This is a genomic window from Polaribacter sp. PL03 (assembly GCF_033875165.1).
Lineage (GTDB): Bacteria > Bacteroidota > Bacteroidia > Flavobacteriales > Flavobacteriaceae > Polaribacter.
The window spans coordinates 230,686-288,356 of the sequence record NZ_JAWZSV010000006.1 but is presented as its reverse complement, the minus strand read 5'-3'; the positions used below and the strand labels follow the sequence as shown (position 1 = coordinate 288,356).

46 protein-coding genes and 5 tRNA genes (2 of these 51 only partly in view) are annotated in these 57,671 nt (G+C 30.1%); 21 read left to right on the top strand and 30 right to left on the bottom strand.

Translation table 11 applies throughout. The features are described 5' to 3' along the window. From rpoC to SHK09_RS13790, 23 genes are all read right to left on the bottom strand, one after another. Positions 1–2,884, bottom strand: the 5' portion of a protein-coding gene (gene rpoC, locus SHK09_RS13900) for a DNA-directed RNA polymerase subunit beta' (protein ID WP_319811388.1). Its footprint begins 1,391 nt before the window's first position; the window shows 2,884 of its 4,275 coding nt (coding positions 1–2,884); it begins with the start codon at positions 2,882–2,884; its stop codon lies off the left edge, out of view. A gap of 79 nt (positions 2,885–2,963) precedes the next feature. Beyond that, positions 2,964–6,773 carry a DNA-directed RNA polymerase subunit beta gene (rpoB, locus tag SHK09_RS13895; RefSeq protein WP_319811387.1) on the bottom strand — a complete coding sequence of 1,270 codons (3,810 nt, stop codon included), beginning with the start codon at positions 6,771–6,773 and terminating at the stop codon, positions 2,964–2,966. Between the two features lie 143 nt (positions 6,774–6,916). Beyond that, on the bottom strand, positions 6,917–7,288 hold the full coding sequence (gene rplL / locus SHK09_RS13890) for a 50S ribosomal protein L7/L12 (RefSeq protein WP_319811386.1): 372 nt from the start codon (positions 7,286–7,288) through the stop codon (positions 6,917–6,919). A 48-nt stretch (positions 7,289–7,336) separates the two neighbouring features. Then, positions 7,337–7,855: a 50S ribosomal protein L10 gene (rplJ, locus tag SHK09_RS13885; protein WP_319811385.1), complete on the bottom strand. Its 519-nt coding sequence runs from the start codon at positions 7,853–7,855 to the stop codon at positions 7,337–7,339. A 19-nt stretch (positions 7,856–7,874) separates the two neighbouring features. Further along, positions 7,875–8,564 (bottom strand): 50S ribosomal protein L1, encoded by a 690-nt coding sequence (rplA, locus tag SHK09_RS13880; RefSeq protein WP_319811384.1) that lies wholly within the window; start codon positions 8,562–8,564, stop codon positions 7,875–7,877. Positions 8,565–8,584: 20 nt separating this feature from the next. Beyond that, positions 8,585–9,022 carry a 50S ribosomal protein L11 gene (gene rplK / locus SHK09_RS13875; RefSeq protein ID WP_319811383.1) on the bottom strand — a complete coding sequence of 146 codons (438 nt, stop codon included), beginning with the start codon at positions 9,020–9,022 and terminating at the stop codon, positions 8,585–8,587. Positions 9,023–9,100: 78 nt separating this feature from the next. Next, positions 9,101–9,652, bottom strand: a complete 552-nt coding sequence (nusG, locus tag SHK09_RS13870; protein WP_319811382.1) for a transcription termination/antitermination protein NusG — start codon at positions 9,650–9,652, stop codon at positions 9,101–9,103. A 2-nt stretch (positions 9,653–9,654) separates the two neighbouring features. Beyond that, positions 9,655–9,852: a preprotein translocase subunit SecE gene (gene secE / locus SHK09_RS13865; RefSeq protein ID WP_319811381.1), complete on the bottom strand. Its 198-nt coding sequence runs from the start codon at positions 9,850–9,852 to the stop codon at positions 9,655–9,657. Positions 9,853–9,870: 18 nt separating this feature from the next. Then, positions 9,871–9,942 (bottom strand) — tRNA-Trp (locus SHK09_RS13860). Between the two features lie 76 nt (positions 9,943–10,018). Further along, complete coding sequence (gene tuf, locus SHK09_RS13855; protein ID WP_319811380.1) at positions 10,019–11,206, bottom strand: elongation factor Tu; 1,188 nt, start codon at positions 11,204–11,206, stop codon at positions 10,019–10,021. Between the two features lie 60 nt (positions 11,207–11,266). Beyond that, positions 11,267–11,339 (bottom strand) — tRNA-Thr (locus SHK09_RS13850). Positions 11,340–11,358: 19 nt separating this feature from the next. After that, a tRNA-Gly gene (locus SHK09_RS13845) sits at positions 11,359–11,431 on the bottom strand. A 13-nt stretch (positions 11,432–11,444) separates the two neighbouring features. After that, positions 11,445–11,526, bottom strand: a tRNA-Tyr gene (locus SHK09_RS13840). 57 nt (positions 11,527–11,583) lie between these two features. Next, positions 11,584–11,657: transfer RNA gene (locus SHK09_RS13835), tRNA-Thr, on the bottom strand. 106 nt (positions 11,658–11,763) lie between these two features. Further along, the gene (hpf, locus tag SHK09_RS13830; protein WP_319811379.1) at positions 11,764–12,072 is read right to left on the bottom strand and encodes a ribosome hibernation-promoting factor, HPF/YfiA family; all 309 of its coding nucleotides are present in this window, start codon (positions 12,070–12,072) and stop codon (positions 11,764–11,766) included. Next, positions 12,073–12,981 carry a tyrosine-type recombinase/integrase gene (locus SHK09_RS13825; protein ID WP_319811378.1) on the bottom strand — a complete coding sequence of 303 codons (909 nt, stop codon included), beginning with the start codon at positions 12,979–12,981 and terminating at the stop codon, positions 12,073–12,075. A 101-nt stretch (positions 12,982–13,082) separates the two neighbouring features. Then, positions 13,083–13,280, bottom strand: coding sequence for a 30S ribosomal protein S21 (gene rpsU, locus SHK09_RS13820; protein ID WP_036822200.1), 198 nt, complete (start codon positions 13,278–13,280; stop codon positions 13,083–13,085). A 273-nt stretch (positions 13,281–13,553) separates the two neighbouring features. Beyond that, positions 13,554–14,720 (bottom strand): acyl-CoA dehydrogenase family protein, encoded by a 1,167-nt coding sequence (locus SHK09_RS13815; RefSeq protein ID WP_319811377.1) that lies wholly within the window; start codon positions 14,718–14,720, stop codon positions 13,554–13,556. Positions 14,721–14,742: 22 nt separating this feature from the next. Then, positions 14,743–15,630 (bottom strand): helix-hairpin-helix domain-containing protein, encoded by an 888-nt coding sequence (locus SHK09_RS13810; RefSeq protein WP_319811376.1) that lies wholly within the window; start codon positions 15,628–15,630, stop codon positions 14,743–14,745. A 9-nt stretch (positions 15,631–15,639) separates the two neighbouring features. Next, positions 15,640–17,241 (bottom strand): alanine/glycine:cation symporter family protein, encoded by a 1,602-nt coding sequence (locus SHK09_RS13805; protein WP_319811375.1) that lies wholly within the window; start codon positions 17,239–17,241, stop codon positions 15,640–15,642. Positions 17,242–17,327: 86 nt separating this feature from the next. Further along, on the bottom strand, positions 17,328–18,233 hold the full coding sequence (locus SHK09_RS13800; protein ID WP_319811374.1) for an SDR family oxidoreductase: 906 nt from the start codon (positions 18,231–18,233) through the stop codon (positions 17,328–17,330). Position 18,234: 1 nt separating this feature from the next. Beyond that, the gene (locus SHK09_RS13795; protein ID WP_319811373.1) at positions 18,235–19,233 is read right to left on the bottom strand and encodes a potassium channel family protein; all 999 of its coding nucleotides are present in this window, start codon (positions 19,231–19,233) and stop codon (positions 18,235–18,237) included. Between the two features lie 3 nt (positions 19,234–19,236). Then, positions 19,237–19,458 carry a PspC domain-containing protein gene (locus SHK09_RS13790; RefSeq protein ID WP_319811372.1) on the bottom strand — a complete coding sequence of 74 codons (222 nt, stop codon included), beginning with the start codon at positions 19,456–19,458 and terminating at the stop codon, positions 19,237–19,239. 172 nt (positions 19,459–19,630) lie between these two features. Between SHK09_RS13790 and uvrA the strand changes: the two genes are divergently transcribed. Beyond that, positions 19,631–22,450: an excinuclease ABC subunit UvrA gene (gene uvrA / locus SHK09_RS13785; RefSeq protein WP_319811371.1), complete on the top strand. Its 2,820-nt coding sequence runs from the start codon at positions 19,631–19,633 to the stop codon at positions 22,448–22,450. Positions 22,451–22,454: 4 nt separating this feature from the next. Here the strand turns inward: uvrA and SHK09_RS13780 are convergent, their stop codons facing one another. Next, on the bottom strand, positions 22,455–26,231 hold the full coding sequence (locus SHK09_RS13780) for a transglutaminase domain-containing protein (protein ID WP_319811370.1): 3,777 nt from the start codon (positions 26,229–26,231) through the stop codon (positions 22,455–22,457). Positions 26,232–26,368: 137 nt separating this feature from the next. Here SHK09_RS13780 and SHK09_RS13775 point away from each other — a divergent pair, with 137 nt between their 5' ends. From SHK09_RS13775 to SHK09_RS13760, 4 genes are all read left to right on the top strand, one after another. Further along, complete coding sequence (locus SHK09_RS13775) at positions 26,369–27,076, top strand: TIGR00730 family Rossman fold protein (protein WP_319811369.1); 708 nt, start codon at positions 26,369–26,371, stop codon at positions 27,074–27,076. Between the two features lie 42 nt (positions 27,077–27,118). Beyond that, positions 27,119–29,929 (top strand): aminopeptidase, encoded by a 2,811-nt coding sequence (locus SHK09_RS13770; RefSeq protein ID WP_319811368.1) that lies wholly within the window; start codon positions 27,119–27,121, stop codon positions 29,927–29,929. Positions 29,930–30,088: 159 nt separating this feature from the next. Then, on the top strand, positions 30,089–32,542 hold the full coding sequence (locus SHK09_RS13765; protein WP_319811367.1) for a thiamine pyrophosphate-dependent enzyme: 2,454 nt from the start codon (positions 30,089–30,091) through the stop codon (positions 32,540–32,542). A 130-nt stretch (positions 32,543–32,672) separates the two neighbouring features. Further along, positions 32,673–35,111: a zinc-dependent metalloprotease gene (locus tag SHK09_RS13760; protein WP_319811366.1), complete on the top strand. Its 2,439-nt coding sequence runs from the start codon at positions 32,673–32,675 to the stop codon at positions 35,109–35,111. 34 nt (positions 35,112–35,145) lie between these two features. On the opposite strand, the gene SHK09_RS13755 is transcribed toward SHK09_RS13760, so the two are convergent. Next, a complete protein-coding gene (locus SHK09_RS13755) occupies positions 35,146–36,420 on the bottom strand; it encodes a DUF2851 family protein (RefSeq protein ID WP_319811365.1) in 1,275 nt (424 codons plus the stop codon). A 112-nt stretch (positions 36,421–36,532) separates the two neighbouring features. Here SHK09_RS13755 and SHK09_RS13750 point away from each other — a divergent pair, with 112 nt between their 5' ends. The 10 genes from SHK09_RS13750 to SHK09_RS13705 all read left to right on the top strand — a co-directional run bounded on the left by SHK09_RS13750 (position 36,533) and on the right by SHK09_RS13705 (position 45,149). Next, positions 36,533–37,165, top strand: coding sequence for an NAD(P)H-dependent oxidoreductase (locus SHK09_RS13750; protein ID WP_319811364.1), 633 nt, complete (start codon positions 36,533–36,535; stop codon positions 37,163–37,165). Positions 37,166–37,193: 28 nt separating this feature from the next. Further along, positions 37,194–38,654 carry an aminoacyl-histidine dipeptidase gene (locus SHK09_RS13745; protein WP_319811363.1) on the top strand — a complete coding sequence of 487 codons (1,461 nt, stop codon included), beginning with the start codon at positions 37,194–37,196 and terminating at the stop codon, positions 38,652–38,654. A gap of 193 nt (positions 38,655–38,847) precedes the next feature. Beyond that, on the top strand, positions 38,848–39,612 hold the full coding sequence (locus tag SHK09_RS13740; RefSeq protein WP_319811362.1) for an AAA family ATPase: 765 nt from the start codon (positions 38,848–38,850) through the stop codon (positions 39,610–39,612). A 3-nt stretch (positions 39,613–39,615) separates the two neighbouring features. Beyond that, positions 39,616–40,500 (top strand): ParB/RepB/Spo0J family partition protein, encoded by an 885-nt coding sequence (locus tag SHK09_RS13735; RefSeq protein ID WP_319811361.1) that lies wholly within the window; start codon positions 39,616–39,618, stop codon positions 40,498–40,500. After that, positions 40,501–41,085 (top strand): DUF5683 domain-containing protein, encoded by a 585-nt coding sequence (locus SHK09_RS13730; RefSeq protein ID WP_319811360.1) that lies wholly within the window; start codon positions 40,501–40,503, stop codon positions 41,083–41,085. Position 41,086: 1 nt separating this feature from the next. Then, on the top strand, positions 41,087–41,788 hold the full coding sequence (dapB, locus tag SHK09_RS13725; RefSeq protein WP_319811359.1) for a 4-hydroxy-tetrahydrodipicolinate reductase: 702 nt from the start codon (positions 41,087–41,089) through the stop codon (positions 41,786–41,788). Between the two features lie 84 nt (positions 41,789–41,872). Further along, positions 41,873–43,576, top strand: coding sequence for a signal peptidase I (gene lepB, locus SHK09_RS13720; protein WP_319811358.1), 1,704 nt, complete (start codon positions 41,873–41,875; stop codon positions 43,574–43,576). Between the two features lie 2 nt (positions 43,577–43,578). After that, positions 43,579–44,187: a WbqC family protein gene (locus SHK09_RS13715; RefSeq protein WP_319811357.1), complete on the top strand. Its 609-nt coding sequence runs from the start codon at positions 43,579–43,581 to the stop codon at positions 44,185–44,187. 54 nt (positions 44,188–44,241) lie between these two features. Continuing rightward, positions 44,242–44,820, top strand: coding sequence for a Crp/Fnr family transcriptional regulator (locus tag SHK09_RS13710; RefSeq protein ID WP_319811356.1), 579 nt, complete (start codon positions 44,242–44,244; stop codon positions 44,818–44,820). Between the two features lie 17 nt (positions 44,821–44,837). Beyond that, positions 44,838–45,149, top strand: a complete 312-nt coding sequence (locus SHK09_RS13705) for a DUF6122 family protein (protein WP_319811355.1) — start codon at positions 44,838–44,840, stop codon at positions 45,147–45,149. Here the strand turns inward: SHK09_RS13705 and SHK09_RS13700 are convergent. From SHK09_RS13700 to SHK09_RS13680, 5 genes are read right to left on the bottom strand one after another with little or no spacing between them, the layout of a single operon-like run. After that, positions 45,140–46,627 (bottom strand): lipopolysaccharide biosynthesis protein, encoded by a 1,488-nt coding sequence (locus SHK09_RS13700; RefSeq protein ID WP_319811354.1) that lies wholly within the window; start codon positions 46,625–46,627, stop codon positions 45,140–45,142. The two genes, SHK09_RS13705 and SHK09_RS13700, sit on opposite strands and share 10 nt — an antisense overlap. 1 nt (position 46,628) lies before the next feature. Beyond that, complete coding sequence (locus tag SHK09_RS13695) at positions 46,629–47,894, bottom strand: glycosyltransferase family 4 protein (protein WP_319811353.1); 1,266 nt, start codon at positions 47,892–47,894, stop codon at positions 46,629–46,631. Continuing rightward, entirely contained in the window at positions 47,891–49,081 is a 1,191-nt protein-coding gene (locus tag SHK09_RS13690) for a glycosyltransferase family 4 protein (protein ID WP_319811352.1), read from the bottom strand. The genes SHK09_RS13695 and SHK09_RS13690 overlap by 4 nt, the downstream gene beginning before the upstream one ends. After that, positions 49,078–51,504 (bottom strand): YfhO family protein, encoded by a 2,427-nt coding sequence (locus SHK09_RS13685; protein WP_319811351.1) that lies wholly within the window; start codon positions 51,502–51,504, stop codon positions 49,078–49,080. Before SHK09_RS13685 ends, SHK09_RS13690 begins: the two co-directional genes overlap by 4 nt. Positions 51,505–51,546: 42 nt before the next feature. Next, positions 51,547–51,813, bottom strand: coding sequence for a DUF4834 family protein (locus SHK09_RS13680; RefSeq protein ID WP_319811350.1), 267 nt, complete (start codon positions 51,811–51,813; stop codon positions 51,547–51,549). A 177-nt stretch (positions 51,814–51,990) separates the two neighbouring features. Here SHK09_RS13680 and SHK09_RS13675 point away from each other — a divergent pair, with 177 nt between their 5' ends. The 6 genes from SHK09_RS13675 to SHK09_RS13650 all read left to right on the top strand — a co-directional run. After that, the gene (locus SHK09_RS13675; RefSeq protein ID WP_319811349.1) at positions 51,991–53,160 is read left to right on the top strand and encodes a transporter; all 1,170 of its coding nucleotides are present in this window, start codon (positions 51,991–51,993) and stop codon (positions 53,158–53,160) included. Between the two features lie 15 nt (positions 53,161–53,175). Further along, complete coding sequence (locus SHK09_RS13670; RefSeq protein WP_319811348.1) at positions 53,176–54,294, top strand: GTP cyclohydrolase; 1,119 nt, start codon at positions 53,176–53,178, stop codon at positions 54,292–54,294. Between the two features lie 100 nt (positions 54,295–54,394). Then, positions 54,395–55,102, top strand: coding sequence for a 16S rRNA (uracil(1498)-N(3))-methyltransferase (locus tag SHK09_RS13665; protein ID WP_319811347.1), 708 nt, complete (start codon positions 54,395–54,397; stop codon positions 55,100–55,102). Positions 55,103–55,187: 85 nt separating this feature from the next. Beyond that, entirely contained in the window at positions 55,188–55,829 is a 642-nt protein-coding gene (locus SHK09_RS13660) for a DUF4159 domain-containing protein (protein WP_319811346.1), read from the top strand. A gap of 11 nt (positions 55,830–55,840) precedes the next feature. Next, positions 55,841–56,770, top strand: a complete 930-nt coding sequence (locus tag SHK09_RS13655) for a bile acid:sodium symporter family protein (protein ID WP_319811345.1) — start codon at positions 55,841–55,843, stop codon at positions 56,768–56,770. Between the two features lie 3 nt (positions 56,771–56,773). Beyond that, positions 56,774–57,671: the 5' portion of a lysophospholipid acyltransferase family protein gene (locus tag SHK09_RS13650; RefSeq protein ID WP_319811344.1), read on the top strand. It continues 179 nt past the right edge of the window; the window shows 898 of its 1,077 coding nt (coding positions 1–898); its start codon is at positions 56,774–56,776; its stop codon lies beyond the right edge, outside the window.

Sequence of the window (57,671 nt, the reverse complement as noted above, 5' to 3'; positions counted from 1 at the left end):
TTAACTTGTTATCTTGAGAAATGTTACCTGCTACCCCACCAACGTGGAATGTACGTAATGTTAACTGTGTACCAGGTTCTCCAATAGATTGTGCAGCAATTACACCAACTGCCTCACCAATTTGTACTTTGTTAAGCGTAGATAAACTTTGCCCGTAACACTTAGCACAGATACCTTTAGTAGATTCACATGATAATGCAGATCTAACTTGTATGCTATCAATTCCAGATTTTTCAACTGCAACTGCTAATTTATAGGTAATTGGTTCGTTAGCTTCTAAAATTAACTCTTCAGTTAATGGGTGATAAACATCATTTAAAGAAACACGACCTTCAATTCTATCTGAAATAGATTCTACGATCTCATCATTTTTCTTTAATGGAGCAACTTCTACACCTCTTAAAGTACCACAATCTTCTTCGTTTACGATAACGTCTTGCGAAACATCTACTAATCTACGTGTTAAGTAACCTGCATCTGCCGTTTTTAACGCGGTATCTGCTAAACCTTTACGAGCACCGTGAGTAGAGATAAAGTATTCAAGAATTGATAAACCTTCCTTAAAGTTAGAAAGAATAGGATTCTCAATAATTTCACCACCACCTGCTGTAGATTTTTTAGGTTTTGCCATTAATCCACGCATACCTGTTAACTGACGAATTTGTTCTTTAGAACCCCTTGCACCAGAATCAAGCATCATATATACTGAGTTGAAACCTTGTTGATCTTCACGTAAACGTTTCATAGATAACTCAGTTAAATCGTTATTGGTTCTACCCCAAATATCAATTACCTGATTGTAACGCTCTTTTTGCGTTAACATACCCATGTTATAATTACCTACAATAACTTCTACTTCTTTATTAGCAGCGTCAATCATAGATTGTTTTTCCTTAGGAATAATAATATCCCCTAATGAGAAAGATAAACCACCTTGAAAGGCAAATTTATAACCCATATTTTTTATATTATCTAAAAATTCTCCTGTTGTAGGAATATCTGTAGCTTTTAAAATACCACCAATAATACCACGTAAGTTTTTCTTAGTTAATACTTCATTAATGTAACCAGCTTTCGCAGGAACAACTTCGTTAAATAATACTCTACCAACAGTAGTTTGTATTATTTTTCTAACTTGTTCTCCGTTCTCATCAACGTCGTAAGTTCTTACTTTAATTCCAGCATTTAAGTCTACCATTTCTTCGTTAAAAGCAATAGTTACTTCTTCTGGTGAATAAAAAGTTAATCCTTCTCCTTTAATTTTAACTTCTGGAGTAGAGATTCTCTCTTTAGTCATATAATATAAACCAAGTACCATATCCTGAGAAGGAACTGTTACCGGTGCACCATTTGCAGGATTTAAGATATTGTGAGAAGCTAACATTAATAATTGCGCTTCTAAAATAGCTTCTGGTCCTAATGGTAAGTGAACCGCCATTTGATCCCCATCAAAATCGGCATTAAAGGCAGAACATGCAAGTGGATGCAACTGTATTGCTTTACCTTCAATTAATTTTGGTTGAAATGCTTGTATACCAAGTCTGTGTAACGTAGGTGCTCTGTTTAATAAAACAGGATGCCCTTTAATTACATTTTCTAAAATATCCCAAACAACTGGTTCTTTTCTATCTATTATTTTCTTTGCAGATTTAACTGTTTTTACAATTCCTCTTTCTATTAGTTTTCTAATAACAAAAGGTTTGTAAAGTTCAGCTGCCATATCTTTAGGGATACCACATTCTGAAAGTCTTAATTCTGGTCCAACAACAATTACAGAACGTGCAGAATAATCAACACGTTTTCCTAATAAATTCTGACGGAAACGTCCTTGTTTACCTTTTAATGAATCTGATAAAGATTTTAAAGGTCTGTTAGATTCAGTTTTTACTGCAGAAGATTTACGTGTGTTATCAAACAATGAATCTACAGATTCTTGTAACATACGCTTCTCATTACGTAAAATAACTTCAGGAGCTTTTATTTCAACTAATCTTTTTAAACGATTGTTTCTAATAATAACTCTTCTATACAAGTCATTTAAATCTGAAGTAGCAAAACGACCTCCATCTAACGGTACTAATGGTCTCAATTCTGGTGGAATCACCGGAACTGCTTTCATTATCATCCATTCTGGATTATTCTCTCTATTCTTTTGAGAATCTCTAAATGCCTCTACAACATTTAAACGTTTTAATGCTTCTGTTTTACGTTGTTTAGATGTTTCTGTATTTGCTTTATGTCTTAAGTCAAAAGATAATTGCTCTAGATCAATTCTAGCCAATAAATCAATTAAACATTCAGCACCCATTTTAGCAATAAACTTATTTGGGTCTTCATCATCTAAATATTGATTTTCCTGAGGAATAGCATCTAAAATATCTAAATACTCTTCTTCAGTTAAGAAATCCATTTTATTCAATGGTTCTCCTTCAACATTTTTTGCAATACCTGGTTGAATTACTACATAACGTTCGTAGTAAATAATCATATCTAACTTTTTAGAAGGTAAACCTAAAAGGTACCCCATTTTGTTAGGTAATGATCTAAAGTACCAAATATGAGCTACAGGAACTACCAAGTTGATATGCCCTACTCTCTCTCTACGTACTTTCTTCTCCGTTACTTCTACTCCACATCGATCACAAACAATTCCTTTGTAACGTATTCTTTTGTACTTTCCACAAGCACATTCATAATCCTTTACAGGACCAAAAATACGCTCACAAAATAAACCATCTCTTTCTGGTTTGTGTGTACGGTAATTTATAGTTTCTGGTTTTAAAACTTCACCTTTAGAAATTTCTAAAATAGCTTCTGGTGATGATAAACCAATTGAGATTTTGTTAAACTTTTTTACAGTGTATTTCTCTTGTTTTCTTGCCATGTCTTTTAATAAGTATTCAGTTGGCAGTATTCAATTACCAATAACAAAACTGTTATTGGTAATTGGTTACTGAAAAAATTTATTCTTCTAATCTAACGTCTAAACCTAAACCTTTCAGTTCATGCATTAATACATTAAATGATTCTGGTAAACCTGGTTCTGGCATAGCTTCACCTTTAACAATACTTTCGTATGTTTTAGCTCTACCCATAACATCATCAGATTTTACAGTTAAGATTTCTCTTAAGATACTAGATGCACCGTATGCTTCTAATGCCCAAACTTCCATCTCTCCAAAACGCTGACCACCAAACTGAGCTTTACCTCCTAATGGTTGTTGTGTAATTAATGAATACGGTCCTATAGAACGTGCATGCATCTTATCTTCAATCATGTGTCCTAACTTAATCATATAAATGATACCAACTGTTGCTGGTTGATCGAAACGTTTTCCTGTTCCACCATCATATAAATAAGTATGTCCAAATCTTGGTACACCAGCTTTATCTGTAATAACGTTAATCTGATCTAAAGATGCTCCATCAAAAATTGGCGTTGCATATTTAGTATCTAATTTTTGACCTGCCCATCCAAGAACAGTTTCATAAATCTGACCAATGTTCATACGAGATGGTACACCTAATGGATTTAACACGATATCTACTGGAGTTCCGTCTTCTAAGAAAGGCATATCTTCTGCTCTTACAATACGTGCAACAATACCTTTGTTACCATGACGACCAGCCATTTTATCACCAACTTTTAATTTACGCTTTTTAGCGATGTAAACTTTAGCTAGTTTTAAAATTCCTGCAGGTAATTCATCACCAACAGAGATTGTAAATTTTTGACGACGTAAAGAACCTTGTAAATCATTTACTTTAATTTTGTAGTTGTGAACTAATTCACCTACTAAATCATTTAATTCTTTATCTGTTGTCCAAGAACCTGTTAAGTGCACATAATCATCAACAGAGTTTAACATTTTAAGCGTATATTTTTTACCTTTTGGTAAAACTTCTTCTCCTAAATCATTAAAGACTCCTTGAGATGTTTTTCCGCTAATTAAAGTGAATAATTTTTCAATTAATTCATCTTTTAATCCTTCGAATTTAGAAACAAAAGAAGATTCTAAAGTTGCAACTGCTTCTTTATCTCTTAATCTCTTGTTCTTATCTTTAACAGCTCTTTTAAATAACTTCTTATCAATTACTACACCTCTTAATGATGGTGAAGCTTTTAATGATGCATCTTTTACATCACCTGCTTTATCACCAAAAATAGCACGTAATAATTTTTCTTCTGGAGTAGGATCAGATTCTCCTTTTGGTGTAATTTTACCAATTAAGATATCACCAGGATTCACTTCTGCCCCAATTCTAATCATACCATTCTCATCTAAATCTTTAGTAGCTTCTTCAGAAACATTAGGGATATCATTAGTTAACTCTTCAGTTCCTAATTTAGTATCTCTTACGTCTAATGAATACTCATCGATATGAATAGATGTAAATATATCTTCACGAACAACTTTTTCTGAAATTACAATTGCATCCTCAAAGTTATACCCTTTCCAAGGCATAAAGGCTACTTTCATATTTCTACCTAAAGCTAATTCTCCTTTTTGTGTTGCATAACCTTCACAAAGAACTTGTCCTTCTTCAACTCTATCACCTTTTTCTACAATTGGTTTTAGGTTAATGTTTGTTCCTTGATTCGTTTTTCTAAATTTAATTAAGTTGTAAGAAACTTCATCAGATTCAAAACTAACAAGTTTTTCTTCTTCTGTTCTATCGTACTTAATAGTAATTTTATTAGCATCTACATAAGTAACTTCACCAGCACCTTCAGCATTAATTAGAATACGAGAATCTTTTGCAACTCTACGTTCTAATCCTGTTCCTACAATAGGAGACTCTGGTCTTAATAATGGAACTGCTTGACGCATCATATTCGATCCCATTAAAGCACGATTGGCATCATCATGTTCTAAGAAAGGGATTAAAGATGCAGATATAGAAGCAATTTGATTTGGAGCAACATCCATCAAATTAATTTGATCTGGTGTAACTACTGGAAAATCTCCTTCTTCTCTTGCAATAACTCTATCTAAGATAATAGAACCATCTTCTTTTAATTCTAAATTAGATTGGGCAGTTTTCATACCTTCCTCCTCTTCAGCACTTAAATAAATAGGTTCGTCTGTTGATACAATACCATTTTCTACTTTTCTGTAAGGAGTTTCAATAAAACCTAAGTTATTCACTTTTGCAAAAACAGCAAGTGAAGAAATTAGACCAATATTCGGTCCCTCTGGAGTTTCAATAGGACATAAACGTCCGTAGTGAGTATAATGAACATCACGTACCTCAAAACCAGCTCTTTCTCTAGATAAACCACCTGGTCCAAGTGCAGATAATCTACGCTTGTGCGTAATTTCTGCTAATGGATTCGTTTGATCCATAAATTGAGACAATTGGTTTGTACCAAAAAATGAGTTAATTACTGATGATAACGTTTTAGCGTTAATTAAATCGATAGGAGTAAACACTTCGTTATCACGTACATTCATACGCTCACGAATTGTTCTAGCCATACGAGCTAAACCAACACCAAACTGACCTGCTAATTGTTCTCCAACCGTTCTTACACGTCTGTTAGACAAGTGATCAATATCATCAACTTCTGCTTTAGAATTTATTAACTCGATTAAATACTTAATAATAGTTATAATATCTAATTTCGATAATACTTTCTGATCAATAGGTTCATTTAATTGAAGCTTAGTATTCATTCTAAAACGACCTACTTCACCTAAATTATAACGTTGTTCTGAAAAGAATAACTTATCTATAATACCTCTTGCAGTCTCCTCATCTGGCGGTTCTGCATTACGAAGTTGTCTATAAATATGTTCTACAGCTTCTTTTTCAGAATTTGTAGGATCTTTTTGTAACGTATTATGAATAATAGCATAATCTGCCATATCGTTATCTTCTTTATGAAGTAAAACGGTTTTGGCACCTGCATCAATTATTTCATCAATGTGTTCTTTATCTAAAATTGTATCACGATCGAAAATAATTTCATTTCTTTCAATAGATACAACTTCACCAGTATCTTCATCAACAAAATCTTCATGCCAAGTTTTTAAAACTCTAGCAGCTAATTTGCGACCTAATACTTTTTTTAATCCAGCTTTAGAAACCTTAACTTCTTCTGCAAGGTCAAAAATCTCTAAAATATCTTTATCTCTTTCAAAACCTATGGCTCTGAATAATGTTGTTACTGGTAATTTTTTCTTTCTATCAATGTAAGCATACATTACTTGATTGATATCGGTAGCAAATTCTATCCAAGAACCTTTAAAAGGAATTACTCTTGCAGAATATAATTTTGTACCGTTTGCATGGAAAGATTGCCCAAAAAATACACCAGGAGACCTGTGTAATTGAGAAACTACCACACGCTCTGCACCATTAATTACAAAGGTACCAGAATTTGTCATATAAGGAATTGTACCAAGATAAACATCTTGTACAATAGTTTCGAAATCTTCGTGTTCTGGATCTGTACAATATAATTTTAGACGTGCTTTTAAAGGCACACTATGTGTAAGACCTCTTTCAATACATTCTTGGATAGAATATCTTGGTGGATCTACAAAGTAATCTAAAAATTCTAATACAAATTGATTTCTTGTATCAGTAATTGGAAAGTTATCCATGAAGGTTTTATATAAACCTTCTTCACCTCTTTCTTCTGCCTTAGTTTGAAGTTGGAAAAAATCTTGAAAAGATTTTACCTGAATATCCAAAAAGTCTGGATATTCTTTTATCATTTGAGAAGTAGCGAAGTTGATTCTTTCAGTAGTGTTTTTCGTTGCCAAAAGAGAATATTTTTTTGATTAAAATCTGAAATAAAATAAAAAACGAATATATACACAAAATGGTTTAGGTCTAGAAACGAAAGTTTCTAGTACCTAAACCTAAATTTGTTTTCCCGAAACGCAATGGTGCCGGGAGTAATAGCTTATTTAAGCTCTACCTCAGCTCCAGCTTCTTCTAATGATGCTTTAAGCGCTTCTGCTTCATCTTTAGATACACCTTCTTTTACTGCTGCTGGTGCACTATCAACGATACCTTTAGCTTCTTTCAATCCTAAACCAGTTAATTCTTTAACTAATTTTACAACTGCTAATTTAGAACCTCCTGCTGCCGTTAAAATAACGTCAAATTCAGTTTGCTCTTCTGCTGCGTCTTCACCTGCTGCTGCTGGTCCTGCAACTGCAACTGCTGCTGCTGGCTCAATACCATATTCATCTTTTAAGATAGTAGCTAATTCATTAACTTCTTTTACTGTTAAGTTAACTAATTGCTCTGCGAAATCTTTTAAATCTGCCATTTTACTTGTTTTTTAATTTTGTTTATTATAGTTTATTTGTGCGCGTAATTATCTTTCAGATAATGTCTTAATAAGACCTGAAAGTGTTTGTCCACCTGATTGTAATGCTGAAATAACATTCTTAGCAGGAGACTGAAGTAATCCAATGATATCACCAATAAGTTCTTCTCTAGATTTAATATCTACTAAAGCATCTAATTGATCATCTCCAATATAAACAGATTCTTCTGCAAATGCACCTTTTAAAATAGGTCTATCTTTAGTTTTCTTTCTGAATTCTTTGATTAATTTTGCTGGAGCATTAGCTGCCTCAGAAATCATCATTGAAGTATTTCCTTTTAATACTGTTGGTAAGTCTCCAAAATCTTTATCTGAAGCTTCCATTGCTTTCGCAAGTAAAGTATTCTTAACAACTGATAACTGAACATTTGCTTTAAAACAAGCTCTACGTAAGTTAGAGGTAGTTTGTGCATCTAATCCAGAAATATCTGCTAAATATAACGTATTTGTGTCTGCTAATACTGCTGTTAAATCTTGTATTACTTGTGATTTCTCTTCTCTAGTCATGATTATAAGTTTTAACGTATTAAACAGCTTTCACCTCAACCGCTATACTAGGACTCATTGTACTAGACATAAAAACGCTTTTTACATACGTTCCTTTTGCAGTTGTTGGTTTCAATTTAATAATTGTTTGTATTAACTCGTTTGCATTTTCTTCAATTTTCTTAGCATCAAAAGATACTTTTCCAATTGCAGCATGTATAATACCAGTTTTATCAACTTTGAAATCGATTTTACCAGCTTTTACATCTTGAACAGCTTTTGCAACATCCATAGTTACTGTACCTGTTTTTGGGTTAGGCATTAAACCTCTAGGACCTAACACTCTACCTAAAGGACCTAATTTTCCCATTACACTAGGCATGGTAATAATTACATCTACATCTGTCCAACCTCCTTTAATCTTTTGAAGGTACTCATCTAATCCAACATAATCTGCACCTGCTGCTGTAGCTTCTGCTTCTTTATCTGGAGTTACTAATGCTAATACTTTTACATCTTTACCTGTTCCGTGTGGTAATGTTACAACACCACGAACCATTTGATTTGCTTTACGAGGATCTACTCCTAAACGTATAGCTAAATCTACTGATGCATCAAACTTTACATTAGTAATGTCTTTGACTAGCGCTGAAGCTGCTGCTAAATCATAAGATTTAGAGCTATCTACCTTTGCGTAAGCTTCTTTTTGCTTTTTTGTTAATTTTGCCATTTTACTACTTTTTATAAAGTTTATGCTGGTGCATCTCCTTTTACTGTTAATCCCATAGAACGTGCTGTACCTGCAATCATACGCATAGCTGAAGACATTTCAAAGGCATTTAAATCTACCATTTTATCTTCTGCAATCGCTTTAATTTGATCCCAAGTAACTGATGCTACTTTCTTTCTGTTTGGTTCTCCTGAACCCTTTTTAATTTTGGCTGCTTCTAGTAACTGGACTGCTGCAGGAGGAGTTTTTACAAGAAAATCGAATGATTTATCTTTGAAAACAGTAATAACAACAGGTAAAATTTTACCTTGTTTGTCTTGCGTTCTTGCATTAAACTGTTTACAGAACTCCATAATGTTAACACCAGCAGCTCCTAAAGCAGGTCCAACCGGCGGCGATGGATTCGCTGCGCCTCCCTTTACTTGTAACTTAACTACTTTACTAACTTCTTTTGCCATTTTAAAAATGTTTAATGATTTGCTTTAATTTGGAAGCTAAAAACAAATCGTTATCTATTATATATATTTGTGTAACAATTATATCTTTTCTACTTGCATATAACTTAATTCTAAAGGTGTTTTTCTTCCGAATATTTTCACCATTACTTCAAGTTTACGCTTTTCTTCATTTACTTTTTCAATAGTTCCATCAAATCCATTAAAAGGACCGTCAACAACTTTTACAGTTTCCCCAATATTGAAAGGAATTGCAATATTTTCATCTTGAACAGAAAGCTCATCTACCTTACCTAACATTCTATTCACTTCTGCTTTACGCATAGGAACAGGCTCTCCACCTTTAACTTCACCTAAAAAACCAATAACTCCCGTAATTGCTTTAATTACGTGAGGTACTTCACCGGATAGGTTTGCTTCGACCATAATGTAACCAGGAAAATAAACTCTTTCTCTATTTACTTTTTTACCGTCTCTTATTTGAATAACTTTTTCTGTTGGTACAATAACTTGACTTACATAATCTGACAAACCAACACGTGATATTTCAGTTTCAATATAAGCTTTAACTTTATTTTCTTGTCCACCAATGGCTCTAACAACATACCATTTCATAACTGAATCAGTTGCCATAATTAGTTAGATTTAAACATTCCAAAAAAGTTATCTAATCCTGTTTGAAAAACATAATCTATACCAGCTACTGCTAGTGCAAACAAGATAGTAAATACAGCTACAGTTACTGTTGTCTTTTGAGCATCTTCTTTTGAGATCCAAGTCATGTGATTACTTAGCTCATCAAAAGAATCTTTAATATATTGTATAAACTTCATTCTTCTTGTATGTTTTTGCACGGGCGGAGAGATTCGAACTCCCGACAGCTGGTTTTGGAGACCAGTGCTCTACCGCTGAACTACGCCCGTTTCTTATTCATTGATAAAGGCGTTCCGTTAAAAACGGAACACCCTTATAATTTATTTATTAATAAACTAATAAATATTAGTCTAATAATTCAGTTACCTGACCTGCACCTACAGTTCTACCACCCTCACGGATTGCGAAACGTAAACCAACATTTAATGCAATTGGTTGCAATAAGTCTACAGTAATTGTTAAGTTATCTCCTGGCATTACCATTTCAACTCCATCAGGTAAGTTAATAGTACCTGTTACATCTGTAGTTCTAACATAGAACTGTGGACGGTAGTTGTTATGGAATGGAGTATGACGACCACCTTCTTCTTTCTTTAAAACATAAACTTCTGCTTTAAATTTAGCGTGTGGTGTTACAGAACCTGGCTTACAGATTACCATACCTCTTTTTATATCTTCTTTTGCAACACCTCTTAATAAGATACCTGCATTATCTCCTGCCTCACCTCTATCTAAGATTTGACGGAACATTTCAATACCAGTAATAGTAGAAGTCATTTTTTCAGCTCCCATACCAATAATATCAACAACATCTCCAGTATTAGCAATTCCAGTCTCAATACGACCAGTAGCTACAGTACCACGACCAGTAATTGAAAACACATCTTCAACTGGCATTAAGAAATCTTTATCAACTTCTCTTAAAGGCTCTTCAATCCAAACATCAACTTGTGCCATTAATTCTAACACAGTATCAACCCATTTTTGTTCACCGTTTAAAGCTCCTAAAGCAGAACCTGAAACAACAGGACCATTATCTCCATCATAATCATAGAAAGATAATAATTCTCTTACTTCCATATCAACTAATTCTAGTAACTCCTCATCATCTACCATGTCAACTTTATTCAAGAAAACAACCATACGAGGAATACCAACCTGACGACCTAATAAGATATGCTCTCTAGTTTGAGGCATTGGTCCGTCTGTTGCAGCAACAACTAAAATAGCACCATCCATTTGAGCAGCACCAGTAACCATGTTCTTAACGTAATCCGCGTGACCTGGACAATCTACGTGAGCATAGTGACGATTAGCTGTTTGATATTCTACATGTGAAGTATTAATTGTAATACCTCTCTCTTTCTCTTCTGGAGCATTATCAATCTGATCAAAAGATCTAGCTTCAGAGAATCCTGCATCAGCTAATACTTTAGTAATAGCCGCAGTTAAAGTTGTTTTACCGTGATCTACGTGTCCGATAGTACCAATGTTTAAGTGTGGTTTCGAACGGTCAAAAGTTCCTTTTGCCATAATTATTAATTTTAATTCTTAGTTTAAATATATTTAGTGTCTAATAATACATAAAAAATGAGCCAGCGATGGGAGTTGAACCCACGACCTCATCCCTACCAAGGATGCGCTCTACCAACTGAGCTACACCGGCTTGTTGATATTTTTTTTTGAGCGAAAGACCGGGTTCGAACCGGCGACATTCAGCTTGGAAGGCTGACGCTCTACCAACTGAGCTACTTTCGCATTATGTAAATTGTGGGGAGAGCAGGATTCGAACCTGCGAAGACGTAGTCAACGGAGTTACAGTCCGTCCTCGTTGGCCGCTTGAGTATCTCCCCTTTAATTTACTATTTCAATGAACTTGAAATTACTTTCGTAATTTATTGTTTTTTTTGAGCCGATGGAGGGACTCGAACCCACGACCTGCTGATTACAAATCAGCTGCTCTAGCCAGCTGAGCTACATCGGCTTTTAATGTTAAAAAACAACCCGCTATTTCTAACGGATTGCAAATATATAAAGTTTTATCGTATATCAAAACTTATTTATACAATTTTTTTATTTTTTTATTAATTTTATGAAATCTGAGCATCTCTTTGCTTCTCTTTTGATCTTTTTAATTGTCTTTTTAAGTTGTCGACAGCAGCATTAACACCTTCTTCAAAGGTTTTAGTCTCTCTTTTTACAATTAACTCACTACCTGGAATATTAATTTTTATTTCTGTAATTTTATTTTCTTTATCGCTTGTATTTTGAACTTTTAAGAAAACTTCTGCATCTACGATCTTATCATGGAACTTTGTTAATGCTGAAACTTTAGTTTCTACGAATTCGATTAACTCATTGTCTGCGTTAAAATTTACTGATTGTGTGAATACTTTCATTTAGTTATCCTTTTTATTGCTCCTAGGGTGAGCTTGATTATACACTTTTTTTATTGCATCAAGACTATTATGTGTATAGACTTGTGTTGAAGCTAAAGATGAATGCCCTAGCAGTTCTTTAACCGAATTTAAATCTGCCCCTTCATTTAGAAGATGAGTAGCAAAAGAGTGTCTTAAAATATGAGGGCTCTTTTTTACCTTCGTTGAGACCTGACTAAAGTAAGAATTTATAATTCTGTAAACAAGTGTTTCATATAGTTTATTTCCTTTAGATGTAATTAAAAGAAATTCTGAATGAGATTGTTTTTCTTTTCTAAACTCTACATATTGATTTAATGTTACTAAGACTGAACTAAGTATAGGCACAAAGCGCTCTTTATTTCTTTTACCTAAGACTTTTATGGTCTTCTCTTTAAGATTTACATCGATCTGTTTTATATTTATTAATTCGGCTCTTCTTATACCTGTAGAATACAACAACTCTACCAATAACTTATTTCTAAGTGAATCGAAATCTTTTTCTATAACCATATTCTGAATAACAGAATTAATCTCTGTAGAAGTAAAAGGTACTTGAACTTTTTTGGCTACTTTTAATGCTTTGTGCTTAGAGAGCGGGCTACCTTCTATTTGCTCTGTTTTTTGAAGAAATTTATAAAACGATTTTAAAGAACTAACTTTTCTATTAATACTATTATTTGAAATATCTGCATTAACTAAACTAACTACCCAACTTCTAACTTGTGGGTAATTTATATCTAATAAATTTTCTTGATCATATGTTACTTCACAAAAGTCTTTAAACGCAATTAAGTCTGTTTTGTATGCAGTAATAGTGTGTTTAGAATATCCTTTCTCTAAAAAAAGATATTCTAAAAATGAGGTTATATGGTTGCTTCCTGTTAACAATAATTATTTTTTCTACCAAAGTTACTAAAATTATACGCAAAAAAAATCTCGTAACACAAAATTGTGTTACGAGATTTATACTCTAAAAAAATAAGTTATTTCTAACCTACTTCTTCTTGTGTTCTTAATCTTTGAACGTAAGAAGCTTTAATTCTCTGAGCTCTATTAGCTACAGAAGGTTTTGTAAAGTTCTTTCTAGCACGCAAGTTCTTCATCGTTTTTGTACGATCGAATTTTCTCTTGTAACGCTTTAAAGCTCTATCGATATTCTCTCCTTCTTTAATTGGTATAATTAACATAAGTTGGCACCTCCCTTCATAGTATCTTTATATTTTGAATAGTAACTAAACTATTGTTTTAATTTTTGGACTGCAAATGTAATTACAAATTCTGAAATGACAATTATGAAAATTGAATTATTTTCTACTTCTAATTTTGCGTTAGCGATTGAACGGTTTGTTTGAGCTCTTTTGTTTTGATAAAAACTAAAAGCGAGTAGTAAAAGCGCGACCTTTAGGAAACGCCCTAAAAATAATACTACTACAAACCTTCTTTACTTATAACTTTATAAACTATGTTGCAGGCTTATATTCTTTATTATCTATTACCATTTTTGCAATAATTTCTTTTAAGATTTCTGAAGTTCCTCCTCCAATTGGTCCTAACCTACTATCTCTTAACAAACGTGCCATTGGATAATCTTCCATATAACCATAACCTCCTAATAACTGAAGCGCATCATATATAACTTCGTCTGCCATTTTAGTAGACAACAACTTAGACATACTCGCTTCTTTTACTACATAAGAGCCTTGGTCTAGTCTCTTAGTTATTGAGTAGTTGTATTCTCTACACATATCTACCTTACTAGCCATTTCTGCTATTTTATGTCTTAAGACTTGAAATTTGTCTAAAGATTTACCAAAAGCAATGCGTTCTTGCATATAATTAATAGCATAATCTACTGCAAACTCTGCTCTTGCGTGTGCATTAACACCCATTATTAAGCGTTCTAATGCAAAGTGTTGCATTATATAAGGAAAACCTTTCCCTTCTTCTCCCATTAGGTTCTCTAAAGGAATTTCTACATTGTCGAATGCTAATTCTGCTGTATCTGAAGCTCGCCAACCTAATTTATCTAGTTTTGTTGCTGAAATTCCTGCAGTTTCTCTATCTACTACAAAAATACTGATTCCTTTATACTTTTCTGAAGGATCTGTTTTTGCTGCAACTATTAAATAATCTGAATAAACTCCGTTTGTTATAAATGTTTTAGATCCATTTAAAATGTATTTGTCGCCTTTTTTAATTGCTGTAGAGCGCATTCCTGCAACATCACTACCACCAAAAGGTTCTGTAATACAAAGACAACCAATCTTATCTCCTTCTACACTTGGTACAAGGTATTTTTGTTTAATAAACTCTGTACCTTCTTTATTTAAATGCGTCATCGCAAGAAATTCATGCGCCCACATTGCTGCTGCAAAACCACCTGAGTTTATTTTCTGTAATTCTTCTAAAAAGATAACTGTATAAAATAAATCTAGATCTAAGCCTCCATAATTTTCTGGAGTGCAAAGTCCGAAATACCCCATTTCTCCAAATTTCTTCCAAATGAATCTATCAATGGTTCCAGATTTTTCCCATTGGTCTATATAAGGAACTACTTCTTTTTGTAAAAAATCTTTAAAGCTAGCACGAAAAGCATCGTGTTCTTCAGTAAAATACATACTGTTCATTTGGTGCAAATTTTTGAGTTGTTTATTTAGCGACCAAATATAAGACTATTCTATCATACAAATTCAAAGGAAAACCTTTGATATTTTTTAATTCTGATATATCTTGTAGTTCTGCCACCTCATCTCTGTACTCGAATATCTTTTTACACAATTCATAATCGATGTACGGATTTTTAAGTAATTCTTTAAAACTAACAGTGTTTACGTTAGTTTTTTGAATATTTGGCAATTCTAAGACACTAAACACCTTTAATACTTTACTAGCAACTTCTCTATCTAAACCCCACACTTCATACAGTTGATTTTCTTTGGAAAAACCTTGTAATTTAGAACGATACTTAATAATTCTCACAGAAAGCTTCTCTCCTACTCCTGATATTGTTTTTAAATCTTCTGCAGTTGCTTTGTTAATATTTGTTGTAGATATTTTAATTTTAACTTTCTTAGGATAAAAACTCTTACTATTCGATGTGTAATTTGTATTCTCTTTTCTTTTAATAACCCATTCTGGAAACTTAAAATAAGGAGAAATAATAGTTAACAAACTATCTGAAATAATAGTTACTTTTTGAAACTCTTTTTTCGAATTAACAAACTTACCTGTTTTTCTAAAAGCTAAAAGCCTATCAATTTCATTTAAAGACATGCCTAATTGTGCTCCTTTATAATCTGTAATATAATTTGGATTAAATGGATATATTTTAGGCTTCCTTTTTTCTAGAGTAATTAATTTTAAGCTATCAATTTTCTTATGAAATGCTAAAGTTCTTGGTGTTGTTAAATCTACTTTTTCTTCCGAAGAAAAATCTATGAAGATAATAATTTGTAGAATTATAATACTTACTAATAAAAGAAAAATCCCATTTCTTTGGCTTTTGTTATACCAGAAATGGGATTTAAATATGTTCATTATATAAATTTATGCTTTAGAAGCTTTATTTTCTTTAATAGCATTCATGTATTTTGTTAATTCTTTCTTCACTTTTGGTGCTAATAAAATAAGACCAATCATGTTTGGAACCATCATTGCAAAAACCATTGCATCTGAGAAGCCAATTACAGAGTTTAAACTTGCTGCTGCTCCAATTACTACGAATATACAGAAAATTACTTTGTAAGCATATTCCATTTTTTTAGATCTACCAAAAAGGTAAGCCCAACCTTGAAAACCATAGTAAGACCATGAAATCATAGAACTAAATGCAAATAACACTACTGCTACAGTTAATACATATGGGAACCAAGATATTGCTGATTCAAAAGCTCCTGAAGTTAATAAAATTGCTTGTGCATCATTTAAAGAAGCATTTTCTGCTGCTACATTACCTGTAATAATTAAAACTAAAGCTGTCATTGTACAAACAACCACAGTATCTATAAAAGGCTCTAATAAAGCAACCATACCTTCACTTGCAGCATACTGAGTTTTTACTGCTGAATGCGCAATAGATGCAGAACCAATACCAGCTTCATTTGAGAAAGCTGCTCTTCTAAACCCTTGTACTAAAACACCAACTGCACCACCGGCAATTCCTTCTGGGCTAAATGCACCATTAAAAATTTGCATAAATGCATCTCCAATCATATCATAGTTTGCAAAAATTACAAATAAAGAAGCTGCAACATAAATTGCTACCATAAAAGGAACAATTTTATCTGTTACTTTTGCTATTTTTTTAATTCCTCCAATAATTACAATACCAACTAAAACAGCCATTACTAAACCAAATAACCATCCTTTACCATGTAAAAAAGAAACGCCACCAACTGGTGTAGTAATATTTTCTACTAACTGAAAAGCTTGATTTACTTGAAACATATTACCACCTCCAAAAGAACCTCCAATTACGAAGATTGCAAATAAAGCTGCTAAAATTTTACCTAATGTTTTATTTTTCAATCCTTTTGTAAGATAATACATTGGACCACCGTAAACAGTTCCATCTGCTTCAATATCTCTATATTTTACACCTAAAGTACATTCTACAAATTTTGATGCCATTCCTAAGAAACCTGCAACAATCATCCAGAAAGTAGCACCTGCACCACCAATAGATACTGCAATAGCAACACCTGCGATATTACCTAAACCAACAGTTGCAGATAATGCAGCCGTTAAAGCCTGAAAGTGGGTTACCTCACCATCATGCCCTTCTATTCTTATAGTATCTGGGTTATCTTCTTCTCCTGTAAATTTAGATTTCTCTATTTCTACATTATGATCTACTCTATTTTCTAACTCGTCATATTTACCTCTAACAATGTTTATTGAAGTTAAAAAACCTCTAAAATTTATAAAGTTGAAATAAAATGTAAAGTATAATGCTCCTAAAATTAAAGGGAATAAAACCCAGTATATACTAACTGTATCAGAAAAAGGTATTTGATAAAAAATAATGTCTACAAACCATCCTGTTGCATTACCAAATGCTTCATCAATTTGTTGATCAAGACCTTTTTCTTGTGCAAATGTGAAAAAGGGTGTTGCTAAAAATAACAACGAAAGAAGTTTTTTATTCATAATATATTTTGATTAGTTTTAATTTAGTAACTCGCAATATCCTAAAAAAATGCTCTTTTAACAAGTTTTACTCGTTAAAAGTGCTTTTATGATAAGGATTCTTTAAATTTCAGTAAATCTTCTTTGAATGATTTAGGATAAAACCCTAACTCTTTATTCGTTTTTGTTAAATCGAAACCAGTTTTTGCTGGTCTTGGTGCTGTTTGGTTTAAAGTTGAAGTAGAGATTGGCTTTATCAAGTTTTTGTCTAGATTAAACACCAATGCTATTTGTTGCGCAATCTCATAAACACTTAGTAATTTATTAGAAGATATATTAAAAACACCTATTGCTTTCTTATCCATAGAAATCTTACAAGCTAAGGCTAAATCTTTTACATAAGTAGGAGTTCTAAATTGATCTTCTACAATTGTAATTTCCTTTCTTTCCTCTAACATCTTTTTCACCCAAAGAACAATATTGCTCCTGCTCATACCAAACACTTGCCCATAAACTAAAATTGTTCTTAGAATTGTAAAATCTATATTTGAGTTTGTTAAAACTTCTTCAGATTTTAATTTAGACAAACCGTAATAACTTAATGGATTTGGTTTATCTGTCTCTTTATAATATCCTTTCTCTTTCTCTCCATCAAAAATAAAATCCGTAGAAATATGAATTAAGTGTGCATTAATTTCTTTAGAAACTTCAGACAACCATTTTACAACAGTAACATTTAATAAATCACACGCTTCTTTTTCTTTTTCACAATCATCTACTTGCGTCATAGCCGCCGTATTAATTATAAAATTTGGTTGAATATTTTTAATTTCTTCTTTTAACAAAATTTCTTCTGTAATGTCTAAAGAAATATAATCGAAATCTTCTCTTCCACTTCTATTTATTCCTCTAGAGAAACCAAAAACCTTATATTCTTTTTTATCTTGAAGTAATAAATTTAATAAAGACTGACCTAATAAACCATTACTTCCTGTAATTATTATCTTTTTCATTCTAAAAAACTTCTCTTAGCTTTATAATTTGCTCTGGTCTTCCTAAAATAATTAATTGAGAATCTGCAACTAACTTTATATCTGCCTCTGGGTTTATAATATAATCTTTATCTGGGTTTCTAAAACCAATAACGGTACAACCTGTTTGACGTCTTAAATCTAGATCTAAAATTGTCTTATTAATATATTTTGCTGGTAAATCATTTACGGAAACCTCCTCTAAATTTGCTGTAGTTTCTCCTTCGATAGTTAATCTATCTACAAACTCTATAACATCTGGTGTAGTTACTAAAGATGCCATATGATCTCCGCCTAGTTTATCTGGCATAATTACATTACTTGCACCTGCAAATTTTAATTTCTTATAGGAAGATTCATTTCCCGCTCTACTTATAATAACACAATCTTTATTCAACTGACTTGCCGTTAAAACAACAAAAAGGTTATCTGCATCTGATGGTAAAGCTGTAATTAAAAATGCTGCTTTCTCAATTCCTGCTTTTTGTAACGTTTCATCTAAAGTTGCATCTCCTTGAATATTTAAAATACCTTGAGCATCTAAAACCTCAATCATTTCTTTCTTCTTCTCTACAACAACAAATTTTTTATTATAGTTGCCTAATTTTAAAATTGCCTGTTTACCGTTTCTACCATAACCACAAACAATAGTATGTCCTTTTAAATGCCCTATTTGCTTCTCCACGCTTCTGTGTTTAAAATGTTCAAATAACTTACCACTTACCAAATATTCTGAAAACGCAGATACTGCATACCCAAATATAGTTATACTTGTTAAAATTAGAAATATTGTAAATACTTTTTCTTCAGGAGAAAAAGGTTGTAGTTCTCCAAACCCAACGGTAGTAACTGTAATAACAGTCATGTATAAAGCATCTACAAAATTGTAGCCAGAAAGCCACATATACCCCACAATACCAATAGTTAAAATTGTAACTACTAGTAAAGCAATTTTTTGAATTTTAGATTTTATGATAATCATAATTTATAAATCGAAAACAGAACTTCTTTTTGTATAAACCATATCTTTTAATTTTAATACAAAAGCCATTGTAAGATAAAAACCAAACGACAAGCCAACTGTAAAAAAAGTGACATAAATAAAATATAAGCGCACATTTACAGCTCTCATACCTAACCTATCTGCAAGTCTAGAGAAAACACCAAAACCGTTTCTTTCGAAATAATGTCGAATAGTATCTATCATTCTTCTTAAATATACGGCAAGATACCATTTTATGCTCTTTTTTCAATAGGAATTTAATCTTGGTTTTTATTATACAAAACTTAATAGAAAACAATGTTAAAGGTTGCTAGAAACCTACTTAAATTAAATTAGGATTGATTAACTTTGCTTTTCCTGATAAAAATAGGCACGTTTGAAAGACCAAGAATATATAGAAGTTTACGGAGCAAGAGCTCATAATTTAAAGAATATTGATGTTAAAATTCCTCGTGAAAAGCTAGTTGTAATTACTGGTTTAAGCGGTAGTGGAAAATCTTCTCTCGCTTTTGACACCATTTATGCAGAAGGACAAAGACGTTATATTGAAACTTTCTCTGCGTATGCACGTCAGTTTTTAGGCGGATTAGAAAGACCAGACGTAGATAAGATTGATGGCCTTTCGCCTGTAATTTCAATTGAACAGAAAACAACAAATAAAAGCCCACGTTCTACTGTTGGTACTATCACAGAAATTTACGATTTTTTAAGATTACTTTTTGCAAGAGCTGCAGACGCATACTCTTACAACACGAATGAGAAAATGGTAAGTTATTCTGATGAACAGATAAAAGATTTAATTTTAAAAGATTTTGATGGCAAAAAAATAGCCGTTTTAGCGCCATTAATTAAATCTAGAAAAGGACATTATAGAGAACTTTTCGAACAAATATCTAAACAAGGTTTTATTAGAGTTCGTGTAGACGGCAAGATTCAAGAGATTGAAAAAGGCATGAAATTAGACCGTTACAAAAACCATGATATTGAAGTTGTAATAGATAGACTCGCTGTAAATAAAACAGTAGAAAAACGTTTAGACGAAACAATAAAAACAGCATTGTATTCTGGTAATAATATTATGATGGTAATTGATGTTGATGACAACAATCCTCGTTATTTTAGTAGAGAATTAATGTGTCCTACAACAGGAATTGCTTATCCAAACCCAGAACCGAATACCTTTTCTTTTAATTCACCAAAAGGAGCATGTGATTCTTGTAATGGTTTAGGTATTACAAATGAAATCAATTTAAAAAAAGTAATTCCAGACGATTCTATATCAATAAAAAACGGAGGAATTATTCCTTTAGGAGAACAAAAAAGTAGTTGGATTTTTAAACAAATTCAAAATATTGCAGAACGTTATAAATTTAAACTAACAGATGCAATTAAAGACATACCAAAAGAAGCATTAGAAATTATTTTACATGGTGGAAATGAATCTTTTGAAATTGAATCTAAAACGGTAGGTGTTACTAGAAATTACCAAATAGATTTCGAAGGTATTGTAGCTTTTATAAATAGCCAATATAATAATGCCGAAAGCACAACAATTAAACGTTGGGCTAAAGGTTTTATGGACGAGGTTACTTGCTCTACTTGTAACGGAAAAAGGTTAAAAAAAGAGGCCCTTCATTTTAAAATTACTGATAAAAGTATTAGCGATTTAGTACAAATGGACGTTACCGAGTTGGCAAAATGGTTTAAAAACGTTGAGAAAGACTTATCAAAAAAACAATTAACTATTGCATCAGAAATACTAAAAGAGATAAGTACTAGAATTCAGTTTTTATTAGATGTTGGTTTAGATTACTTAACGCTAGATAGAACTTCTAAATCTCTTTCTGGAGGTGAAGCACAAAGAATTCGTTTAGCAACGCAAATTGGTTCTCAGTTAGTAGGTGTTTTATACATATTAGATGAGCCAAGTATTGGTTTACACCAACGAGACAATGAAAAACTTATAGACTCTTTAGTAAAATTAAGAGACATTGGTAATTCTGTTTTAGTTGTAGAACATGACCAAGATATGATTGAGAAAGCAGATTTTGTTTTTGATATTGGACCTGGAGCAGGAAAACATGGTGGAGAAATTGTTTCTGCAGGTACTTTTGCTGAATTAAAAAAACAAAAAACATTAACTGCAGATTATATTACAGGAAGAAAAAAAATTGAAGTTCCAGAAAAAAGACGTGAAGGAAATGGCAAAACAATAAAATTAAAAGGTGCTACTGGAAATAATTTAAAAAACGTTTCTGTAGAATTTCCCTTAGGAAAAATGATTTGTGTTACCGGAGTTTCTGGAAGTGGAAAATCGACCTTAATTAACGAAACTTTATATCCTATTTTAAACGCGCATATTTACAGAGGTGTAAAAAAACCGATGCCTTATAAGAAAATTGAAGGTTTAGAACATGTAGATAAAGTAATCGACATTGATCAATCTCCAATTGGTAGAACTCCAAGATCTAACCCAGCAACGTACACAAAAACGTTTGACGAAATTAGAAGTTTATTTGCAAAAACTGCAGAAGCTGCAATACGAGGTTATAAACCTGGTCGTTTTTCTTTTAACGTAAAAGGCGGACGATGCGAAACTTGCCAAGGTGGTGGAGTTCGTGTTATTGAAATGAACTTTTTACCAGACGTGCAAGTAGAATGTGAAACCTGCCAAGGAAAACGTTTTAATAGAGAAACTCTAGAGATTCGTTACAAAGGAAAATCGATTTCAGATGTTTTAAATATGACAATTGAAGATGCAACAGACTTCTTTGTTAAGATTCCTAAAATACATAGAAAATTAAAAACTATTAAAGATGTTGGTTTAGGGTATATAACTCTTGGGCAACAATCTACTACCCTTTCTGGTGGTGAAGCACAAAGAATTAAATTGGCTGCCGAATTATCTAAAAGAGACACAGGTAATACTTTTTACATCTTAGACGAACCAACTACAGGACTTCACTTTGAAGATATTAGAGTATTAATGGAAGTTCTAAATAAACTAGCAGATAAAGGTAATACGGTTTTAATAATAGAACATAATTTAGATGTTGTAAAACTAGCCGATTATGTTATTGATGTTGGTATGGAAGGTGGAAAAAACGGTGGAAAAATTTTAGTTACAGGAACTCCAGAAGAAGTTGCCAAACATAAAACAAGTTACACCGCTAAGTTTTTAAAAAAATTACTTTAATCGGTTATTTATAACCGATTAAAATATCTTTTGCTTTTAAAACATCTTCTACATATTTCTTAAATTCTGGGTATTCTTTAGAAGATATATCACTCAAATCTGGTTTCCCTATAAATTCAATTTTTAATTGATAATCACTTAAAGATTCGAAATTGATTTTATAGGCATGCTTTTTATAACTAAATTCTTTGTTTGTAGGTATTTCTATAAACTTTTTCCCTTTAGGAATTTCTATGTTATATGTTGTTTTGTAATAATTAGCATTCTCGTAATTTTGGTATACAATTGCATACTTTCTTTCTTCTGTATTAATAATATCTGAATTATATGCATGAGAAACCATTGGCAACTTAAAGAAAGTCATAGATCCCATTTCATTCATCTTATTCTTTATTTTCATTTTAGCATCATAAGAAACAAAACTTGCTCCTTTTTTTGCATTGATATTTGTAATTGTATCTAAAACTAAATCTCCTAATCTGGCTTTAAAATCATCATCTATATCTTTTTTAATTAGCTCATAATTGCTGCCACTAAAAATACCAAAATAGGCAGAAGCTAAGCTTCCACTAATATGAGACTTAACAAGTAAATTTTGTGCTTTGTTTTCATCAATCTTTAAAGTTATATTAGAAATATTGTTAGATTTTATTCCTTTCATATCTCCTAAATTAAATAAATTATAAACCTTATCTGTATTCGACATAAAAGGTATTTCTAAACCTGTTGCATTTAAAAGACCATTTGGCACAGACTTAAAAGGCATATTTTTGTCTGTAAGTTCTAAGAACTGCTCCTTACCATCTAATTTTACTTTTACAATACAGTGATTAAAATCTTGTGATGGAAGCACCAATGATCTTCTACCATAATCTGATGTTAGTATTAAAACTAAGTTTACATCTAAACCTGCCTTTCTACCTAACGTTGCAAACAATGTAGAGAAATCTTTACAATCGCCTAATTTAGAAGAAATAGTTTTTGCAGGTTTTTGCGGCACAAAACCACTTTGTTTAAATTCTACAAAGCTGTAATTAAAATTATTCATTATATAATAATAAATTCTTCTCGCTCTTTCGGTTTCTGTTAATTTTAAAACATTTTCTTCTGGAAAAATTTCTTTAAACTTCTGTTCTACTTCAGAATTAAAAACAGATTGCGACCTTACTAAGTCTGAGTACCAATTTGCAATAGTGTTCCAAGACTTTATAGTACTAATATGTAAAATTCTTGCAAAATCTGCAGATGAAGGTCTGTAATCTTCTGCCTTAGCTAATTCTGGCGCATTTAACAATTCCCATTCAAAAACAGTAAAATTACCTTTCTTTATCTTTTTTAAAGGAATCTCGCCGTTCTCTACCCTATAATCGAATTTTATAGTATTAGGTACTATAAATGAATATTTTGTTCGCAAACAATTATTTTCTGAATCGAACTGATAAGCATCTACATAATCTTTATAAAAACGACCCGAACCCGTAGACAAACTTTGATAAGAAACATGTATTACGTCTCCAACTTCTAAGCCATTAAAAACAAATTTAGATTTTGTTTTTTCTGCAGGAACTATACTTTTATCTTTTTTTATAATTTCAGATTTTAATATCGTAAAGTTACCAGACAAACCTAAATCATACTCTTTATAAGCTTCTACACCATTTTCAGATGTTACTTCATAAAGATATGTGTTTTTAGATTTTACAGTTCCTGTTTCATACAACTGCACTACCCTATCGTCTAATAAAATATTAGATCCGTAATTATTATTGGTTGATGTACCTCTCTTTTCTTCAACGTAATTATAGATATTCTTTACAACGTATTTATCTATAATATTACCTTCTCGAGAAAGTGTCTCTATTTTTTTTAATAATGATGAATTACCATTGTTATAAATTAAAGATTTTTGAAAATACTCTAATGCCTTTTTCTTATTACCTACTTGTTGCTGAGCATTCCCCATATACTCCATCGCTTGAAAAGAATAAGGATAGTTTTTTAACATTGCTTCTAAATAAGGAATAGATGCTTTGTACATTTTATAACTATGCATTTTCTTAATTAAACTAAACAACAACGAGTTGTCTGAAGGAAATGTTTCGTAATATTCTTTATACATTTCTATAACTTCATCTTTCCTGTTTAATTTCCCGTAATAAAAAGCCAAACCACTTAATAAACTAGGACTAAATTTTTCGTTTAAGACATTTTCATACATTTCTATTGTTTTGTCTTGCTCTTGAAAAACAGTCGCATATAACGGTATAAATCTTTTTAAAACAACTTCTCTATCTGCTGCAGACTCACTTAACAAATCCATAGTTTCTCTTAAAGACTTCATATCTTCATTTCTAGCATCTAGCATAAACTTTGCTATGTGTTTTAAAACAGGATAATCTGTAGATTTTTCTACTTTAGCTAAGAATTTTTCTAATTCTTTTATATCCATTTGCTTTAATTGGTTCGCATCTGAAGTCTTTTTAACAAGTGAGTAATAATAATCTGGATCGTCTAAAAATATATTTTTATTTAATTCTGTTACAGAATTAAAATTCCCTTCATAACTAAAACTATATGTTTTTAATATCCTTAATAAAGAACTTTTAGGATATTTTTCTAAAATAGGATTTAAAATAATATTTGCATCTTCGTAATTCTGACTTCTAAAATAAATATTGATTAAAGCATATTTATAAAAGAAATTATTAGGGTTTTCTTTTATTTTATTTTTAAAGAAAACCTCAATATCACTTTCAACCTTTATAGGGTTTACTTTCTGAACTGTACTTTTACCATATTCTTTAAACTTCTCTGAATACTCTAAACCAGGAATAGCCATTCCTTTTTCATTGGAAAATCTTGCTATAAAATAAGGGATACCATTTGCTTCTGCATTTTTAATTAACAACCTGTTTACACCTTTATTTAATGTAACATTAACCCTATAAGCATCTATATCTGTAGCTACATCTTTTACATTTTCATAAACTAAAACATCATTTAACCAAACCTTAAAAGCAGAAGAATTACCTAACCTTAATTGCACTCTTTGTTCTTTATTTGAAGTAACAAAAGTTTGAGCATAATGAACTCCGTAACCATATTCTGAGTGATTCGTAAAAAACTGATAACTCTCTGTAGTATATTCCTTATTAGGTGTGTACCACTTTACAACTCCATTCGAATTTGCGTTAAAACCATTTTCGCTTTTTGCATAAAGTTCTGGTTCATATTCTTTATCAAATCCGCTTTTATTTAAGTTTTCGAAAACACCACAATATTGCCAATTTTTAATGACTGGTATTTCTGCTATTTTAGATTTATAACCAGTAAAATTCTTATTATCTCTATTTTTTATAGCTTGTATATATTTAAGAGAATATTTTATAGTAGAATTATGAATATCATTTGAGTTAAATGCATCTATAGTTTTACTGTTTTTGGTATGAAAACCAGTAGTTAAATAATTATCGAAAATAAAAGGGTTGTTCCAAAAAGCATATAAGTAATATTGATAATCATCTAAAGATTTAAAATCTTTAATAAAATCTTTTGAAACACTGTTAATTAAACCATTTTCATTCCTTAAAATTTCATTAGTTAATAAGCCCTCAATAGACTTATTGGTCTTTTTATTTAATTTTTTAAAATATTCTAAAGAAGCTTTCGTTTTATTTTTCAGTAATAAATCCCAATGATTATCAAATTTTTCTTGAGCTGAAAGAGAATTGCAAAAGAGGCAAAATAATAGTATTAAAAGGTATGATTTTCTTAATTTCATAGATGTTTTTTGTTGTTTAAAAAACGTGAATTTAAATATTTATGCGAAACAAATCGATTCTATTTATACATTTCTTAAAAAAGAACTAATTTAGCAGGCGGATTTTTGCGAGAGAAATAATTTAAAACATATATAAGATGACAAATGACGATAGAAAAATAAAAGAGAAATTACAAACAAAAACTTGGAACGAGATTAAAACAAATGATTCTTGGGCTATATTTAAAATTATGGCAGAGTTTGTAGAAGGTTATGAAAAACTAAGCAAAATAGGCCCTTGTGTTTCTATTTTTGGTTCTGCCAGAACCAAACCAGACCACCCATATTATAAATTAGCAGAAGAAGTTGCTTTTAAATTAACACAAAATGGTTACGGAGTTATTACAGGTGGTGGACCCGGAATTATGGAAGCTGGTAATAAAGGTGCAAACAGAGGAAAAGGAACTTCTGTTGGTTTAAATATAGAGTTACCATTCGAACAACACGACAATCCTTGGATTGATCAAGGAAAAAGTTTAGACTTCGATTACTTCTTCGTTAGAAAAGTAATGTTTGTAAAATACTCGCAAGGTTTTATTGTAATGCCTGGTGGTTTTGGTACTATGGATGAACTTTTTGAAGCGATCACATTAATTCAAACAAATAAGATTGGTCGTTTTCCTATTGTTTTAGTTGGCACTAAATTCTGGGGAGGTTTATTGGATTGGATTAAAAACACCCTTATAGAAGAAGGAAACATTAGTGAAAAAGATTTAAACTTATTTAGAGTTGTAGATACAGCTGATGAAGCTTTAGATCACATTAATAAATTTTACGACAAATATCAATTCAAACCAAATTTCTAGATTTGTAATTCGAAGTAAAAATTTATATTTTATTCATAATTATTGAAAAAACATTTTTACATATTTGTACTATCACTGCTATTTAGTAGCTTTAATTTTGCGCAACAAAATGCGGTAAACATTAGAGCTACTTTAAATGCAGATGAAGACAAGTTAATGATTCAGCAAGAAATTGTTTTCTACAACAATTCTAGCGACACTTTAAATCATATTTTTCTACACAACTGGGCAAACAGTTTTAAAGATAGAAAAACACCTCTCTCTAAACGTTTTATTGAAGATTTTAGAAAAGACCTATACTTTGCTAAAGAAAAAGATTTAGGATATTCTGATGTTAAGAATATTTCTGTAAACTACAATAGTATTGTTTACAAAGAGCTTGAAAGTAAGCCCGATATTATTCAAATATTCTTAGAAAAACCTTTAAAACCTAAAGAAAGCACCACTATAAACCTTACTTATTTAACTAAAATACCCAATGCTAAATTTACAGGTTATGGTAAATATGAAAATGGGTATCGTTTGAGATATTGGTACATTACTCCTGCAATCTATAAAGATGGTTGGCAATTGATGAGTAATTTAAACTTAGATGATCTATTTGAAGATTATACTACTTTTAATATTGAACTTAAAACACCCAAAGAGCTTACTTTAATAGGTAGCTTAAAACAAACTGTAGAAAGTGACAGTACTTTTAACTTCTATAAGTTGAATGGTAAAAATCAGAAAGACGTAATAATAGATATTCAGAAAAAAAATACTTTTAAAACGTTTATTACAGATGCACATGAAATACTGACAGATATTTTAGACAAAGAGTTAGATGCAAAATTAACAAAAGATATCTTAAACAGAGAACTTCATTTTTTAACCAGTTACTTAGGAGAATTACCTACAGATAAAATTCTTATAGACGAAGTAATGCGTAGAAAAAACCCAGTTTATGGGCTAAGTCAATTACCTAGTTTTATAAGACCTTTTTCAGATGTCTTTAAACACGATTTAACTTTATTTAAAGCGCTTTCTAAAAAGTACTTAAAACAGACACTTCTAGTAAATGAAAGAGAAGATTATTGGTTAATAGATGGTTTACAAAACTACTTAATGATGGAGTATGTAAACAAATTCTATCCAGAAATTAAGCTTTTAGGAAAAGCTTCTGATAGTTGGTTTCTAAAAAGATTTAATATTTCTAAGTTAAAATTTAATGAAAAATATCCATTTGTATATCAATTTACAGCAAGAAAATATTTAGATCAATCTTTAAGTACTTCTGCAGATTCTCTTTCTAATTTTAATAGAAAAATTGTTAGTAAATATAAAGCAGGTTTAGGCTTTAATTATTTAAAAGGGTATTTAGGTGAAGCTGTTTTAAATACAAGTATTAAAGAATTTTATCAAAAAAACAAACTTCTTATTGCTAAAAGTTCTGACTTAAAAAACGTTCTTTTAAAAAATTCTACAAAAGATATTGAATGGTTTTTTAATGACTATATAAACACAAATAAAAAAATAGATTACAAAATAAGTAAAGTTAGAGAAACAAAAGATAGCTTAAAAGTTACATTAAAAAACAAACGAAACATTACTGCTCCCATTGCTTTATACGGAATAAAAAACGATAAAATAGCTTACAAAAAATGGTTTTCTAATATTAATGATACTTTAACTACAAGTATTAAAAAAGGACAGTTTGATCAATTAGTTTTAAACTACGAAAACATTTACCCAGAATACAACACATTAGATAATTATTACAATACAGATAAAAAACTATTTAATAAACCCTTAAAATTCTCTTTAATAAAAGATGTAAAAGCACCAAATTATAATCAATTATTTTACCAACCTAGTTTTGGTTATAATTTTTATGATGGCTTAATTTTAGGTTTAAAAGTGCACAACAAGCCATTAATAAAAAGAAATCTAGAGTTTAGAATCGCACCAGGTTACGCAACAAAAAGCAACAAGATAAATGGTTCCTTTTCTGTTATTTACAATCAGTTTTTTGAAGATACAAGCATTTACAAAATTTCATACGGTATTTCTGGAAACACGTTACAATATGCACCAGAATTATCTTATAGTTCACTAATACCATATGTAGATATAGAATTTAAAAGAAAATCTTTAAGGCATGCTACAAATAAATTTATAAGAGCTAAAATTGTTCATATAGATAAAGAAGTTTCACCTTTAGAAACAAAAACAGCACAAGACAATTATAGTGTTTTTAGTTTAAGCTATAATTATATTAACCCAGCTATTATAGATGAAACTCGCTTCAGTATTAATACAGAATTTGCTAAAAACTTTTCTAAAGTTTCTGCAGATTTTAGGTTTAGAAAACTAACTTCTTCAGATACACAATTAGACTTTAGAGTTTTTGCAGGTGCATTTATTCATAACAAATCTAAAGGAGATTATTTTAGTTTTGGTTTAGACAGAGCAAACGATTATTTATTTGAACTAAATTATTACGGTCGTTCTGAAGACTCTGGTATTTTTAGTCAACAATTTATTATTACAGAAGGTGGTTTTAAATCTGTTCTACCAACAAGGTTTGCCAACCAATTTATGTTATCATTTAATTCTAGTATTGGTTTATGGCGTTGGGCAGAATTTTACAATGATATTGCTTTTTTGAAAAGTAGAGACGAAAATCTTTTCTTTGGTTACGAAAACGGAATTAGATTTAACTTTGTACATAATATATTTGAAATTTACTTTCCATTATATTCAAATAATGGTTGGGAAGTATCGCAAGAAGCATATCCACAAAAAATACGATTCACTTTTACTGGTGATGTAAATAGAATCTATAATTTTTTTAAGAGAGGTTTCTTTTAAAAAAATTAAATTCTAAAAACCAACCCAACCCTTTTATTGCATTATTCACAAACAACACTTACGTTGTGTCTTTAGTATTGCGAAATATTTAATAAATATTTATATTTTTAATATATCAACTAAAAAAACTATCTTTGTAGAAGCCTAAATCAAGATTAAATGTCACAAAAAACGCTAATTCAAGATAAAAAAGAACTTTCATTTAAAGATTTTAAAGAAGAAGTACTAAACGACTATAAGATTGCTAAAATTAGTAGAGAATGCAGTTTGCTTGGTAGAAGAGAAGTTTTAACAGGAAAAGCAAAATTCGGTATTTTTGGTGATGGTAAAGAAGTACCTCAATTAGCAATGGCAAAAGCCTTTAAAAAAGGTGATTTTAGATCTGGTTATTATAGAGATCAAACTTTTATGATGGCTATTGGTGAACTTACAGCCCAACAATTTTTTGCAGGTTTGTATGCACACACAAATATAGAAAAAGAACCAATGTCTGCTGGTAGACAAATGGGTGGGCATTTTGCAACACACAGTTTAAACGAAGATGGTAGTTGGAAAAATCTTACAGAACAATACAACTCTAGTGCAGATATTTCTCCTACAGCAGGTCAAATGCCACGTTTATTAGGTTTAGCGCAAGCATCTAAAATATATAGAAACGAAAAAAGTGTTGAACATAAAACTAATTTTTCTAAAAAAGGAAATGAAGTTGCATGGGGAACAATAGGAAACGCAAGTACAAGTGAAGGTTTATTTTTTGAAACTATAAATGCTGCTGGTGTTTTACAAGTACCAATGGTAATGAGTGTTTGGGATGATGAATACGGAATTTCTGTTCATGCAAAACACCAAACAACAAAAGAAAGTATTTCTGAAATCTTAAAAGGTTTTCAAAGAGAAGAAGGAACCAATGGTTACGAAATTTTTGTAGTAAATGGTTGGGATTATGTAAAACTAGTAGATACTTATAGTAAAGCTGCTAAAATTTCTAGAGAAGAACACGTTCCTGTTTTAATTCATGTAAACCAATTAACACAACCTCAAGGACATTCTACTTCTGGTTCTCACGAGAGATATAAAGGAAAAGAAAGACTTCAATGGGAGCAAGAAAACGATTGTATTACAAAAATGCGAAAGTGGATTTTAGATTTTGAATTAGAGACAGATTCTGGAGAAACTTTACGCTTTGTAGATTCTGAAGAAGAAATAATCCTTTTAGAAAAAGAAGCTAAGAAAATAGTTACTACAGCAAGAAGAAATGCTTGGAACGCTTTTAATAACGAGCTAATTTCTGAAGTTACTATTGCTGCTAAATTACTAGATAGAGTAGCTAAAAAAAGTAATAATGGTGCATTTATTACCAAATACAAAAACGATTTAGAGAAGATAGTAGAACCTATTAGAAAAGATATTTTAATTGCTGCTAGAAAATCGCTACGTTACTTAAAAGATGAAGATTTTGCAGAAAAGACAGAACTTCAAAACTTTATAAAAACAACTATTGAAGCTGCTGCATATAAATATTCATCATATTTATTAAGTGAGAGCAATTACAGCGCTTTAAATGTAGTAGCTAATAAACCAGTATATGCTGAAAACCAAAATTTAGTAGATGCTAGAATTATAATGCGAGATAATTTTGATGCAATTCTAAAAAAACACCCAGAAGTAATTATTTTTGGTGAAGATGCAGGTTTTATCGGTGATGTAAATCAAGGTTTAGAAGGGCTTCAAGAAAAATATGGAGACATTAGAGTTTCTGATACTGGTATTAGAGAAGCTACAATTATTGGACAAGGAATTGGTTTAGCAATGCGTGGTTTAAGACCAATTGCAGAAATACAGTACTTAGACTATTTACTATACGCTTTACAAATTATGAGTGATGATTTAGCAACACTTCATTACAGAAGTTTTGGTAAACAAAAAGCACCACTAATAATAAGAACTCGTGGCCACAGATTAGAAGGTATATGGCATGCAGGGTCTCCAATGGGAGGAATTATAAACAATGTACGCGGAATGCATGTTTTAGTTCCCAGAAACATGACCAAAGCAGCCGGTTTTTACAACACTTTATTAGAAGGTGACGAACCAGCTCTAGTTGTAGAATGTTTAAACGGTTACCGCTTAAAAGAAGAATTACCAATAAATATGGCAGAATTTAAAACTCCTATTGGTTTTGTAGAAACAGTTAAAGAAGGTACAGATATTACTGTAGTTTCTTACGGTTCTACCTTAAGAATTGTAGAAGAAACTGCTAAAGAACTACAACAAGTTGGTATAAATATAGAAATTATAGATGCACAAAGTTTATTACCTTTCGATATAAATAGCGATTGTGTAAAAAGTTTAGCTAAGACTAATAAGTTAATAGTAATTGATGAAGATGTTCCAGGAGGAGCTTCTGCATATCTATTACAAGAGATCTTAGAGAAACAAAATGGATACCAATTTTTAGATAGCAAACCAGCTACTTTAACAGCAAAACAACATAGAACCGCTTACGGTACAGATGGAGATTATTTTTCTAAACCTTCTGCAGAAGATATTTTCGAAAAAATATATGACATTATGCATGAATCTAACCCTACCAAATTTAAAAGCTTATACTAATAACAAGTTTTAAATTTTATCATAAGCTCAAAAATCTATGATTTTTGAGCTTTTTTTTTAACATAACTATAAGAAATAGCTTCAAAGGTTTTTAATAATTTAGTAGATTAAATTCTCAACAAACTAACTCATGAAAAAATTACTCTTATTTTCATTATTAATTGCATTTACTATTCCGTTAGACTCTTATGGTCAAAGTGGAAGAATAAAAAAAAGGAAGAATAAAAAAACCGAAAAAACGGAAACAAAAGAACCTAAAAAGAAAAGTAAAACACCTAAATACAGCGACTTTGTAAAAAAAGGTACAAATACCGATGAAGGTTTATTTAAAGTTCACGACAATAACGATACGTTTATATATGAAATTCCGAAGTCTTATTTAGGAAAAGAAATGTTACTAGTAACAAGAATTAAAGAAATTCCTGCAGATTTAGGTGGTGGTTATGTTAATGCTGGTTCTAAAATTAACACACAAGTAATTATATGGGAAAAATATAAAAATAAAGTACTTTTAAAAGTAAAATCTTACAACGCAATTGCAAACGATTCTTTACCAATATATAAATCTGTAAAAGCAAATAACTTAGAACCAATTATTTATGCTTTCGATATAAAGTCTCAAAACATAGATTCTACAGCAGTTTTAATAGATGTAACAAAATTCTTTTCTACAGATGTTAAAGCTATAACTGGCTTACCTTCTTTTTACAGAAAAACATATAAAGTTAGAAGATTAGATCCTTCTAGAAGCTTTATTCACACAATTAAAAGTTATCCAAAAAATATAGAAGTAGTACAAGACTTTACTTTCGAGGCAGATGCACCACCAAGTAACAGAAGTACAAATACTATTACAATGCGCATCAATCAATCTATGATTTTACTACCAGAAAACCCAATGATGTCTAGAGTTTACGACAAAAGAGTTGGTTATTTTTCTTTAGGAAATGTAGATTATAATTCAGAAGAACTAAAAGCAGATAGCAGAAGATACATTAAACGATGGAGATTAGAACCTAAAGACGAAGCGGCATACAATCGTGGTGAGTTAGTAGAACCAAAGAAACCAATTGTTTATTATTTAGACCCTGCAACTCCTGTAAAACTAAGAAAATACATAAAACAAGGTGTAGATGATTGGCAGAAAGTTTTTGAAACTGCTGGTTTTAAAAATGCAATTATGGCTAAAATGCCACCTACAAAAGAAGAAGATCCAGAATTTAGTATGGAAGATGTTCGTTATTCTTCGATTAGATATGTAGCAAGTACTACAAGAAATGCAACAGGACCAAGTGTATCAGATCCAAGATCTGGTGAGATTTTAGAAAGCGATATTATTTGGTATCACAACCACTTACGATCTTATAGAAATAGATATTTATTAGAAACGGGGGCAGCAAACCCTTCTGCAAGAACTTTAAATACTTCTGATGAAGAAATTGGAGATATGATGAGAATGGTTATTGCTCATGAAGTTGGTCATGCATTAGGTTTACCACACAACATGGCAGCAAGTTTTGCGTATCCTACAGATTCTTTACGTGATGGAGATTTTACTCAGAAAAACGGAATTGCAGCTACTATAATGGATTATGCGAGGTATAATTATGTTGCACAACCTGGTGATAAAAACATTCGCTTCATTAGACAATTAGGGCCATATGACCATTATGCAATTAACTGGGGATACCGAAGAATTAAAAATGCGAACAAACCAGAAGATGAAGTAAAAACTTTAGATAAATGGATTGAAAATAAAGCAGACAATCCTATTTATAGATTTGGTGGCCAACGTTTCGACCCTTCTGCACAAACGGAAGGAATTGGAAATGACCAAGTAAAATCTAGTACTTACGGAGTTAAAAATTTAAAAATTGTAGCTAAAAATTTACCAAACTGGACTTCTAATCAAACTAACAATTACGAAGATTTAAGTGAATTATATGGTGAATTATTAAGTGTTTGGAACAGATACGTTGGCCATGTTGCAGGCAATATTGGTGGTGTATATGAATTTAACAAAAAACCATCTCAAACAGGAGATATTTATGTTCCTGTAACAAAAGCCAAACAAAAAGAATCTTTAAACTGGTTGCATAAAAATGTTTTCGAAACTCAAAACTGGTTACTAGATAAGAATATCTTAAATAAGATTAACGAAGCAGGTTACACAGAATCAATGTCTAGATATCAAAATAGATTTTTAAGAACATTGTTAAACGCTAGAACTTTAAAAAGAATGATTGATGCAGAAATTATTCAAGACAATAATTATGCAGCTGTAGATATGATTGGAGATTTAAGAAAAGGTGTTTTTTCTGAAGCAACTACCACAAAAAACGTAGACGTATATAGAAGAAACCTTCAAAAATCATTTATAAGCAACTTAAACAGCTTAATGAACGATTCTTCTGTAAAAAACACAGACATCTCTTCTATTGTTCGTGGAGAGTTAACAACATTAAAATATCAATTAAACTCAGCTAGTAAAAGAGCCGTAAATAAAATTACAAAATATCATTATAAAGATGCTGTTGTAATGATTAACGATATTTTAGATCCTAAATAAATTAATAAGCTATTCTAAAAACATATAAATTTAGTTAGCTCTTATTTAAAACAACTTTTCCTATTGCGCATTCTAAACAACGTTTAGGTGCGCAATAGTTGTTTTTAAGCTCTAATAACGCTTGCGAATCAAATGCATTTTTAGATTTTATTTTCAATTCAGAAAACTTAGAAAGAATACTATTTTTTTCTGATTTCATATTTTCTAGTATTTCTAAAAAAGAGGCTTCATCTACTTCTCCCTTACTTTTTTGATATAAAAACTTTAACGGAATAATTGTATTTATAATTAATAAATCTATAAACGAATTTGTAAGTTTTTTTAGTGATGATTTAGATTCTGATTCAAAATTATAATGTGTTTTCCAGAACGGATTTACTTCTATTAAAAACAACTCATAAAATTCTTCTAGATTATTTATATCTATCAATTTAGAAAATAAGTTTTGGTGTTTCTGAAACAAGGAAACTAATTGTGCTATTCTAATGGTAGGAAAATTATTAGGTCGCATTCTAAAAAAAGAAAACTGTGAGTTTGGTATTGTCTCTAAATTATACTTATGTTTTAAGTACTTATACTCTATTTTTAATTCTTTATGATATTCATCTTCTATCTCCTCTTCTAAAAAACCTGCTTGCCCAAATAATAGTGCAGAAAATTCCTTTTCATTAAAACTAGTTTTCTTAATAATAGAAAAATCTACAGATTGTGCTAATCTTAAAAAAGCATCTCCGTTTATTTTTAAACCAAAATTCTTTGCTAATAACTGAAATAAAACCGATTCGAAATTATTATTTTCTTGTTGTAATAAAATATTAATTTCATCAGATTTTCTTTCTAAACGTTCAAAAAACAAACGTTCTTTCCAATTAGAAAATGTAAAATCATCTACTGTAGTTATAGAATTACTACAAGGTATCCAACTTGTTGGTGTAAAAAATAATTTTCTATAATTATTTAAAACACTCTCATCTACCAAATTTTTTAAAACTAATGTTGGTATAGCTTTATTGTTTTTCATAAAAATAGCTGCATCGTGTTCCCAAACAACATGTAAAATTACAGCATCATAATTCACATCAATTTCATGATTATGCAAATACCAATCAGACGACTTTAAATGAATTTCTACATTACCAATCCAAGTTTGATCTTCAATTTTTAGGTGAGTGTTTAAAAAATCTGGACCAGCATTTTTATTGTGTAAACCAGGTTTTGTAATTGTCAAATGCTCATTATCTGTTGTTTTAAAGTTTACGTTAGAAAATATTTTATATTTCCATACATAGTGCAGAAAACCCTCATTCATCTTTTTTATTTTAAAAGTACAAAAAAATTGATACTTCTATCAGTTTATATAATTAACAACACGCTTTAAAACAACAATATTGCCTTATTTTTGCATTTCAAAAAAAGAACAAATGAATATTATAGATAAGTTAAAATGGCGTTATGCTGTTAAAAAATTCGATACCAATAAAGAACTTTCAGAAACACAAGTTCAAATTTTAAAAGAAGCTTTTAACTTAACTGCCACTTCTTATGGTTTACAGCCTTTAAAATTAGTAGTAATTAAAAATAAAGAAATTCAAGAAAAATTAGTGCCTTTTTCTTGGAATCAGCAACAAATTGTACAAGCTTCTCACCTATTGGTTATTTGTATTCAAGATAACTACACAACAGAAGAAGTAGAGAAATATTTCAACTTAGTAAAAAAAGTAAGAAATACAGCAGATGAAATTATTACTCCGTTTAAAGAATTTCTAACAGCAGAAATAGCTAAAAAAACACAAGAAGAATTATTTATTTCAAATAAAAACCAAGCTTATATTGCCTTAGGTAATTTAATGACTGTTTGTGCTTCGCAAGAAATAGACGCTTGCCCAATGGAAGGTTTTACACCAGATAAATATGATGAAATTTTAAATTTAAAAAAGCATAATTTAAAATCTGTTTTAGTAATGCCAGTAGGTTTTAGAGCAGAAGATGATTATATGAAAGATTTAGTAAAAGTTAGGAAGAAACTAACAGATAGTGTTATTGAAATCTCTTAAATTTACATTTTAAATAAAAACATTTTTTATGAGCACAGAAGTTAGAAATTTAGCACCAAAAGAAGTTTGGAATATGTTTGCAGATTTAAATGCAGTTCCTCGTCCTTCAAAAAAAGAAGAACGTGTAATTGAATTTATGGTGAATTTTGGCAAAAACCTAAATTTAGACACATTTGTAGATAAAGTGGGTAATGTTATTATCAAAAAACAAGCTACAAAAGGTTTAGAAGACAGAAAAACGGTTGTTTTACAAAGTCATTTAGACATGGTTCATCAGAAAAACGCAGATACAGATTTCGACTTTGATAAAGAAGGAATTAAAATGCTAATCGATGGAGATTGGGTAACTGCAGATGGTACAACTTTAGGCGCAGATAATGGTTTAGGTGTTGCATCTATAATGGCTGTATTAGCTTCAACCGAAATAGAGCACCCTAATTTAGAAGCACTTTTTACTATTGATGAAGAAACTGGTATGACTGGTGCAATGGGCTTAGAAGGTGGTGTTTTAAAAGGAGATATTCTTTTAAATTTAGACACAGAAGAAGATGATGAAATTGGAATGGGTTGTGCAGGTGGCGTAGATGTTACCGCTAGAAGAACTTATGCTGAAGAAGCTGTTTCTGAAAACTCGCTTGGATATTCTATTTCTGTGCAAGGTTTAAATGGTGGACATTCTGGAATGGACATTATTAAAGGTTTAGGAAATGCTAACAAAATAATGAACCGTATTTTATTTGATGGTTTTACAAATTTTGGTTTAAGAATTTCTGAAATTAACGGAGGTAGTTTACGTAATGCTATTCCTAGAGAAAGTGTTGCCTTAGTTACAGTAGATACAATTTCTAAAGAAGCCTTTTTATTTGAAACAAATTTACTTATTAATACAATAAAAGAAGAATTTGCCACATTAGAAAGTAATTTAACTATAGAAATTAAGGAGACTACTCTTCCAGAAAAAGTAATGGAATTAGGTGTGCAAGAAGGTCTTGTAAAATCTGTTTACGCTGCATTAAACGGTGTTTATAGAATGAGTCCAGATATTACAGACTTAGTAGAAACTTCTAATAATATAGCTAGAATAATAGTAAAAGAAGGTGCAATTAAAATTGGATGTTTAACTCGTTCTTCTTCTGAAACTAATAAAATAGATTTAGCAAATTCTTTAAAAGCTGCTTTCGAATTGTCTAGTTTTAATGTTGAACTTTCTGGTGAATATCCTGGTTGGCAACCTAACGTTACATCAGAAATTTTAGATGTAGTTTCTAATTTATATGAAAATTTACATGGTGAAAAAGCAAAAGTTGCTGCCTGTCATGCAGGTTTAGAATGTGGGATTCTAGGACAGAATTACCCAGAAATGGATATGGTTTCTTTTGGCCCAACAATTAGAGGAGCACATTCCCCAGACGAAAGAGCTAGTATTACATCTACTCAAAAATTCTGGAAGTTTTTAGTTGAAATTCTAAAGAATATTCCAAAAAAATAATAAAATTACAAAAGTTTAAAACCGAAGAAAATCTTCGGTTTTTTTATGCGCTCTTTTGTGAAAAAAGAATCAAATATTCTTTTTAAACTACTAAAATACAGTGTTTTAAAACTTTATTCTTTTGTTAACATCTTTCACTTTTTAAAAACAGAAAAAAATGTAATTTTACATTTAGAAAAATCGACTAATTTTCATGGGCAAAATAATTGCAATAGCAAATCAAAAAGGTGGAGTTGGTAAAACTACCACAAGCATAAACTTAGCAGCTTCTTTAGGTGTTTTAGAGAAAAAGGTATTGTTAATAGATGCAGATCCACAGGCAAATGCGTCTTCTGGTTTAGGAATAGATGTAGAAACTGTAGAAGGTGGAACTTACCATGTATTAGAACATACACTTTCTGCAAAAGATGCAATTATAAAAACAGATTCTCCTAATGTAGATATTATACCTGCTCATATAGATTTAGTAGCTATTGAGATAGAATTGGTAGATAAGGAAGATAGAGAATACATGCTTAAAAAAGCATTAAAAGATATTAAAGACGATTATGATTACATTATAATAGACTGTGCACCTTCTTTAGGTTTAATAACATTAAACTCTTTAGTAGCAGCAGATTCTGTAATAATTCCTATTCAATGTGAATATTTTGCGTTAGAAGGTTTAGGTAAATTGTTAAATACTGTAAAAAGTGTTCAGAATATTCATAATGCAGATTTAGATATAGAAGGGCTTTTATTAACAATGTTCGATTCTCGTTTGCGTCTTTCTAACCAAGTTGTAGATGAAGTTAGAAAACATTTCTCTTCTATGGTTTTTGATACCATTATTAGAAGAAACACACGTTTAGGAGAAGCACCAAGTTATGGTGAAAGTATTATTGCATATGATGCAACTAGTAAAGGTGCTGTAAATTATTTAAATTTAGCCCAAGAATTATTAAAAAAGAATTCGTAAAAAATGGCAAAAGCAACCAGAAAACAAGCTTTAGGAAGAGGATTATCTGCTTTATTACAAGAGACACCTAATATTAATTCTGCTACAGATAAACATGCAGATAAATTAGTAGGTAGTATTATAGAAATAGAGCTAGGTTTAATAGACGTAAATCCTTTTCAACCAAGAACTTACTTCGACGAAGAGGCATTAAGAGAATTGGCAAATTCTATAAAAGAATTAGGCGTAATCCAGCCAATTACAGTAAGAAAATTAGAAGGAAATAAATTTCAATTAGTTTCTGGAGAGCGTAGATTTAGAGCTTCTAAATTAATAGGAAACAAAACAGTACCTGCATATATAAGATTAGCGAATGACCAAGAAATGCTAGAAATGGCATTGGTAGAAAACATTCAGCGTAAAAACTTAGATCCAATAGAAGTTGCACTTTCTTACCAACGTTTAATAGATGAAATTCAATTAACACAAGAAGAATTAAGTACAAGAGTTGGTAAAAAAAGATCTACAGTAACAAATTATTTACGTTTGTTAAAATTAGATCCTATTTTACAAACTGGTATGAGAGATGGTTTTATTTCTATGGGACATGGTCGTGCAATGATTAATGTAGATAATACAGAAGATCAATTGGCTATTTACGAAAAGATTTTGCGAGATAAATTATCTGTTAGACAAACGGAAGATTTAGTAAAAAGCTTAAAAACAGGTTCGATTGCTAAAACAAAGAAAAAAGCAATACCAACGTTTGTTAAAAATAGTTTAAAAGATATAAGCGAATACTTTGGCAATAAAGTAGACGTTTCTGTAAGTAATAATGGTAAAGGAAAAATATCTATTCCTTTTAATTCTGAAGAAGATTTTAATCGTATTAAAAATTTATTAAAATAAGTGATTTCAAAAAGAATCATATTCACGTTTTCAATTTTACTTTTTGCTTTTAACATTTTCAGTCAGAAAGATTCTACAAAAGTAAAAAAAACAAAAGAGAAATTATTTGTGCAAGAAGGCGTTTACAAACCTCTAGCACCTGCTAAAGCTGCTTTTTATTCTGCGGTTTTTCCTGGAATGGGACAAATCTATAATAAGAAATATTGGAAAGCACCAATAGTTTGGGGAGCATTAGCTGTACCTACTTATTTTTATTTAGAAAACAATAGCGAATATAAACGTTACAGAAGAGCTTATAAATTAAGAAAAACTGGGTTTCAAGATGAGTTTACAGACGACTTAGGTGTTGCTTCTGTTTCTTTAGAAACCTTAGAAAGAGCACAAGAACAATTAAGTGAGAACAGAGATTTATCTTTAATGTGGGGTGTAATTTTATACGTTTTGCAAATTGTAGAAGCAAGTGTAAATGCACATTTACTACAATTTAATACTGATGATAATTTATCTATAAGACCTACTTTTGTTCAAGACCCAATACTTTTTGAAGCTCCAAAAGTTGGTTTATCACTAAAATATACATTTTAAAATGAAAATTGCATTACTAGGTTACGGTAGAATGGGGAAAGAAATTGAAAAAATAGCAATTTCTAGAGGACATGAAATCGTTATAAAAAAAGATGTTGATGATCTTATCGATATTACTTTGGCAGACGTAGCTATAGATTTTAGCGTACCAACATCAGCATTTAATAATATTACAAACTGTATCGAAAATAAAGTCCCTGTAATTTCTGGTACTACTGGTTGGTTAGATAAACATGCAGATGCAATAGCACTTTGCGAAAAAGAAAAAGGTGCATTTATTTATGCATCTAACTTTAGTTTAGGTGTAAATATTTTTTTTGAGTTGAATAAACAGCTAGCTAAGATGATGCGTAATTTAGAAGATTACAATATTTCTATGGAAGAAATTCATCATACTAAAAAATTAGATGCACCAAGTGGAACTGCGATAACTTTAGCAGAAGGAATTATAGCAAATTCTTCTAAACAAAACTGGGAGTTAGGCAAAGATTCATCCGAAGAAAACATACCTATTGTTGCTAAAAGAATACCAGAAGTTCCTGGAACACATACTGTTTGGTATGATTCTGAAGTTGATTCTATAGAAATAAAACATACAGCTCACAGTAGAAAAGGCTTTGCTTTAGGTGCTGTTGTTGCTGCAGAGTGGATTATTGGTAAAACAGGAGTTTTTAGCATGAAAGATGTGTTAAACATCAGTTAAAAAATGTAACTTTTACTATTTATTTGCGCCTTACTTAAAACTAAAATAATTCCTTTTCTAAAAGGATTTTAAAATATTACAATTATGAATTTTACTGAATGGTTTATCTTTTTTCTTGTAATTCAAGTACTACATTTTTTAGGAACTTGGAAATTGTATGTAAAAGCAGGAAGAAAAGCTTGGGAAGCTGCTATTCCTATTTATAACGGAGTTGTATTAATGCAAATTATAAATAGACCTAAATGGTGGATAATTTTACTGTTTATACCGATTGTTAATTTATTAATGTTTCCTGTAATTTGGATTGAAACTGTTAGAACTTTTGGTTTTTATAAAAAATTAGATTCATTTTTAGTAATTGTTACTTTAGGATTATATATTTTCTATATTAATTATGCTACCGATGCAAAATACAATGCAGAAAGAAGCTTAAAACCTCGTTCTGAACTTGGTGAATGGGTAAGTTCTATAACATTTGCAATAATAGCTGCTACTTTAGTGCATACTTATTTTATGCAGCCTTTTACAATACCTACTTCTTCTTTAGAAAAGTCTTTATTAGTAGGAGATTACTTGTTTGTAAGTAAGTTTCATTATGGCGCTAGAGTACCATCTACAGTAATTGCATTACCAATGGTACATGATTCTATACCACTTACAAAATCTGCTTCTTATCTAAAAAAACCTCAATTACCTTATACAAGATTACCTGGTTTACAGAATATAAAAAATAATGATATTGTTTGTTTCAACTGGCCAGCAGATACACTAGCAACAATGTGGGGTGATACTTCTGGTAAATTTACCTACAAACCAGTAGACAAAAAAACAAACTATGTAAAACGTGCAGTTGGTATTGCAGGAGATTCTTTAGAATTAAGAAATGGTTACGTTTACATAAATGGGAAGAAAAATGTACTACCAGACAGAGCTAAAATTCAGTTTTACTATACTTATGAAGCAAAATCTACAATAAATAATAATACATACCCTAATTTCTTAATAAAAAAAGAAAGATCTGGTGTTTATAGAGTTCTTTCTGAGTATTGGAACAATGCTAAAATACAAGTAGCAATAAAACAGAACGGAAACTTAACTAAAATAAGTTCAGATTCTTTATATACAGAGGTTGCAGGAGGTATAAACCCTGATTTTGCAAGACGTTTGAAAATGGAATCTGTTTCTAATAAAATAAATATTAATTTAACAGAAGAAGAAGCCAATACTTTAAGAAATAAACCTGAAACAATTTCTGTTAAGAAATTAAACTTCGCTGCAGATAATGCTATTTTTCCTCATATAAAAAGTAATAAATGGAGTCAAGATAACTTTGGTCCTATTTACATTCCTAAAGCAGGAGCAACTGTAAAATTAGATTCAGAATCTTTACCTTATTACGAACAAATTATTAAAAATTACGAAAATAATGATTTAGCAATTGTTGGAGATGCTCTTTTTATCAACGGAGAAAAAGTAGAATCTTATACCTTTAAGCAAGATTATTATTGGATGATGGGAGATAATAGACACAACTCTTTAGATGCTCGTTACTTTGGGTATACTCCTTTTGATCATGTTTTAGGAAAACCTGTAATGGTATGGTGGAGTTGGGATGCGAATGCACCTAGTTTTGGCGAAAAAATAAAATCGATACGCTGGGAAAGAATCTTTAGCACAGTTGGTGGAGACGGAGAACCTGTTTCTTACAGATACCTTGTATTTGGTTTAATTGCATTATATATTGGGTATAGTTTTTTCAAAGGAAATAAAAAGAAGGCTAAAAAATAAAAATGTCATTATTTATACCCACTTATTTTTCTCCTATTTCACAATATTCAGAAATTATAAATTCTGATGAAGTAATTTTTGAAATGGATGATAATTTTCAAAAACAGAGTTATCGTAATCGATGTTATATTTTTAATACAAACGGAAAACAGTTATTAAATATACCTGTTAAACACCCTCTTTCTAGTAGTAGAAAGAAAACTAAAGATACTCTTGTAGAAAATGTAACACCTTGGCAAGATCAACATTTTAAGTCTTTAAAAACGGCATATAGAAATTCGCCCTTTTTTGAGTTTTATGTAGATGACCTTGCTCCTATTTTTGAAAAAGAATATAAATTTTTACAAGATATTAACATAGATACTTTCTTGTTTATTTCTGAAGCATTGCAATTAGAATCTAAATTTAAAAAGACAACTACTTACACAACAGAAACCCAATCTACTGATTTTAGGGCGTTAGCAGACATAAAAAATCAGCCAACACACAAAGTAAGCAAGTACATTCAGATGTTTGATGACAAGCATGGTTTTATCTCTAACCTATCAATTTTAGACCTTCTTTTCATGGAAGGACCAAATGCTATTAGTTTTTTAGAAAAAAAGCCGTAAATTTGATTGTCTACTTGAAAAAAAATCCCCCAATCCCAAGGTAGTCAACAATGAATGAACAATTTAAAAATTACATTAGACAAGTTTATTTCTATATCAGAAGAAACTGAAAAAACTCTTTTTTCTATAGCAACCCCAATTTTCCTTAAAAAAGGTGACTTAATAGCGAAAGCAGGTGAAGTAGCTAAGAATATTTATATTATAGAACAAGGTATTGCAAGATCCTTTTATACAGACAGTAAAGGGAAAGAATATATTCGAAATCTTTTTACACCAACAAGAGCTGTAGGCGCATTAGGAGCTTTAATACTAGAAAAAAAATCTAAATTTTCTTATGGTTGTTTATCCGACTGTAAATTATATGAGGTAAACTATTACGATTTTATAGAACTAACAAAAACGAATTTAGAAGTTGCTGGTTTTTATTCTAAAATCTTAGAGAAGGTATTCTTAGAGTTAGAAGCTAAAGTGTATGATTTATCCGTTTTAAATGGAACAGAAAGATATTTAAAGATTAAGGAGCAAATACCAGATATAGAAAATTTAATTCCACAATATCACATAGCCTCTTTTTTAAACATTACACCTGTTCAATTAAGTCGAATCCGTAGAGAATTGTATTCTAAAAAATAAGCTTTTATTCTTTAAGAATGATAACTTCAAAATTTATACTACACTATAGTTTACATTTTTTATTTCCTTTTCTAATAGCATTTGTGTTTTTTAGAAAAAAATGGAAAACGGTATATCTAATATTTTTATTTTCTATGTTCGTAGACTTAGATCATTTATTGGCGAACCCAATTTTCGATAAAACTAGATGTAGTATTAATTTTCACCCTTTACATTCTTATATAGCAATAACTATCTATTTTTTCGGACTTGTTTTTAAGAAAACAAGAATACTCTGTATAGCATTACTTTTTCATATGCTTACAGATTATATCGATTGTTATTTATAGTACTTTTTAAGTAGGTTATCTAACTCTGTAGAGATATTTAACTTTAATATTAAAAGAATATAAACTACCGCTATTAGAATACTTTTTAGAATAATGTTTAAAATAGGATGAATAGGTAAGTCTAATATATATACATTCTTAATAGGAAAATCCCAGAAATTAAAGGCTAAATATAAAACACCAATAATAGCAATCATTTTAACTGTTTTATCTGTAAAAGGTGTAATAGAAAACTTCTTTTTTACAAAGTATAATTTAAAAGTATTGGCACAAAAAATTACTATTAACGTAGATAATGCTAAACCATCTGTTCCCATTTCAAACTGATAATAAAATAGCTTATTTAATAAATACACAGAAACTGCCATCATAATACCAATAGGCAATGTAATTCTGTAAAATTTAGAATTATTTATAATAGCACCATTATTTCCTAGAAAGCCGTTATACAACTTTAAAAAAGAAATCATTAAAACAACAAGTGCGCCACCAGCATATTCTTTAGGTAATAAATTAAATAATTGATGCACATTTGTATTAATCAATACAAAGAAAAGACCACTAATTAACAGCAAATTTATAGAACTCTTTTTATACAAAGAAGCAACCTCTTTATGGTTATCTTCGTTTAATGTTTTAGAAGTTAATGGTTGTAAAATATTTAACATTGCTCTACTAGGAGCTTCAATAAAAGAACCAATAAAAACAGCTACAGAGTAATAAGCTGCAATTGCTAAGGTTTCTTTACCAGGAATCATAAATTTATCTATATCTAAGATAATTGCACCTGCACTTCCTGCCAAAATAATATAACCAGAAAAGCGTAAAACTTCCTTAAAATTGTCTGGTTTAGAAAACGTAAATTTAGGAATGTATATTTTAAGCGCATAAAACATCATTATAAACATTCTTAAAAAATATGCACCTGTAAGGTAATAGATAAACTCTACTTTTGTAATAAACTCTAAATAAACAGCGAATAATAAAATCATTACCACTACTCTATTCCATAATTCTTTTAAAATATTACCAAAAACAGTTTGAAAATGGACTTTAGCCCAAGAGTAAAAAATCTCGAAATAAGCACAAGCAACAGCTATTAAATAAATAACAAACGTATAATTCTTAATAATAGGGTTTTCTTCAGATAAGTAATTTCCTATTTGTTCATAGAAAAGATTCCCAAAATAAGCAATAGGAATTGCTATTAATAAAGGTAAAAAAAGAACTGAAGATAGAAAACGATCTTTCTCTAGTTTAGTAAAATAACTAGAAAAAAACTTTACAATAGTATGATGAATACCTAATGCTATTAAAGGCATTAATAAGTTAGATGTAGATAGTAAAAAGGTAACTAAACCATAATATTCATCTTCTAAAAAACGAGTGTATAAAAACAGTGTATTTACTCCGCCAAAAGCAAAACCTAAATAAATAAAAAACGTGTTTTTTAACGATTGCTTTAATACAATTCCCATACTACGAATTTAAACTTTTTAAAATAGAAGCTAAGTTTTTTGTAAGTTCTTTTCTATGGTATTTTTCAATATTTGTAGAACTAACAGTCAATTTATTTGTTTTATATTTTTGATACAATTCTAATATTTCTAATTTCAATTTTGTTTCATTATCAAAATTAATTACAACACCAGCATTAGTCTCTTTTAAAATTTTTGATAAATCTCCTTTTTCTGGCCCAATTGCCACAATAGGTCTTTTTGCTGTTAAATATTCGAATAACTTACCCGTTAAAATACCTTTGTTATTTTCTACATTAGGAATTAACAATAATAAAACTTGAGATTTTTTCTGATATTCAATTGCTATTTCATGCGTTACATAACCAAGAAAAGCGGTATTACTTTCTAACTTATTTAGTTTAACTTCAGCTTTTACTTCATCAGAAATATCTCCAATAAAATTAATTTCTAGATCCTTTTCAAATTCCGAATTCTCTAAACTAAGTTCTCTTAAAACTTTAAATAAAATTTTAGGATTGCTTTGTTTTGGCAACAAACCAATATAAGAAATAGAAAACTTAATATCTAAAACAACTTCTTTAGAAGCTAAAACTTCATCATCAAAACCATTAGTAATTACTTCTACTCGCTTCGATTTTCTAGAAAACTCTTCTTTAAGAGAATTACTAACCGTAAGTACACAATCTGCATTTTCTAAAACAAAATTCTCTAATTTTCTATTCTTATTTTTGGCAAACGAAAGCTGATTAAAATCTTTATTATAATATAAGTTAGACCAAGGATCTCTAAAATCTGCTAACCATTTTACATTATTTTTTTGATGTAATTTCTGCGCAATTAAATGCATACTATGAGGCGGACCTGTAGAAATTATTACATCTATTTTATTGGTATTTAAATAATTTTGAAGAAATTTTACAGATGGTTTAACCCAAAACACTTTAGGGTCTGGAATAAAAAAATTACCACGAACAAAAGATAATAGTCCGTTTTTACCAACATTAGAAACACCTTTTTTTTGTTCTTTATTTTTTTTCCAAAATAAAACATCTGTAGGCTCCCAAATTGGTTGTTTTAAAATTTCTATATTTTTAGGAACTTCTTTTAATAATGAAAAATCTTCTTTAGGATATGTACCATCATCAACTGTATAAACAACAGGTTCTATGTCAAAATTTTGTAAATACTTTACAAACTTAAGCCAACGTTGTACCCCAGAACCTCCTGCAGGTGGCCAATAATATGTAATTATTAAGACTTTCAAACGTGTAAATTATTATATAAGTTAAGCAATTTTTTAGAAGTTTCTTCCCAACAAAACTCGTTTTGCACAAACTCTTTACCATTATTACCTAATTCTGTTCTTAACGGCTTACTTTTGTATAAAGCTAAAACCTTGTTCGAAAAATCTTCTACATCTTTCTCTTTATGCACCAAGCCAGCATCAACTTTCTCTATAAGTCTTTTTTGTGCAATTGCATCGCTTACTAACAATGGTTTTGCAAAACTCATGTATTGAAAAATCTTATTGGCATACGCAACGTCATGTTGTAAATTTCTATGCAATGGCGAAATACATATTTCACTTGCTAAAATATAAGATTGAAAAAGTGAAACATTTTGCCAACCTTCAAAATCTACAAAATCTTCTAATTGCAAATCTTTTACTTGTTGTTTTAGTATTGCATCTGTAGTATTCTTACCTACAATTACTAACTTAACATTAGGTATTTTATCTTTTAACTTAGTTAATGCAGCAATAGCAGTTTGTAGTCCTCTTCTTAAATGTGTGTCTCCTAAATAGAGAATTACAAAGTTATTTTTATACTTTTCTATTAGAGATTCTTCAACGGTGTATTCTTCAAAAAACGACTTTCTAATAGTATTTGGCACTAAAACTAGTTTGTCTTTTTCTAAAGGTAATCTTGTTGCCAACGTTTCTAAAAATTCTGGCGAAACTGAAATAACTTTAGCTGCTTTTCGTATAAACTCTTCTTCTTTTTGCTTCCATTTTTGAGGAGAAATAATATATTTTCCGGGAAATTTCTGCAAATGAGGATAAAGCTTCATTACTTCTGGCATATTATCATGCAAATCTAAAACTACAGGTAATTTCTTGTTTTTATTAGAATTATAGACTGCTTCTGCAATTCGAATATCATGAATATGTAAAACAGCTACTTTTGTTTCCTCAATAAATTTAGAGATTTTTTGCTTCATTAAAAATGAATACAATGGCGTTGTATATGCTAATGCAGATAATTTATATTCAAATTTATTAGAGACATATCTTTTAACTTGAATTCCATTTATAATTTCAGACTCTTTTTCATCACCGTATTTCAGACAAAAAAGAAATACTTCATGTCCGTTATTTACCAAAGAAACTGCTTCATTTTCTACTCTTGGATCTGGTGGAAACGGAGCATCTAAAATCATTCCTATTTTCATGATTGTTGTTTCTTCTTTTTCTTATCATAAAAAAACCAACCAATAGAAACAAACAACAGCAAACCGTATGAAATTAAAGAAACCACTTTTCCTTTTTTAATTACTTCTGGTTCAAACTTAAACTCGATATTATGTGCTCCTGCAGGAATATTCATTCCACGTAAAACATAGTTTACGCTATAATGAGGTGTTAATACTCCATCTAGATAAGCATTCCAACCTTCTTTGTAATAAATTTCAGAAAAAACAGCAAACTGCGCTTTTTCTGTTTTAGATTGATATGTTAATGTAGTTACATTACTCTCTGTTAATTTAATTGTTGCAGTAGTATCTATTTCTTTAGAAAAATTAAAATTAGCTTCTTTATAGTTACTTTCTAAAATAACTGCGGCTCTTTTTGTATTTAAAGAATCTAAAGCTAGTATTTCTTCATTTGCATTATTTACAGGAATCAATTTTTCTACAAACCAAACATTTCCATTTGCTTCAATATTTTGTTGTGCTTGTGGCTTTCCTTTATCATCTGGTATAATAAAATATTTAGTATTTAACATGTTTAGAACTTGCATGTTATTCTTCGCTATTTGAAAATCGAATAACTCTTGATAACGTCCTAATTTAGCAGCATGATAACCACCAATTGAATTATGAAAATAAGAGGTACTTCCATCATTCATTGGATCTACAACAAAATTTGCAACTCTATAATGTGTTTTATCTTGTAAAATCTTTTTATCTGCTGCAGAAGCCGTAAATGGTTTTTCTATCTTTCTTGCAGATTTAAAATCGTCTGCACTTACATATTTCTTATCAACAGAAATTAAATCGAAAAGAATAAAAACGGTTAATGCTAAAATTACAAAAACAGATTTTAATTTACGTTTTAGAAAAAACCATAAAACGGTACTAGAAATAAATACCAAAACCAAAGAACGAAGACTATCTGAAAATAACATTGCTTTTCTATCTGCTATTACTGCATCTAAAAAACCAGGAATTTCACTGTATTGTTGTGCATCTCTTAAACCTTCGAACGTACCAAACATGTGTGCAAAACCAAAACCTACTAAAATTAAACCGCCAAAAACAATTACAGCTTTCTTTAAATATTCTTGCTTCTCTTTTGCATCTATTTTAGAAGAAAAGAATTCTTTTAAACCTAAAACGGCTAAAATTGGCACACATAATTCTGCTATTACTTGTATAGAAGATACTGCTCTAAATTTATTATAAAGAGGAATGTAATCTATAAAAAAGTTTGTTACAAAATCTAAATTTCTACCCCAACTTAAAACAATTGAGAAAATAGTTGCTGCTACTAGCCATTGTTTTAATCTTCCTTTTACTAAAAACATTCCTAAGAAAAATAGAAAGAAAATTACTGCACCAATATATGCTGGTGCTTCTACAATTGGTTGATCTCCCCAATACGTTAATACTTGTTCAGAATAATCTGCAGCTGCTTTTTTACCCGCTTTCTCTTCTACAAATTTGTAAAAGTTAGAACTTTTACCTAACTTTTCTACAGTTCCTCCGCCCATAAAACGAGGGATAAATAGATTAAAAGTTTCTAATTTAGCGTAACTGTATTGTGTTATATATGCTTTATCTAATCCTTTTGTAACTTGTTTATTAGAACCATCTAAATTTATTGTTAACTCAGATTTACCTCTTGTACTGTAATCTGCATACTCTTTCATTGCCATTAAACGTGGCGCATTTGCACCAACACCTAAAGCAACTGCAGCAATAATTACTGCTGCTTGTTTTATAAAAACCGGAAATTGTTTTTCTTTAATTGCATTTATAAACTCTACAACACCTAAAATCAGTAAACAAAAACCTAGATAATAAGTCATTTGAATGTGATTTGTATAAATTTCTAAAGCAATTGCTAAACCTGTAACAATAAAACCAAGTACAAATTTTCTTTGAAAAACCCATAAAACACCTGCTAATACTAATGGCATATAGGCAATTGCATGCGCTTTTGCATTGTGTCCTGCTCCAAAAATAATTATTAAATATGTAGAGAACCCAAAGGCTAATGAACCTAATACGGCCAATCTCCAATTCACTTTTAAGGCCATCATTAATACAAAGAAACTTAAGAAATATAAGAACGTGTAATCTGCTGGTCTTGGTAAGAAACGAAGTAATTTATCTAAACTTCTAACAATATCGTTTGGGTAATAAGCACTTACTTGGTATGCTGGCATTCCGCTAAAAGATGCACCTGTCCAATAAGGTTCTGCATTATTATCTGCTCTAAAATCATTAATATCTTTTACCATTCCTCTAAACTGAGTAATGTCTGATTGATTTAATTTCTGACCTTTTAAAACAGGATGAAAATAAATAATAGAAGCCAATGCAAAAATAAGAATAGCAACTAGGTAAGGAAAAAATTTAGTAAGTTTCACTTCGATATTGTTTTATGGTTGACAAAAAGATGATTGAAAAAATTAATCTATTTCTTCAAAATCTACATATTCACCAACAGATTTTTTACTTTCTTGTTGGCTTCCTGGTTTTTTATCAATAATTGTTTCACCTTCTTTTACAGAAGATTTCTGTTGTTGCTGTTTTTGTTGTCCTCCAAATTGCTGTTCAGCTTTTTTCTGAATTGTTTCCGCAGCTTTTTTCATTAAGTAAGGTGCAAAAAGTCTTGCTAAAAACTTAAATCCGTAATAAAATAAAACGATGAAAAAGATTGTTTTAAGTAAACCCATTTATAAAATTAATTTAAAAAATATATCAAAAATAACAATTTGAGTACAATTGAAGCGTTATGAATCTATAAAACTTTCTTAAAGCTAAAAAAGTAGCGTTTGCCTTTATAAAATAGCTTTTTTATCCTATGTTTGTGAAGCATGTTATACTTAAAATGTAAACCCTTTTCTTTTCCTATGAATGTGAGTAGATTACACCTTTTTATTGTATTCTTTTTAGTTGGTTATCTTTCTGTTTTTGCGCAATATACAGACGTAATTAACTCTAATAAACCTGGTTTTTCTGAAAGCCCATATAGTGTTGGTACTGGCGTTTATCAATTTGAAAGTAACGTATTTTTTAGAAATACAAGTATAGAACCTACCTTTTCGATACCACAATCTTTAGGTTTAGATTTAATGTTTAGAACTAGCTTCTTTTTAGAAAAGTTAGAATTGAATGCACAATTAACCTACCAACAAGACAAAGTTGCTTTTAAAAATATTTTCACCTCTAGTTATCCTTCTACTGGTTTTAGTAGAATGACAATTGGAGCAAAATACTTAGTTTTTCAGCAAGAATATGAAGACAAGTCTAAAGAAGTTAGAAGTTGGAAACGACGACATGCATTTGATACTAAAAGATTAATTCCTTCTGTAGCTGTGTATTTGGGTATGAATACAGATTTTATAAACGAAATTCATAAAACAGGAAGTATTACACCCAAAGTAGGTATTTTACTACAACACAACCTTACTACAGATTTTAATGTAATTACCAATTTTTATTATGATAATATTGGCTCAGATTTTTCTGAATTCTCTTACATTATTACTGCAACACAAAATTTCACAGATCAATGGTCTGCTTTTTTTGAAAACCAAACTATTTTTAAAGAATACCAAAACAACACAAATTTAGGTTTAGGTGTGGCCTACTTATATAGTAGAGATTTGCAATTTAATACTTCTGGAAGATTACTTTTTGAAGGAAAATCGCAAGGATTCTATGCTGGTTTAGGAGTTTCTTACAGAATTAACAGACATAGAGATTCTTACAAAGAATTAGATGATAATGGTTTAGAATTAAAAGAAACACCTATCTCTAAATATAACAAATCTCAAAATGGTTTCTTTAATCGTCTTTTTAGCATTTTCAAGAAAAAAGATAAAAGTACAAGAACAAGACCTACTAGAAGTCGAAAAGCAAAAACAAAGAAAAAAAGTGGTGGCTTTCTAGGTTTATTTGGGAAGAAAAAACCAAAAGTAAAAAAAGAAGAAACTGAAATTGAAAAGTTAGAAAGAGAAATAAAAGAGATGGAAGAGGAGATAAAGAAAGAAGAGAAGAAAAAAAATGGTAATAATTAGAATTCACTTTTTAAGATGATTACACTAAAAAAAGTAACAAATAAAAAGGAAATGAAGCAGTTTGTTACGTTTCCTTTTTCATTATATAAAGATCATAAATATTGGGTTCCTCCTATTATTAAAGATGAAGTTGATAATTTTGATCCAAAGAAAAATCCTGTTTTCGAAAATGCAGACGCACAGTTTTTTATTGCACTTAGAAACGGCGAAATTGTTGGTAGAATTGTAGCTATAATTAATTGGTTTGAAGTTGAAAAACAACAAATTAAGAAAATGCGCTTTGGCTGGTTCGATTTTATTGATGACATTAAGGTTTCTGAAGCCTTATTAGAAAAAGTAAAAGAAATAGGTTTAGAGAATAAGTTAGACTATTTAGAAGGACCAGTTGGTTTTAATAACTTAGATAAAACAGGCGTTTTAGTTGAAGGTTTCGACCATATTGGAACCATGATTACTTGGTACAATCACCCATATTACAAAGACCATTTAGAAAAATTAGGCTTTGTTAAAGAGAAAGAGTATTTAGAAAATAAGTTCAAATTTAAAAATGTAGATGCTGTTTATTTTGATAGAATAAGTAGTATTATAAAAAGACGTTTTAAGCTAAAAGCATTAGATTTTACAAAAACAAAAGACATAATGCCTTATGTAGATGAAATGTTTGAGGTTTTTGATAAGTCTTATTCTAAGCTATCTACTTTTGTTCCTATTTCCGATGCTCAAATTGCATTTTTTAAGAAGAAATATATTAGTTTTATCAACCCAGAATATATAAAATTCGTGGTAGATGAGCATAATAAAGTAGTAGCTTTTGCAATTGTAATGCCTTCTTTTTCGGAAGCTTTACAGAAGGCTAAAGGAAAATTATTCCCTTTTGGCTTGTTTCATTTATTAAAAGCGAGAAAGCACTCTAAAGATGTTACGTTCTATTTAATTGGCGTGCATCCAGATTACCAAAATAAAGGTGTACATGCAATTATTTTCGATCAATACACAAAAACATTTGCTCCTTTAGGAATTGATAATTGCATAAGAACACCAGAGTTAGAAGATAATGAAGCCATAAAAAAATTATGGGAAAACTTTAATCCTGTAACACATAAAAGACGAAGAACTTATAAAAAAAATATTTAATTAAGCGCACTTCATTTAAACGAAAATGCCTTGTCTTTATAACGCTATTTATATACCCCTTTGTACCTTTGTAAGACAGAAACTTTAGAAAACTTAATACATGCAACTATTCTATAATTCAGAAATTTCTACAGAAACACAACAAATAACTTTCGATAAAATCGAAAGCAAACATATTGTACGTGTTTTAAGAAAAACAGAAGGCGATATTCTAAAAATTACAAACGGAAAAGGATATTTATTTGATGCTGAAATTAGTTTTGCTAACGATAAAAGATGCTCTGCATTAATTATTAAAGCTGAAGAAAAACCAAAACCTTGGAATTATTATTTGCACATTGCAATTGCACCTACAAAGAATAATGACAGAATAGAATGGTTTTTAGAAAAAGCAACAGAAATTGGTATTGATGAAATTACACCAATTATTTGTTCTAATTCTGAACGTAGAATTGTAAAACTAGAACGATTTGAAAAAATTATTCAGTCTGCAATGAAACAGTCTTTAAAATTTACCTTACCAAAACTGAATGAACCAATAAAGTTTAATGAATTTATTAATAAAGATTTTAATGGTAACATTTGTATTGCTCATTGCGAAGAACAAGACAAAAACTTATTACAATCTGTTATAAAACCTTCAGAAAAAACAACAATTCTTATAGGACCAGAAGGCGATTTTTCTACTGAAGAAATAAAAAAAGCACTAGCTAAAAATTTTACGCCTATTTCTTTAGGTGAAAGTAGATTAAGAACAGAAACAGCTGCTTTAGTTGCTGTAAATATTGTTTCGTTTATCAATCAGTAATTCACTATCTTGCTTTGCATAACAAAATTTCTGTTCGCGTAAATTTCTGTTTTTCTTAGAAATTATATTAAGAACTCTTTACTTTATGAAAAAAAATATATTTCTAATCTTTACTTTTATATGTATTACTGTAAATGCGCAAGACGTTGCTATATTAAAATATAATGGTGGTGGAGATTGGTATTCTAACCCAACGGCAATACCTAATTTAGTAGCCTTTGCCAACACAAATATAAAAACTAATATTTCTAAAAACCCACAAACTGTTGCTGTAGGTAATGAAGACCTTTTTAGCTTTCCAATGGTTTTTATGACTGGCCATGGAAATGTCTTTTTCTCTAGTGAAGAAGCACAAAACCTAAGAAATTATTTAATTTCTGGTGGTTTTTTACATATTTCAGATAATTATGGTTTAGATAAATTTATACGAAAAGAAATTAAAAAAGTTTTTCCGAAGTTAGATTTTAAAGAAGTACCAAGTAATCATGCTATTTATAACCAGACTTTTAAGTTTCCTAACGGAATTCCTAAAATTCATGAACATGACAAAAAAACTGCACAAGGTTTTGGTATTTTCTATGAAGGTAGATTAGTAGTTTTTTATGATTACGAAACCGATTTAAGCGATGGTTGGGAAGACGAAATTATACACAACAACCCTAAAAGCGTAAGAGAAAAAGCTTTAAAAATGGGTTCTAATATTATTGAATACGCTTTTAAGAACTAAAATTATAATGCATGCAAAACCAAATAGATATAGATGCTATAAAAATAAACTTCGATGCTAGCGGATTGTGGGTTTTAAATATTGCAATTGGTATTATTATGTTTGGTGTCGCTTTAGGTATTTCTATTGATGATTTTAAACGTCTTTTAAAAAAACCTAAAATACTTTTTGTAGGTGTTTTATCTCAATTTTTCTTATTACCTGCTTTTACTTTTCTTGCAATATTAATTATAGAACCTCATCCTAGTTTTGCTTTAGGAATGATGATGATTGCTGCTTGCCCTGGAGGAAATGTTTCTAACTTTTTTAGTAAAATGGCTGGCGGAAACGCTGCTTTATCTGTAAGCTTAACTGCCTTTGCCACCTTAATTTGTATTTTTATGACTCCTTTTAATTTACATTTCTGGGGAAGTTTATATGAACCAACAAATGCTATTTTAGAAACGGTAGAACTAAACTGGGTAGATTTATTAAAACTGGTTTCTCTAATTTTAGGAATTCCATTATTTTTTGGAATGCTTATAAAACATTACCATTCTAAAATGGCAGATAAAATAGAAAAAGTATTAAAACCTTTATCGATGCTGGTTTTTATAGCTCTTATATTTATTGCTTTCTCTCAAAACTTAGACGTTTTTGCAAATCATATTCATCATGTTATTCTATTGGTTATTTTTCATAATATTTTTGCATACATTTTAGGCTTTTACACCGCTAAAAGTTTCGGTTTAAACAAACAAGACACTAAAACTATTGCCATAGAAACGGGTATACAAAATGGTGGTTTGGGTTTATTATTAATCTTTGGTTTCTTCGACGGTTTAGGCGGAATGGCTTTATTAGCTGCTTTCTGGGGAATTTGGGATGTTTTCTCTGGAATTCTTCTAGCTACCTATTGGGGAAGAAAATCTAGCAAAAAAAAGACATTAAAAGCACTATAATTTATGATTCAAAAAATTTGGTTTACACTAGTTTGGAGCTATATAAAGTTTGGTTTATTTTTTTACAGTAAAAAAATAACAGTTCTAGGTAGAGAAAATATTCCGAAGAAAGGTGCCGTTTTATTTGCTGTAAATCACCCAAATGGTTTGGTAGATCCTCTATATGTTACTACAACTAATAACAGACAAAATCATTTTTTAGTTAGAGCAGCTTCTTTTAAAAATCCTATTGTAAAAAAGATTTTAGAATCTTTATACTTAATGCCTATTTATAGAATTAGAGACGGTATTCAGCAGTTAGCAAACAACCAACAGATTTTCGAAAAATGCCATAATATTTTAAAAAAAGGAGAATCATTAATGATTTTTCCTGAAGGTAGCCACGATAAAAAAAGAGCGATTAGACCATTAAGTAAAGGTTTTACTAGAATTGTTTTTGGTGCTTTAGAAAAATATAAAGATTTAGAAATAACTGTTATTCCTGTAGGAATTACTTACCAACACCCTTCTCATTTCCCTGCAAAGGTTATTGTAAATTACGGAAAACCAATTACTACAAGAAATATTTTCGAAGAAAACACGTTAGCAAAATCTATAAATATATTAAAAGAAAACGTGTCTAAACAATTAAAAACATTAACTGTTCATATTACTGATAATGAAAATTATGATGTTATTTTAGAAAAGCTAAATAATGCTCAAGTAGATTTTACAGAAGTAAAAAAGATAAATAAAATGATTAAAAACCATTCATTTCCTTCTAAAAAATCTCCAAAGAAAAATTACTTGAAGCCTCTTTTCTATTTAATAGTATTAAATAGTATTATTCCGTTTTTACTTTGGAAACAAGCTTCTAAAAAAATTGATGAAATAGAGTTTATAGATACTTTTAGATTTAGTT

Excerpts from the sequence above, each read along its gene's own strand:
- SHK09_RS13680 (WP_319811350.1), bottom strand. The coding sequence starts at position 51,813 with ATGGGTTTACTTAAAACAATCTTTTTCATCGTTTTATTTTATTACGGA.
- SHK09_RS13705 (WP_319811355.1), top strand. The coding sequence starts at position 44,838 with ATGATAACTTCAAAATTTATACTACACTATAGTTTACATTTTTTATTT.
- SHK09_RS13735 (WP_319811361.1), top strand. The coding sequence starts at position 39,616 with ATGGCAAAAGCAACCAGAAAACAAGCTTTAGGAAGAGGATTATCTGCT.
- dapB (WP_319811359.1), top strand. The coding sequence starts at position 41,087 with ATGAAAATTGCATTACTAGGTTACGGTAGAATGGGGAAAGAAATTGAA.
- SHK09_RS13810 (WP_319811376.1), bottom strand. The coding sequence starts at position 15,630 with ATGAACATATTTAAATCCCATTTCTGGTATAACAAAAGCCAAAGAAAT.
- SHK09_RS13755 (WP_319811365.1), bottom strand. The coding sequence starts at position 36,420 with ATGAATGAGGGTTTTCTGCACTATGTATGGAAATATAAAATATTTTCT.
- SHK09_RS13665 (WP_319811347.1), top strand. The coding sequence starts at position 54,395 with ATGCAACTATTCTATAATTCAGAAATTTCTACAGAAACACAACAAATA.
- secE (WP_319811381.1), bottom strand. The coding sequence starts at position 9,852 with ATGAAGTTTATACAATATATTAAAGATTCTTTTGATGAGCTAAGTAAT.
- rplA (WP_319811384.1), bottom strand. The coding sequence starts at position 8,564 with ATGGCAAAATTAACAAAAAAGCAAAAAGAAGCTTACGCAAAGGTAGAT.
- SHK09_RS13660 (WP_319811346.1), top strand. The coding sequence starts at position 55,188 with ATGAAAAAAAATATATTTCTAATCTTTACTTTTATATGTATTACTGTA.
- SHK09_RS13715 (WP_319811357.1), top strand. The coding sequence starts at position 43,579 with ATGTCATTATTTATACCCACTTATTTTTCTCCTATTTCACAATATTCA.
- SHK09_RS13655 (WP_319811345.1), top strand. The coding sequence starts at position 55,841 with ATGCAAAACCAAATAGATATAGATGCTATAAAAATAAACTTCGATGCT.
- SHK09_RS13760 (WP_319811366.1), top strand. The coding sequence starts at position 32,673 with ATGAAAAAATTACTCTTATTTTCATTATTAATTGCATTTACTATTCCG.
- SHK09_RS13800 (WP_319811374.1), bottom strand. The coding sequence starts at position 18,233 with ATGAAAAAGATAATAATTACAGGAAGTAATGGTTTATTAGGTCAGTCT.
- SHK09_RS13675 (WP_319811349.1), top strand. The coding sequence starts at position 51,991 with ATGAATGTGAGTAGATTACACCTTTTTATTGTATTCTTTTTAGTTGGT.
- SHK09_RS13795 (WP_319811373.1), bottom strand. The coding sequence starts at position 19,233 with ATGATTATCATAAAATCTAAAATTCAAAAAATTGCTTTACTAGTAGTT.
- SHK09_RS13710 (WP_319811356.1), top strand. The coding sequence starts at position 44,242 with ATGAACAATTTAAAAATTACATTAGACAAGTTTATTTCTATATCAGAA.
- hpf (WP_319811379.1), bottom strand. The coding sequence starts at position 12,072 with ATGAAAGTATTCACACAATCAGTAAATTTTAACGCAGACAATGAGTTA.
- rplK (WP_319811383.1), bottom strand. The coding sequence starts at position 9,022 with ATGGCAAAAGAAGTTAGTAAAGTAGTTAAGTTACAAGTAAAGGGAGGC.
- SHK09_RS13790 (WP_319811372.1), bottom strand. The coding sequence starts at position 19,458 with ATGATAGATACTATTCGACATTATTTCGAAAGAAACGGTTTTGGTGTT.
- SHK09_RS13670 (WP_319811348.1), top strand. The coding sequence starts at position 53,176 with ATGATTACACTAAAAAAAGTAACAAATAAAAAGGAAATGAAGCAGTTT.
- rplL (WP_319811386.1), bottom strand. The coding sequence starts at position 7,288 with ATGGCAGATTTAAAAGATTTCGCAGAGCAATTAGTTAACTTAACAGTA.
- SHK09_RS13740 (WP_319811362.1), top strand. The coding sequence starts at position 38,848 with ATGGGCAAAATAATTGCAATAGCAAATCAAAAAGGTGGAGTTGGTAAA.
- SHK09_RS13750 (WP_319811364.1), top strand. The coding sequence starts at position 36,533 with ATGAATATTATAGATAAGTTAAAATGGCGTTATGCTGTTAAAAAATTC.
- lepB (WP_319811358.1), top strand. The coding sequence starts at position 41,873 with ATGAATTTTACTGAATGGTTTATCTTTTTTCTTGTAATTCAAGTACTA.
- rplJ (WP_319811385.1), bottom strand. The coding sequence starts at position 7,855 with ATGACTAGAGAAGAGAAATCACAAGTAATACAAGATTTAACAGCAGTA.
- rpsU (WP_036822200.1), bottom strand. The coding sequence starts at position 13,280 with ATGTTAATTATACCAATTAAAGAAGGAGAGAATATCGATAGAGCTTTA.
- SHK09_RS13805 (WP_319811375.1), bottom strand. The coding sequence starts at position 17,241 with ATGAATAAAAAACTTCTTTCGTTGTTATTTTTAGCAACACCCTTTTTC.
- SHK09_RS13815 (WP_319811377.1), bottom strand. The coding sequence starts at position 14,720 with ATGAACAGTATGTATTTTACTGAAGAACACGATGCTTTTCGTGCTAGC.
- SHK09_RS13700 (WP_319811354.1), bottom strand. The coding sequence starts at position 46,627 with ATGGGAATTGTATTAAAGCAATCGTTAAAAAACACGTTTTTTATTTAT.
- SHK09_RS13780 (WP_319811370.1), bottom strand. The coding sequence starts at position 26,231 with ATGAAATTAAGAAAATCATACCTTTTAATACTATTATTTTGCCTCTTT.
- nusG (WP_319811382.1), bottom strand. The coding sequence starts at position 9,652 with ATGGCAACTGATTCAGTTATGAAATGGTATGTTGTTAGAGCCATTGGT.
- SHK09_RS13775 (WP_319811369.1), top strand. The coding sequence starts at position 26,369 with ATGACAAATGACGATAGAAAAATAAAAGAGAAATTACAAACAAAAACT.
- SHK09_RS13690 (WP_319811352.1), bottom strand. The coding sequence starts at position 49,081 with ATGAAAATAGGAATGATTTTAGATGCTCCGTTTCCACCAGATCCAAGA.
- tuf (WP_319811380.1), bottom strand. The coding sequence starts at position 11,206 with ATGGCAAAAGGAACTTTTGACCGTTCGAAACCACACTTAAACATTGGT.
- SHK09_RS13765 (WP_319811367.1), top strand. The coding sequence starts at position 30,089 with ATGTCACAAAAAACGCTAATTCAAGATAAAAAAGAACTTTCATTTAAA.
- SHK09_RS13745 (WP_319811363.1), top strand. The coding sequence starts at position 37,194 with ATGAGCACAGAAGTTAGAAATTTAGCACCAAAAGAAGTTTGGAATATG.